The sequence below is a fragment of the Candidatus Planktophila sp. genome, from assembly GCF_036734405.1.
GTDB lineage: Bacteria > Actinomycetota > Actinomycetes > Nanopelagicales > Nanopelagicaceae > Planktophila.
In genome coordinates, this window is record NZ_DAIMYR010000001.1 from 137,568 (window position 1) to 195,238 (window position 57,671).

Here is a 57,671-nt window from a genome sequence, read left to right on the forward strand (position 1 = left end):
TGATAACGCGGTAATGGAACGTGATAACGCGGTAATGGAACGTGATAACGCGGTAATGGAACGTGATAACGCGGTATTGGAACGTGATAACGCGGTATTGGAACGTGATAACGCGGTAATGGAACGTGATAGTGTTGTGAATTCAAGAACTTGGAAATTATTTTCAATATACAGAAAGTTTAGAAGAGGATCTTGATGCTCAATTAAGTTTTCCCTGCTTGAGTCGCTCGGAGAGTGTTGGGGCAGTCTTATCTTTTTCTGAAATCCTCAAATCGCTTATTTTCATTCCCCAGGTAATTCCAATTTCTTCATCGAATGGATTGATTTCTAGTTCTTCTGAAGGTGAAAAAGGTGTCGACACTAAGTAAACAACCGCTGTGTTGTCCTCCAACGCCAAGAACCCATGCCCTAACCCCTCGCTGATAAAGACTGCATTTCCTGAATCGCCACTTAGTTCAACTTGAATCCATTTACCAAAACTTTTTGAATTTGGTCGAATATCAACGATTACATCTTTGATCGAACCTGCGACGCATGTAATCCATTTTGCCTGACCGCGAGGCGCAATACTGTAATGAATCCCTCGGAGGGTGCCTCTGGATGAAAGTGAAATGTTCGCTTGTTCAATTCCAAAATCTCTACCGGTTGAATTCTTGATGTCTTCGGATTTAAACCACTCGCGAAAGAATCCACGGTCATCGTTCCAAACAGGTGATTCTGCTAACCAAACTCCTTCAATGCCAAGTGGTGTTAATTCCATATATCTATTCTTCCGTCTGCACCGCAGAAATGATTGCAGGCATCACTTCATGAAGCGCGATTCGCCAATCTCTCATCGGCTGAACTGTAGTTTTTCCCCAAGCCTCATGGCTTAAAACAGAATATAAAGGCCGCTTTGCGGGTCGGGGGTACTCGCTTGAAGAAACCGGAATTACCCGGTTTGAATCTGCTCCCGCAAATTTGAATATCTCCTGAGCAAATTCGAACCAGGTTCCTTCTCCTGAATTGGTTCCGTGATAAATCCCTGCGGGTGAATTTGACAAACCCAACTCAACAAGTTGCTTCGCTAGATCCTTGGCAGAAGTTGGTTGTCCCAACTGATCATTTACCACCCGAACATCATTATCGCCATTGATTGCTAGTCGAGTCATTGTCTTTGCAAAATTCTTACCCCAAGGACTATATAGCCATGCAGTTCGAACTATCGATGAATTCTCTGGGTAAGCGAGGCGGACTCGGCCTTCTCCCTTTGCTTTTGTGCGACCGTATGCTGATTGCGGATTAATCACGTCCCCTGACTGCCACGGGGATTTACTCTTACCTGAAAACACATAATCTGTTGAAACTTGAATTAACTTGGCGCTACAGTCCTTTGCTGCCAGAGCAATATTTTCGGCTCCATCACAATTTACGACGAATGCCTCGCGCTCATTCGTTTCAGCTCCATCAACATCTGTCCATGCGGCACAATTAATAATTACTTCCGGTGACAAATGCAAAATTAAGTCACGAACTATTTCACCTTGGGTGATATCTAAATCTCTTGAATCCCAAGCAGAAAACATAATTCCAAGCTCACTAAGCTCTTGAGTGGCCGCAATACCCAATTGCCCCGATCCACCTGTAATCAACCAAGTCATTTACAGGCTAGCGATTCTTGAGTGGCTTCCACCACGCTTCATTGTCTCGATACCACTGAATGGTTTCATTAAGACCATCTTCAAACCTAACCTGGGGTTCATAACCCAATTCCCGATTGATCTTTGTCCAATCAACGCTATACCTGAGATCATGTCCTTTTCGTTCCTCCACATATTCAATCGAAGACTCATCTGCACCCATAGCTCGAAGAATCAGACTAGTGATTTCGTTATTGGTTAGCTCTCGACCGCCACCAATGTTATAGACCTCACCAGAGCGCCCATTCATTAAAACATCATAAACCCCGCGACAGTGATCATCGACATGAAGCCAGTCCCGAACATTCTTTCCAGTTCCATAGATTGGAACTTTCTTACCTTCAATTAAATTTGTAATAAATAGCGGGATCAATTTCTCTGGAAAGTGGTGCGTTCCATAGTTGTTACTGCAACGTGTAATTACTACATCCAAGCCGTGAGTTCTGTTATACGAACGAGCCAACAGTTCACCACTTGCCTTACTTGCAGAATAAGGAGAATTAGGTTGAAGTGGCCAATCTTCTGTCCAAGAGCCGAATTCGATAGAACCATAGACTTCATCTGTTGAGACCTGTACAAATCGAATCTTTCTGCTTGAGCCTTTGATGGCATCCAAAAGCACTTGGACTCCCACGATGTTGGTCTGAACAAAATCTGATGCCCCATTTATTGAACGGTCTACGTGTGACTCCGCTGCGAAATTGATTACCGCATCGATACCTTCAAGCATTGAAGCGACCAACTGCGGGTCACAAATGTCGCCTTCAACAAATGAGAAATTTGAAATATTCTCAGCCTGAGTTAAATTCTCCATAACCCCTGCGTAGGTGAGCTTGTCCAAAACGGCAACGCTGGAAATTCCCTCCATCTTGCCGTTGGCAATCATCCGCACGAAATTTGAGCCGATGAAACCTGCGGCACCCGTCACAAGTAACTTCATTTGACCACCCCCATCACAACCTATTTCTAACCTTACCCTCTAGAATTGAACAATGAAGGGAATAGTTCTAGCCGGTGGCACGGGTTCACGCCTATGGCCCATAACCCGTGCTATAAGTAAACAACTTCTGCCAATTTATGACAAGCCGATGATTTACTATCCAATATCAACTTTGATGCTTGCTGGAATTCGCGAGATCTTAATTATCACAACTCCTCATGACCAGTCGCAATTCAAAGAGTTGCTTGGCGATGGGTCGCGTCTTGGAGTCTCATTTCATTATCAAACCCAGATTGAACCTAGGGGCATAGCCCAAGCATTCACAATTGGTGAAAAATTTCTGTCGGGCGATTCTTGTCTGATGGTTCTAGGAGACAATATTTTTCATGGAGCTGGCCTTGGAAAAGGAATTTTAAATACTCTTCCACAACTAGGTGCTCACATTTTTGCTTATGAGGTAACAGACCCAAGTTCATATGGGGTTTTAGAAATTGATGCAAGCGGCGAACCAAAGAGTATCATAGAAAAACCACACTCTCCTAAATCTAATCTCGCAGTAACTGGTCTATATTTTTTCGACAACAGGGTAAGTGAAATATCAAAACACGTGGAACCAAGTAAGAGGGGTGAACTAGAAATAACTTCAGTCTTACAACACTACTTAGATAACGATTTATTAACATATACAAAGTTGTCAAGAGGTTCTGCTTGGCTCGATACTGGAAACCCCAAATCTTTAAACGATGCCGCAAATTTTGTAAGAGTTATTGAAGAGAGAACTGGCCTTAAAATTGCGTGTCTTGAAGAAATTGCTTGGAAAAATAACTGGATATCAAAATCTCAAATTGAAAAAATTGTTGTTGAACTTGCTGCAAGTGAGTACTCAAAGTATCTAGTTACTATTCTTAATTCTGATCACTAGTGGTGTAAAGAGACGGAAAAGAAAGTGATCGTATGCACTTTGTCTATACACCTTGAGTTTAAAAACTCTGAGATAGCGAAATGTGATCGAACTCGATCTATATGCTGCTAAAAATTTGTGTGCCTCATTAGAGACCTCATTTGGCAGATATTCCGGATACAATTCAACTAGCATTTGAACTTGTGTATAAAACTTCAAAAATCCTAATCTAACCTTTCGAACGTTCATTCGATTCTTGCCGATCCCTATTTGATTATTTTCATGCAATCTATATCTAACCAATGGCTCATCCAAAGTGATTACTGTACCAACAGACGATAGCAATAGATATATCCATGCATCAAAATAAACATCTGTTGGAATTGCTTTCAAAGTGATTAATTCCAAGCCTTTTGGATTTAAAACAATTGTATTTCCGTATGCGATATTCTCGATAAATGCATTCCTCCACGATGGGGGTCGACGTAGGGTTGGCGAAGTTCCAATTTCCCGTCCCTCTTCGTCGATGTAGAATCTTCTTGATGTTACAAGACTAGGTTTGTCTGAATTGAAACTTTCTATTTGTACCGCTAATTTGTCATCTTTCCACACATCATCTTGATCTGAAAATGCAACGAATGCACCGCGAGGGACCCTCTTAAGGATGCTTGCATAGGCTTTTGAGCTTCCAACGTGGTCCGCTGATTCTAAATATATCTCAAACCCAGCTTGTTGCCATTTCAAGATTATGTTCAACGAGTTGTCTGTGGAACCATCATCAACAATGAGCAATTTAACATCTATCTGTTTTTGATCAAAAATACTTTTAATCTGTTCATCCAAAAACTTTTCGCCGTTGAAGACAGCCATGACTACATAAACCATTTTCATGAATAAATTATTCACTCATCGCTTGAATGACTGAATTAACACAGCCTCTATTTCTTGGAGGAATTTTCTGCCATCTTTTGGAATAGATACAAAGTGAAAATTTTTCTGACCTTGAAAGCGATCAAATGGCGCCCCGATGTCGAATGCTATTACCGGAATATTCATTCCGCTTAACTCATCGCAAACATACGAATAAGTTTCTGGACATATCGAGGGGAAAAGAGCCCCCACAAAATTGAATTTTTCATAGCGCTCTTCTATCTCGTTGAGACTTGAGTAAGGCCCGTAATTGAAATAATTCTTTGATTGAATATCCATGTCAATGAGGCCAAAATGTCGCAAGTAAATATCTGATTCAAGATTCTCTAATTCTCGCGAAAGACTCTTTAATACTCCAGAACCTTTGGCATAATTAATGTTACCTAAGACGAGAAAGTCCAGAGGTTTCTTCAATGAAGGGTCCACCTTTGATACATAACTCCTCAGAATTTTAGTAGTCGGGCTAATGACAAAGCACTTCAAGTCAAATGCAGGAAAAACCCTCAAAAATTCTTCTTTTGCAAAGTTACTCGGAAAACGTATTTCTTTCAAATTCATAAACAATTCAGACCATTCATTACGCCATTCATGAATGCTGACTGACTTACTTTCTATTGCGAATACATTTTTTGGCAGACACTTTTGGCATGTTTCTTCTTGTGGTAAGTCACAATATCTTCCATGAGAGTTAATTAAGTTTATTGAAGGGCACAGTGAGTGAAAATCATGAAGGACTATGAAGCAATCAGTAATTTCAGAATTGACTAAATATGCTCTAATTTTTCTAATTACTTTGGAGGATGACGTGCCCGGCACAAAAGCAATACTGTTTACAAGAAGAGATTTGTCATTAAATTTCTGGCTAAAATTCACCAAATCATCCCAAGTTCCATAAAAATTGATTTGAATTTTCTCATGAACAATAGTCATACTCAAATCTTCTTCATTCAGCGGTTTAATCAAAAGATAGATAGAGGAATCTTTTAAGATACCTTCTTCCCTTGAATACTTGCGAGCACCTCCACTTACACTGCTATCAAAAATTATCTGCAAATTAGAATTAGAAAATTCAATGAGATATATCAAATATAACTCGAGTCTATACTTTTCTAAAGGATCGTTCAAATAGAAATTCCTAATCAAACCACTATATTCAGGATAGTCTTTGTTTAATTGTTGTGAATGCAATAACCGCAATAGTTCTTTCTCCGATCCAAAAGTGGCGCCATGTGAATGCCAAACATAAACACTTGGACAAATAAAATTCAGGAATCCACGATTTCGAGCGCGAAGTGACCAATCATTTTCTTCTCCATAACCCCTCGGGTATTTGTCTTCATCAAACATTCCAATTTCGTTTATGACTTTTCTAGAAATTAGCATGCAAAAGCCAACTCCAGTTGGTGTAACTGGCCACATATCAGAATTCCAAAAAGTTTTTTTACTCCTTGCCACTTGATCAAGCTGCAGGGCTATCTCCGCCGAAATTGAACTGCAGTCAACGCCAATTAAGGGTGCAGATGCAATTTCTGCTGCATTGGAAAGTGGAGTGATGCTCGCGGCCCTCGGGTCTTCTTGCAATTTCATATGCATTCGGCTTGCAAAAAGATTCGGAACTGATGTGTCGGAGTTTAATAGAAGTATGTCGTTATCTTGGGTTGCAAAAAGCAATGCGTAATTTACGCTCCCAGTAAAACCTAAATTTTCTGGTGTTTTGATCAGTTTAATCCGTGGCGTCTCAGTCGCTAGTTTTTGCAATTTTTTGAACATATCTTGCTCATCGCTACAATCATCAACCAAAACTATTTCTACCAATGGCTCGCTGTCGATTAGTTGAAAGACTAATTTACTTACCATGTCAAAATCATTAAAAATCGGTACTACAATTGATATGTTTGAGACTGGCGCAACCACTGGTGGGCTTTGGATGGTGTAATAGTTGAGTTCCAACTCTCTTAAATTGAGAGCATTCTTGTTTGGGTTCATAAGATAAACATTAAAATCTCTCAAAATTGTTTTGAACCTCTTTTTTGGCATATTCAAAACATAGCTTCGCAACTTGGATCGATTAGTTTTTAAAGTTAGATTCTTGATTTTAGCAAAAAAGATTCTAAATTCGCGAGGAATATTTTTGAAATTCATTGCTATAAACTCTACTTATATACGCAATATCGTAAAGATAGCGAGATCATAGATTGAGTATACGGGTCTGAAGTCAAAGAACTTGCAAATTCTTTTATTTCCGGTTTTGGGTGATTTGAATTGCAATACTTGTCAACTTCGATCAAAAGATTCTTATAGGGGCTTGACTGGTCACGATCAAGAGCTGAAACAAATGCCTGTGCTATCCAAAGTTTTCCAGGAGCCATGTCAGCTATTTTTGGTTTCCAAGAGTCCTGAGGATTTACCAGAACTGTACCAAGCGCAGCGATGAAGATTAGATGCGAGTTTAGAATTGAAGTTCTAAACTTTTTCTCCTCTTTTGAAAAAACATAAACAGTCCTGATCAATAAAATTGGAGCAATAAGTGAATAAGACACGTATGTAAATCTTGATTCAGGCCACTGATAGAAAAACGTTAAGAATAATATTGAATACCCTGGAATAAGATCTGAGCTGAGGAAAATAAATTTTGATATTGGTCTAATTCGATTCTTGCTCATTGAGCTTAGAAGCGCGAATACTAAAACCAATATGGGCCCAAATGTGACAAGCCAAGTATTAAAGTAGAACGAAGACATATCCAAAGACAGCTTTAAAAGTGGGAAATTAACTGGCGTGGCGAGATGTGGAATAGCATCTTGATAGAATTTAGTTACGAAGAGATAAATTCCTATTGGTCCCAAAATCCCCTGCAAAATACATCGGAAAAAACCACTTCTGGCTAAACTCATCGTGAATGGAATTAGAGATATTAGGCAATATGATTGAAACAAGGATGAAATGAGAATCAAAAAAAGGATTTTTAGGTAAGTTACTTTAGTAATATCATCATTTGTGAGAATCAAGGAAACCGCATAGCACATAATTCCAATTGCGATCGTATCTGCCAAGATAAATAGTGAAATAAAGTGGATATAGCTCAGAAAATAGACAGCCAAAATTAGGAATAGTTTTTGTGGGGTTATTAAATACCTAGAAGCATATTTCTGAATAGCTATACATTGCAGAGTTAAGCCTGCTGTGTTGGAGGCCCAAAAAATCGCGCCAAATCCCCCAAAAAATGCATCAAATTTACTAACCATAACAATTCCTGGATTTCGCAGAATTGGAAGAACCAAATCATCGGTGCCAATAAGTCTTCCCTCAAGTATCGTGTCAAAACCATCAGGTGAGATATACGGCCAGTTTAAAAGCAACGATTTAGAATTAATACCTGAAAGAACCACGCCGAATAGCAAAAAAAAGAAGAAATTTTGTTTTTTGTAAAGGTTGGGTAGTTTTGTCACTTAGAACTTATGGACCTTAGAATTCGATTTTTGGCAGCTGGTGTGTTGTATTTTACGATGCACCGAATCGCGCTAAATCCGTCTTTCCAGGTAATTTTTTTGCCGTCATCGTAAGTTCGGCCATTGTATGAAATGGGAACTTCGAAAATTCGTAATCTCATAGCAGCTAATTTAGCTGTCATCTCTGGTTCAATACCAAATCGAGGTTCTTGAATTTTTAGTAGTTTTGCATATTCTGACTTCATCATTTTATAACATGTCTCCATGTCGGTTAAGTCGATATTTGTAAACATATTTGATAGAAGGGTTAGAAAATTATTTCCCATACGATGCCAAAAATACAATGCTCGCCTTGAACCACTCGAAGTAAATCTTGAACCAAACACCGCATCCGCTTTTCCAGAAATTAGTGGTTCAAGAAGTGCGTTGTAATCATTTGGGTCATATTCCAGATCCGCATCTTGTATTACACAAAACTCCAAACTCACAGAGGCAAATCCTCTAGAAACCGCGGCTCCTTTCCCTTGATTGCGCTCTTGAGCGAGAACTATGAATCTTTTGTCACTAATTTTTCTAAGAAGTTCTAAACTTCTGTCTGTTGAGCAATCATCAATTACAATCACTTCCCCAACACTTTCTTGTTTAAGGACACTCTGAACCAGCTCTAAAATTGTATTTTCCTCGTTGTAACAAGGAATTATCACGGAAAGATTCTTCATTTTGTCCCCATTTTTAACTTCAAATTCGAGAAATAGGCAATTGTATTTCTTAAGCCGGTTTTTCGATCAATCACGGGTTGCCACCCCAGTTGCTTGCTAGCATTGGTGATGTCTGGGACGCGTTGCTTTGGGTCATCACTTGGAAGCTGCAAGTGCTTAATTTTAGACTTTGAGTTTGTGAGAGAAATAATCTCTTCAGCAAGATCGAGCATTGAAATTGGCCCTGGATTCCCCAAATTGATAGGTCCATTTGTATCTTCTGAATTAAACAAAGCCACCAATCCATCTATCAGATCGTCAACATAACAAAAACTACGCGTCTGCGTTCCATCCCCAAAAATCGTCAATGGCTCATTATTCAAAGCTTGCCAGATAAAATTACTTACTACGCGGCCATCATCGATTGCCATATTTGGTCCGAATGTATTGAAGATTCGAGCTACTCTAATTCTTGTGTTGTACTGTCTATTGTAGTCGAAAAAGATCGTTTCAGCGGCTCTCTTACCTTCGTCGTAGCAGGCCCTAATACCAATCGGATTTACATTTCCAAGATAACTTTCATTTTGTGGAGAGACTTGCGGGTCACCATAGATTTCAGAAGTCGATGCTTGCAAAATTGGAATATTCAACCTTTTAGCAATTCCCAACATATTTATTGAGCCAACAACACAAGTTTTCAAAGTCTGAACAGGATCCTTCTGATAGTGCTTCGGCGAAGCGGGACAAGCCAAATTGAAAATCCCGTCTACTTCGACAAATAGAGGAAAGGTTATGTCATGGCGTAAAAATTCGAAATTTGGGTTATCAATCAAATCCACAATATTAGACTTCGACCCCGTGTAGAGATTATCTACTGCCAAAACTTCATGCCCTTGACTTAATAGCTTTCTACACAAATGCGAGCCCAGAAATCCTGCACCACCTGAGACTAAAATCCTCATAGGGACTATCCTAACTCTAAACGGGTATTACTTGAGATCACAATCGACAAAAGAAAACAATTCTTGAGGGTTAAATGAATCCGTGTCCGCTGCAACTTGGAGAATCGCTTGAACTGACACTTAAGTCTAGCGAATGTCACAGTAAGTCGCCTTGCTTTTCTGGAAGAATTCTGAAGTCAAAATGTTTGGTTGCCCCCAAAGTCCAAAGGAAGTCCCTTGCGTTATTTCTTGATTGATTTTTAGGTACCTACAAAAGCCCAAAATTTGTATTTCTGAGGCAGGAAATCCGGAACTTTCTGCTAGCGCTAAGCCATAAGCGCTTATCCACAAATTGCTACCCTCGGTTGAAGATTGTAAAACAACATCTACAGTTCTTAACATTTCTGCTTTACTTAGACCATTAAGAATATATGCACCGCCCGGAAGATATGTAATTTTTTCGCTATCCAAGGAAGCCTTAAACATATTGTTCGCCCAAGGTTGTCCAATCAATAGATTTGAGCGCGAGTCAACTTTCGGTAGAAGAACTATCGTAGAGAAATAATCATTTTTACCAAAGACAGATTCATTTTCAAGATAAATCCTTTTTATAACGTACGGTAACCAAGTGGGTGTTACTTGCATATTTGTGCCAATTGATACTGGCCAGCCAGGTAGGTACTGATTGAAGTCTCCCGATTGAAAAACAATCACTTCATTTTCTTGGCTAATATCATTTGATAAAATGTAGTTGTTTACCTGATCAAATTGAATCTTGTCAATCCTGATTGCCTGATGATATGATGTAAAAACATATTGAACTATCAAAATTACGATTAATAAATTGGAAAAATACTTTGCGTAATTGAATTTAGATTGAGTAATAAAATGAACAAGCATGACTAAAATACCGATCCATCCAAAGATACCCAAAGAAAAATATCGGTCAAAAAATTGAAGTTTTGTCAGACAATATAGTGCAATAAAAATCGTGATTGAATTCAAAAAATTAACAAGTGTAAGACTAGAGAGTGAAGTAATCAGCGCTTGATGTGGCTTTGACGAATTTATGATCGTGTGAGTTTTTTTGTAAGGAAGAAGAGCCAAAGAGATTACTATCAATATACTCATAATTATTATGAAATTGAATCCGAGGACTACTTTTGTCAGGGTTAAAATAAACTCAGGTAATGTTTGTAATTTCATAAAAGCTTCTGAAAAGTTATTTATGTAGCTATCAGGTGCTCCAATGATTGTGCTCTCTGTATTCTTCGTCCATTGCACCGAGTAAATCGCACTAAGAATAGGTGCTATAAAAATATAAACTTCTTTAACTCCATTAAACTTTAATTTTTTCCGGTGAATGATAATGATAACAAAAGTGATTGAAAGAAAAACGGTAGATACCGGTCCTTCTAGAGCACGACTCCAAGGTAAGAAGGTTAGAAAAATAACCATCCACAGCCGATTCCTTCTTTCATTTCCGGTCGAAAAATAGAAAATGGAAACTATTAGGAACGTATAAAGGGCATAAGGCCGTGCAGTCTGTTGTTGAAATACCAGGGCGGGGGTCACTGCAGCGAGGATTCCAGCGAGTGTTCCAATCTTCAAGTTGCTTAACTTTGTGATCGTTAAGGCAAAGATGACACAAGACATTATTCCAAAGAAAGTTGGTGGGATCCTAATTGCAAAATTATCTGCCCCGAAAATTCTCATTGAAAGCCATGCAAATGTCATATCTAAAGGGGGCATCCCCAAATATCTGCTATTGCTCCAAGTGCCTCCGAGTGACTCCGAGACTAGTAACGCCTGAATTTGTTCATCTACATGTAAACTTTCTCTGCTAATTCCAAATATTCTCCAAAAAGCAGAGTTAACAAGCGTTATTAACAGAACTAAGAGGCCACCCCTCTTTGATAAGGAAAATTTCTTTGATTTAATATCTGAGGGTAACCTTTTATGTAGGCTTTCTCTTTTATGTTGATTTTTCAAGGGTGATCACCATGTAGGTAAACATATCTCGCCAGCTCATACGAAAACTTATAATTCTTAAGTCTGTTTCGACAAGATACTTTCTAAAATTAGTTACAGTTGAAACTTTATTAGGCTCATCAGGATGCAAAACAATAGCTTTGCGAAAAATTTTTTGCAATACAAAATGAACAACATATAAAAAAACCACCGATGTTCCGTAAACAGGTGGCCAAAACAAGACAATTCTTCCTTTAGAAGGCAATGAGGCTGAAAAGTTTTGAAAAGACAAGACAATCTCTTCAGGAGTTAAATGTTCCATTACTCCTAAGTTGTAAATACCCTGGACTTGCAAATCCTTGAAGTTCTTTTCTGTAATGTTCAACAGTATCACTTCTGAATCAGGGTGTTGCTTTACATACTTATCTAGTGCTAATTTAGACATGTCTCCCGCTACTATTTCAAAACTATCTCTGACAAGCAAATCAACTTCACCAGCCCCTGAACCAGCATGCAATAAGCGAGCACCTTGATTAAAATTACGAGAGAGCACTCTAGCTAATCTTGGTCCAATCAAGTGCTGGCGGTAAAAATGCGCAATTCTCGAATAAATTCGCGTAAATAAACTTGGCGATAATTCTTCCTCCCAGTAGGAATCCCATTCCTCAGGTGTGTTTTCTCTCATAGCAAAATCTCACTCAAAGTAGTCCTCGTTTCCTGGCTAGCCTGAAGTCTATCCTTAACTTAAAAATATTTGATAGTAATTTGATAACTTTTAACAATGTCATTTTTGAGTTTCCATAAGTTCTCTTTGGGAGGTAAACAGGAATTTCCTCAATATGAAGATTATTCTTTTTGAGGAAATATGCGCTTTTTGGAAAAAACTCATAAGCCGAATTTTCAAGCCAAGTTAACATGGAGGGCTTTATCGACTCAACTTTATAAGCCCGGAAGCCAGAGCTAACATCCCACTCCATTCGTAGAAGCTTTTGAGTGAGGGAGTGACCAAGACTAGTCATAAGTCTACGCAATAAAGTCCAACTAGACGTTCCGTCCTCGAGCAAGAATCGAGAAGCGATCACCACTGAAGTAAAGTCATTCTTATATAAAGTCGAAACTAATTCATCAATGTACTTCGGATCGTGAGTGAGATCCCCGTCCATGCTTATACAAATTTTATACTTTTCTCTAAGTGCATACCGAAGTCCCTCGACGTGGGCTGAACCTATTCCGCGTCGGAAGTGGTGCTCTATGACTTTAACTCTGCGAGTCGGTGAATTTAATGATTTCGCATATTCTGAACTTCCATCGGTACTTCCATCATCTATCACCAAAACAGTAGAGTTTGGTTGAAAAGTAAAGATACTCGGAAGTAAATAAATTAAATTCTCTTTCTCGTTAATTGTAGGAATGACAATTAGTAATTCTTTACTTTGCAATGTTTTCTCTCTTCGTCTGCCAATCCCCTACTAGCCGCCTGATTGTTTGTTCTGGGGTAAATACCTCTGGTTGTGGAATCAATCTCTTTAGGAGGGAATTATCTCCTTGCAACAGAATTTCTCTACTAAATCCTTGGCTCTCGGTTTCAAAGTAAATATGTTCCTTGTAATTTAGATTCAATTCTTGAAAAACAAGTTTGCAAAAATCCTTTATCCCTATCGAATATCCAGATGAAAATACACAATTGCCTGTGAAGTTTGTATTCATTAGAATAATCAAATTTCGCATAAAATCATTTGCATGTGAAACGTCGAATCTACTATTTTCCCCCCTAAGTTTCAATATCTTTTTTTCTTTTTTCCCATCATAAACATCGAGTGCATGATTTATAACCTTGTGACTCAAGTAAAACTCAGTCCTGAATACACTTTCATGGTTATAAAAGATTCCAACAATTGGTTTGATTTGCTCACTTTTCCTTGAATATTTAAATAGCGTCTCGCTCATACGTACTTTTGAAATTGCATAAGGTTCTAGCGGTGATGGGATGGTTTCTTCATTCTGGGGGGACTGGAAGCTACCTGAAAAAATTAAGCTTGAACTCGCAAGAAATAACTTAATTTGCGTACCGACTATAATCACTGCTTTACAAATATTCTCAAAAAGTTTTTCAATTTGAATAAAATTATCTGAGGCCGAGTCTTTATCCAAACCTCTGATGGATTTCGGCCTGCTATATGCTGCCAAAAAATAGATTTTGTCGATACTGAACTCTTTAATCAGTTCTGCGGCCATCGATGCGCTCATGTTACGAATCTTTTCAACCGAGCCATCAGGAAATAGAATTTCGGTTCTAAACTGCAGGATCAACTGCTCGCCGAGGACGGAAAGTTGATCTGCTAAGACTTTCCCATCTTGGCCGCCAGCACCCACAATCCAAGTTGTCATAATTCCTCCCAGACCGGCTTAAATTCTAAATTGGGCGTTTTGGTATTGGCCTCACGAGGCAAAAGTATAGACACTTAAGCCATGAAAACTGCTCTAATATTTGGTGTCACTGGCCAAGATGGAAGTTATTTGGCAGAAATTTTGTTGAGTAGGGGATATTCAGTGCATGGCGTCGTTCGAAGGTCATCATCATTTAATACTAAGCGAATTGAACATCTTATTGACCATGGTCACCCCAACAATAGATCAAAGAATCTGCTTCATTTACACTATGGCGATTTAGTTGATGCACTTGGAACCACCGAAATCATCCGTCGTTTAAAACCTCATTTGATTTTCAATTTAGCAGCACAGAGCCATGTGAAAATTTCTTTCGATATCCCGAACTACACACATGCAGTTAACTTTTTAGGTGTCCAAAACATACTTGAAGGAATTCGACTGACGAACATTGATACTCGATTTTATCAAGCAAGCACTTCCGAGCTATTTGGTAATCAGCCTGCACCGCAAGGTTTAGAAACTATGTTTGCACCTGAATCGCCATATGGAATTTCTAAGCAATCTGCCCACTCACTTGTCGATTTTTATCGCAAAACATATGGTTTATTTGCGGTAGCTGGGATTTTATTCAACCATGAAAGTTATCGCCGTGGTGAAAATTTTGTGACAAAAAAAATAGTAAAGGAAGCTGTGCGCATCAAGAATCAACTACGTAGTGGGGAAAGTCCCGAAAGTATCCGGCTAGGGAATATACAAAGTTGTCGAGATTGGGGTTACGCGCCAGAATATATGTATGCTGCATACGAGATGTTGCTAGCTAATAATCCAGCCTCAATCATTGTTGGAACAGGTGTTTCTGCAAGCGTTAGAGACTTTCTAAATAGAGTTTTTGCCAACTTTGAACTTGATCCAGAAGAGTGGCTTCAAATCGATCCTCACTATGAGCGAATATCCGACGTTATTGATTTGAAAGCAGACAACAGCAGCATGTTTGTTACTCTTGGGTGGACACCAAAGATTGATTGGAAACATCTTTGTGATTTAATGTGTGAACAAGAGCTCTCTCAAATTGAAGGTGCGCACGATTGGGATAGTTATGATCCCAAGAGAGATTCTACGAGGCTCATAAGATGAGTTTAGAAAGTAAAGTCGACTTACCATTTTCATTGATCTCACATTGTCGGGTTTGCGAGTCCCGTGAACTTTCAAAGTCAATATCTCTAGGAAACCTTGCTTCCTGTGGTTTTTTTCCAAAAACTAAAGATGAAAAGGTCGGATACGGCTATCTAAATTTATTAGTGTGTGGCCAATGTGGCCTGGTCCAATTGGATCGTGACTTTGAAACTTCCAGTTTATTTGGTGTGGACTATGGTTACGAATCGAAGTTAAATAGCTCAATGGTCTTTCATTTAAATCAACTTGCAAGAGAGGTGTATGACTTTGCTCAAAAAAGGACTTCGGTCAATAGAATCCTTGACATTGGCTCAAACGATGGGACTTTTTTGAACTGGTTTGTTGAACACGGGAAAGATAGTTTAATGCTCGTTGGGATTGATCCTGCAATTGATCAGCTTGCCGACAATTACTCCCAAGGCATCTTAAAGATTTCAGATTTTTTCTCAAGTAGTCGGGTTGCTGAGGCATTACATGCGAATGCAAAATTTGATTTGATAACTAGCATTGCGATGTTTTATGATCTACCCGATCCAAATGCCTTTGTTCAGGGAATTTCTGAAATATTAGATGTGAATGGCATTTGGGTTTTTGAATTAACCACTCTTGAAACCATTTTATCAAGTAATGCATTCGATTCTATCTGCCATGAACACTTGGAGTATTATAACATTGAAGCAATCGAATTCTTACTGCAGAAGCATGGCTTGGTAATTGATCACGTCAAGCACACAAATGCGAATGGTGGCAGCTTAAGAGTTTATGCAAAGCATTTGAGCAAAGTCCTTGCTAATTCAGTAATAATTGCAAAAATTGATGTAGGGGTAATCATTGATTCTCTGAATGGAATGAAAATTGAAATTGACAAAAATATCGACATGTTAAAGGAATACATTTCTGAGGAAAGTAGACTCGGGAAAGAAATTCATGGACTAGGAGCCTCAACCAAAGGAAACACATTTCTGCAATACGCAGAAATTAATTCTCGCGACCTGTCCTGTATAGCTGAGGTTAATCCCATCAAGTTCGGTTGTTTCGCTCCTGGCTCACTAATCCCTATCGTGAGTGAGCAAGATTCCCTTGCTCAAAATCCTTCAGGATATTTGGTATTGCCGTGGCATTTTCGGGATAATCTTTTAGATAGGAACCAGTCTTTTCTGCGGAAAGGTGGAAATTTGATTTTCTCATTGCCATCTTTTAGCGTTGTTTAGGTACTGGGTTTTGAAAAACTCCTGATTTCGCCTGTCTAAAAATTTTTCTGAGTTGAATTTTTATCTTACTTGCAAATAATTTGCCTAATTGAAGGGTTCTTCAAATTTAATAATTACACTGTGTCCCACCTAGTTTTCAATCCAACCGCACAACGCCACCAGGTGTCGTCAGATGAACAGCAACAATTCCATACTCACCATCATTTGTTGATGGGTCAATAAACTCAATATCTGCGCCATTCAATCCATCAAGGATCTCTGACTTAAACCAAGAATCACCTAAGTGATCTGTATCTGCGATCGTAATCTTTTCTATTGCAGCAACAGCTTTCCCATCTTGTGATGGGTGATCAGCTGTTAACCATTGGATGAAGAATGGGAGTTCGCGAGAATCGGTAATTTCATTTACTCCGATTTGCTTCCACTTAAGATCAGTGCCGTCCGGGCGTGTGCGGTGACCTTCGATTGCGCTGCGTCCGAACTTCTCTTCAACATTTGAAATATCTTCAGTTGCAAAAACCCAAGTGAGCCAACCTCCGCCTTCTTGTGCTTTCTTGCTAACAGCTTTGCCCCAAGGAGTTTGCTCTGTTGCAGGGTGATCTAGTGGGCAGACAACTTCGATGTATTGGCCGTTTTGAAGAGGCATTGTGAAGTTGCGAGTGCCAAAGCGTGGGTGGACTCCGCCATCAACAAAGGTGCTGCCTAGGCGAGCGCCAAGGCGTTGAACGGTGTCAGCGAGCTGATCATGGGAGGTTACATATGAGACATGGTCTAAGCGCATGGGGAAATCTTGCCCTATGAAAGGGGGTGGTGATTACCACTGGCGAGCGTGGGGTGGGGGGTTTTGAGCGTGGGGTGTGGGGTTGGTTTGGGGTTGGGGATAAGTGTTTGAAGCTGTCGGTGGGCGGTGAAAAGGTCCGGGAAAAGAACGAGACCGCCACCGACTTTCGTCAGTAGCCGGCGGTTGAGGCGTTGAGAGACGGTTCAGGTGCTTGAAGGAACTATCGGGCAAGGACACACATTTAGTACTCATTAGGAGGGAAAAGGGAGGCACAATTGCATAGGTCCAAATTTAGGGCTATATTTAGGTCAAAATTAGGGGGCAATCATGGAAACTATCTTGGCAACTAAAACTACGAGCATTTCGGAGTTCAAATCGAATCCTGCGGCAGCTGTAAAAAAGGCGGGTAAAGAGCCATTTGCGGTGTTGACTAATAACAAGCCCAGTTTTTATGTGGTTGAACCTGAACTATTTGAAGCGCTCTCTGAGCTTTACTTCGAAATGCAGGCGACCCCACTTATCAAGAAGCGTCTTGCTCGACTGGAAAAGGCTGTTCCTGTCAACATTGATGATCTGTAGAAATTTAAGTTTTGTACAAGCTTAAATTTGATCCAGATGCACTAAAGGAGTGGCACGCACTTGATGGCTCAGTCAGAGCAGAACTTAAGAAGGTGCTGACAAAAAGATTAGTTGAGCCAATTATTGAAAGTGCGCGACTTCATGGGCACTTAAATGATTGTTTCAAAATTAAGTCGAAAAGCAGCGGCTATCGGCTTATTTACACCGTCAATAAAAATGCTATTACTGTCATTGTTTTATCAGTGGGAAAACGAGACAAAATTGCAGCTTATAAAAAAGCAAGTAACCGAAAAAATCGTGAATGATTTAGCGGGCTAAAACACACATCAAAGCTTCAACAGTGAGCAATGGGGCAGGGTTGTGGATCACGTTAGATCTAAGCCATTAAGGAATCAGGACGCCGTAGCCGATTGATTCAATGAAGGTTCCATAGGTGGCGTTGGCCTTTGCAATTGCTGCGTTCTTGGCATCAAGTGCTGCTTCGTTGGCTTTGTCTTTAGAGCCTGTATAAATCGCGGTGAGTGAATCAAGCATTGCAGGAAACTTCCTAACTTCATCGGCCTCTTGTTCTCGCAAGACAGCCCTAGCCGCGAAGTAGTCCTTCATACTGATTGACCCTCTGAAGTATTCCCTATCAAGATCTAGGTTCCTGTACATGTACCTGAACCGAGTATTCCATGTACCTTCACTTCGAAGATAACTCACAAATTGCAAGTTCTCTACTAAGTCTTTTGCATTCTGAATCTTTGCCAGTTCATATGCACTCTCGGCAGCAGCAGTTGCTGTAGCAAGTGTCGCTTTGGCTGCGCTGACTACAGCTGCGGTGCCTTCGTTACTGTCTGAGCTTTTATCAATGTTGGTTAAGTGATTTACTGTCACCGTTACCGAGCAAGTTGCCATTGTTCCGCTTGGGGCAGTTGTTTCTTGGTCCCAACCTGCGCCGTTAAAACCCTTAACAGTTTTTGCAAGTGAAGTTTGTGGGACTCCATCAATGATTGGAGTAAATACGTAGATGCCTGGCTTATATTTTGCTGTTGCGTCTCCTTGGATAACGCCATCGATGATGTAGCCGGATCGGTATTCACCTGCCATACATAGCAAGTTGCCATTAGAGAAGATTAATTTAGGTGGAGTAAGAGTTGTTAAGAATTGGATCGCTTCTGGTTCATACTCAACGACGGGTGCCACGGGGGCTAGATCGCAGTCAGTGCGCGCAGTTGGGCTAAGTGAAATTGTGTTACTGCTCGAATAACGAGTTGTTCCATAAACTTCGTCTCCAATATAAGAGGATTCAATCCCGAACCCAATGTACGCACCACTACCATCAGTAGAGTCGTGATTAATTCCAAAACCATTTCGGTTCCAACCAAGATCTGAGTAGCTAGCTCTTTGAAATACTGTTGGTGCAGTTCCGTTCCAGACAAAGCTGTATGGCGGCTGTGAGCCAAAGGCGTATGTTCCGTTTGAAATCGAACCAGCTTCAACTGTTGGATAGATACTTGAATTCACTTTGAAATCGCTTAACGTGTAGGTGCCTGCGGCTGCTGTGACTCCGTCATGGCTACCGTCAGTTAGAAAGTTACCTGTGGCTTTATTGTCCATGTTCCATGCCCAGCAAACTCCTGTGACTGCTGCACTTGCAGGTGCTGCAACGCCAATGCTTAAAAGCGAGGCTGTTAGAAGTAGAACCCACGCTAAGAGCGCAGATTGAATGCGTGAAAAGGAAATACTCATGAATTGACCGTGCTCTCCGTTAATTTGCCGGAGGTCGACGAATACTGCAACTGTAGGGGTGAGACAGGGTCAGCGTGTTATAAAAAAGTTAATTTTAGGATTTATCTTGCTAGGACGCACATCAAAGCTTCAACAGTCAGCAAAGGGGCTGCGCTGTGGCTCAAGTTGGTACTAAGCCACTAGGGGATTAGAACCCCATAGCCGATTGATTCGATGAAGGTTCCGTATGCGGCGTTGGCCTTTGCAATCGCTGCGCTCTTGGCATCAAGTGCTGCTTTGTTGGCAGCAACTTGTGCGGCAGCTGCTGCAGGTTGGCTGGCTCTGTAGTCGGCGGCAGATTTCTTTTGCGCGGCGGTCATGACTTTTAGCGCCGTTGATTTGTCCGCAATCATTTTTTTGTTGGTTGCCGCTGATTTAGGTTGGGCATTTATGCGAGCCACGGTGTCGAAGTAATTAGTGCGAATCGCGGCGATCTCTGTGCGCCAGTTAGCGCGGTTATCTACAAGAGCCTTCTGGTAAGCCTTTGAGTTAGCGCTTAAGGCTGCTGCGTATGTGGCATTGGCTGTTGCTATGGCTGTTGTTTGGGTGGAAAGTGCTGAGCTGCTTGAAGTTGCATTGTCACTGCTCTTGTCGGTGTTGGTAACTCCGTTTGCACTGACAGTGACAGAACACGAAATCATTGCACCACTTGGTGTTGTAGGAAGATTCCATGATGCCGTTGATACTGCAGTTGTTACTGTAAGTGAGCTTTGTGTGATGCCGTTGATAAGCAGGTCATAGGTGAAGGTAGATGGCGTAAAGAGAGCTGTGGTGCTTCCTTGAACAACACCATCGAGTGTGTAGCCGGCGTTGTATGTGCCAGGTGTGCAGATCAACTTGCCATCTTTGAGGTTTAACTTTGGTGTTGTTAAAGTTTTTAAGTATGGCACTGGTTTTGGTGCAACGTAAACAACAACTGGAGCCGGTGGTGCTGACGTTGTTGGTGCCGGAGAGAATACAAACTCAACGGTCGCGGTTGCGGTCTCATTAGAACTATCTGTAACTGTAAATCTGGTGGTAGTGGTTCCGGCGACAGTCGGTGTTCCACTAATGAGGCCTACTGTTGAAAGAGATAGGCCAGCGGGTAGTGCGTAATTTGAGGTGACGGTGATGGTTTCCGTACCAGTTCCTCCCGTAACTGTGAAGCTCGCTGGATCAATTGGTGTGCCAACGACTCCTACGACCTGTCCTGGTCCCGTGATCCCCAGAGGCTGGCTTGGAGGTGCAATCAGTAACTCGGGTAGTGCGTAACGAGTAATTTTTGCCTCAGTCCAGTCGGGATCAACTTCTCCCAAAAAGCCTATGAGAAGAAGAAGTCCAAGAGCGCCTCGTGTAGGTCGTGTTCCACTCAAAACAACTATCTTCCCAGTACTTGTTCCCTGCAATTGGTTAACAGCACCTAGATCCCCGTTAACAGCATCTGGCTCCCAGTTATACGGAAGGAAAACCTCGCCACGAAATGATCCTGAAGGTGAAAGTGCTTTCACGCTTGGCCCTTGATGCACTTCTTGCTGGCAGTAATTACCCGCAATTATTCCGATACTGGATTGATGTGTAATGCTATTTCCAAGTAATGCAGTGTTAAAGCACTGATCAGAGACTACAGGACTTAAGTTACTTGATTCTAAATCACCAATAGTTCCTAAAAAATCAGTATCGAAACTTCCATCCAAATTGATCCGAACCACGAAACCAAAGAAACCATTAGGACCAAAACCTGCAAGAAATGTGCCCGACATTATGAATCCTGAGGAACCATCTGGCGCCAAATCTGTGACAAAAAAGTTAGGCAAAATAAACTCATCATCAAATAAATTATTTTCAGTTGGTGGTACAAAATACAGATCGATATCACCGTCTGCTTCGAGTCGTATCAATTGACTAAAGAACCCGTCAAGCATGTCAAATGTCGGCCCGGTGAATGCGATTACGTAACCAGTGTCGCCATCTGCGATTATCTGAAGGCTTCTAACGTCAGTCCATAGAGACTGTGGATCACTTTCACTTGTAGGGCTAAAGATTAGTGGAGGACTTAACTGAATAAATGCTGTACCAGATTCGCCGAGTTCGCCGAAAGTTTCGTCTGCCACTCCAGAAGAAGTAAATCTTTGTACTAAAATTTCAAATTGACTGTCATTCGAAAGGCTAGCAATCACAATTTTGCCTTCCGCATCTACGGCGAAGTCAGTAAAAAGTGCCTCTGGGAAGGACTCGGACTGAGGCTCTAAGCTCCCGATTACCCCGTCACCAGCAAATGTTGAATCGATGGTTCCATTGCTATGGTAACGAGCTACAAAATTGTGGTAAGCCCCAAAACACTGGCCTTGAACATCGGTACCAGATAGCAAAACTAGTATCTTGTCGCCAGAAACAATCTCTAAATCAACTCTTTCAGAGAAGCCATAACAACTGCCGGTGGTTGTTACCAGAACGTGTGATTTTGGCGTGTCATCTACATCTTTTCGTAGTGAGGGACCACCGACTCCAAAGCTGTTGTCATAGTCACCATCCTCCTCTAAGCGAAACAAGATGTGATTATCGACATGATCTGCGTCATAAAAAGACGCGAGAACAACAATTCGATCTTGAGAATCAACAGCTATGCGATCTATCTTTATGGGCCCCACTGCTGTATTACTATCATTCAGAGGCTCTGCACCAAAGATATCCTTTATATTGAATGATCCATTTGTGCCAAAGTTTTCATCTAAGTAGTTTGCAGCGTCACCTACTATAGGATAAAAATATGCAGTGACTTCTCTAGTACCAGTGACTTCTCCAGAACCATAGTCGTCCACTCTGGAAGCGCCTGCAACAGTAAAAGAAAAATACTCATCGACGCCATCAAATGTATATCCCGATTTCGGTGTGATGATAATTTTAGCTACGTAACTAGTTAAGCTTTCAAAGTTGCCAATAAGCGGGCCATCAATGTTTGACCAAAAAATTTCTCCTGTGTATTGATCATTAACGGTAATAAACCGCACTGGCGTCTCTCCCGCCACCGGAGGAGTTACACCCGGGATTGCAGATAATGAAATAGGTAGTGGATCACCATTCGCGCTTGAAGGTGCAGGTGGCGCAAATAGTGTCACAATCAAAGTTGCTACTAGGCAGGTGATTATTCGCGTCTTTATTGCAACAAAAGAGAACGACCATCGTGTGCTGGCGTGCTTTTGAACCACTGATGCATCTCCTATGTAGGTAGATACAAGGGTGAGGGGAGTCGGTTGTGATTTCCTATTGTGGGTTGGGATAGACAACTCTCATGGGTTGGGATTTACAACCAAATCAACCGTTGATTTCGGTTAAGGCTTAACGAGATAGCCATTAACTGTCATCATTGGCATATGAGAAATGCGCGATTGATATTGGTTGAAGATGACCCTTTTACGCGCGCAACCCTGGGTGATGCTTTGGCGTTGCATGGCTTTGATATTCGCGCACGGGTAGCAACGGCATTTGATGCGATTGAGGCACAAAGAATTCATAGCCCTCAGGTTGCCTTGCTAGATCTAGACCTTGGTGTGGGGGCATCTGGAATTGATGTGGCAATTGCACTTCGAGAACAAAACCCCACAATCGGTATTGTTTTTCTGACAACTTATAAAGATCCGCGGCTGATTAATTCAAATATGCCTAATTTGCCAGAAGGTGCAATCTTCTTGAATAAACTCGAAATGAATTCAACTTCAAAGATTGCGATTCAAATTTCTTTGGCAATAGTCAAGCCGCTGGCCCGGCGGGCATTGCCGTGGGTTCGTAGCGGACCGCTCAGTTCTATGTCTGCGGTTCAAATTGAAATCTTAAAAGATATTGCTTCGGGTTTGAGTACAACAGAGATAGCCCGTACGCGCGGTGTATCTGAACAAGCGATTGATAAATCAATTAATCGAATTTCCAAGAATTTAGGGATCCCAAAGTCTGCAGATTCAAATATGCGAGTCCAAATTGTGCGGGCGTACTTTGAAAACAAGGGCCAAGGTATTTAAGTGAAGAGAACGCCTTGGATTTCATGGAGGCTGTATTTCTTAACAATTCCTGTTGATGTATTCGTTCTTCTATTATCCAGTGACCACACCATTACAGACTTGAATGGTGCTTCACGATGGATGCTTGTTTCCCTTATTGCGCATGCCTCTATTGCACCTATCGTTGCCATTGCGCTCATCTTTACATCAAAAGTTAGTAGCTGGAAAACAGAACTGCTCGCTTTGGTCGTTCTCGGAGCGGCCCGTGGAGTCGCAATAAATGTGGCAATTAGAATTCTAGATTTGGAGCAGCGGGTTCCTTCGTTGTATAAAGTCTTTAACTCCGCGATTTCTCTTCCTGCGTGGTTTATCGGCCTTGCTGTCTTTGTGGAATCACGTCGCCAGTTTCAAAGAGAGTTTGAGGCACTTTTCTTGCGAGCTGTGCGTAAAGAGCAAGCAACTGGTGGGCAACAGAGCCTTCTTGTCGGTGAGTTACGGACAGGAGAACAGATTGCGCACCTTCAATCTTTGGCCGCGAGTTTGGCAAGTGATATAAAAAGAGCATTAGATCTGCCAACAGCACAGCTTGATTTTGCACAGCAAGCAGGCAAGATTCAGGATCTAATAAATAAAGAGTTGCGCCCAACTAGCGCGCAATTATGGAATAACTCAACTTTATCAACACCCAAACTTTCTTTTTCTGCGTTGCTTCGAATTTCACTTCTTGAGCAAAGATTAAAGGTCGTCTTGGTGGCCTTGCTCACTAGCCCTTACATCTTCATTGGTCTCAATGGCTCGCAGGGTTGGAAGTTCGCAGCGGTCGGAACTCTTTTTGCGACTACCGCAAATATCGCAATCTACTTTTCCTGTGAAGCACTTTTCAAGATTGGTTTGATTGATCGCAAATCAACAAATATCGCAACAATTGGTTTGAGCTTTTTACTTCAGTTACTTGCCATTCTGTTTGTTATTCCGGGTACTCTGTTTTGGACAGATAGCGTTATAACCACATTTTTATATCAATTTCTCCTGACCTTTAACCATGTTGTGATACTTCTAGGATTCAATATGTATAAGGTACTGGGGCAGCAAAGATCAGCTGTGCTGAAGCATTTTGAGCACATACTTAACAGGAAAGAAATGCTTCCTATTTTAAGTTCGGACTTAAGTGCCATTAGAAATATTGATCTTGCTCGGTATCTCCATGGTGAATTTCAGGCTGGATTAATTGCAACAAGCTTGTTGCTTGAGCGTGCATCAGAAACGGGAGATACTGACTTGGCGCGTCATGCGTTAAGGAGCGCGGTAGATATTCTTACGCAAGATCATGTGCAGTTATCACAAACAAAGACCTCTTCTCCTGTGGCAAGACTTGAAAAGATTGCCGCTGGTTGGCGAGGAATTGCCACTGTGACTTTTTTAGTTGATTGGATTGAAGGGTTAGAAGCGTCCGAAGTAAATGATGCCATTGCATTAATTGATGAAGCTGTAGCAAATGCTGTGCGTCACGCCAAAGCAAGTGCGATTTCAGTCAGTGGTTCTCTAGAAGGCACTGAGTTAAATATCCAGATCCTTACCGATGGCCGGATGATGACTCATAACGCTGCAGGGCTAGGTACCAAATTGTTTAATGAGCTAGCAAGTAACTGGGAGTATTCGAAACAAGGTGAACTCAATCTGCTGAAGTTCAGAATCCGACGCGCTGTTTAAGTTTTGAGTTATCTTGCTAAAACGCACATTAAAGCTTCAACGGTCAGCAGTGGGGCAGCGTTGTGGCTCAAGTTGGTTCGCGCATCCATGATCGCGTTGATCTTCTTGATGGTGGATTGTGGCTTGGACTTTTCAGCCAAGGTTCTGATCTCGGTTTCTAACTCTTTGTTAATTAGTGCGTCATTGGTGCCTGCTTGCACCATCATGACATCGCGGTAGAAAGTAGCAATATCTAGCAGTGCTGCATCTAGACCATCGCGGATCATGCGGGTTTGGCGGGTCTTTTGTTCTTTCTCTAAATCTTTAATTGCCTTGCTGCCACCGGTTGCCATGCCGCGGCCAGTTGCGCCTTTGCCATAAGCAAGTGAAAGATCATCTACTTCTTTTTCATTTCGCAGTTCTGCTGCATTTGTTGCTTGCTCTGTTGCAAGATCAACCAAAGTTTGTGCTGCGGCAAATGCTGAAGAGATTCCTTGCAGCGTTAGTGGCAACTTCATAATTGTGTTTCTTGTGTTGCGCACTGATTCATTGTTTGCAAGATAGCGCGCGCGACCAATGTGGCCTTGTGAAACGCGTGCGGCAAAGTCTGCCATGTTGGGTGAAATGCCATCGCGGGTTTGTAGAACTTGCGCCACAGCTTGTGTTGATGGTGTGACTAGTTGCAGGTGGCGACAACGTGAGCGGATTGTTGGAAGAACATCATGTAGTGTTGGTGCACACAAAAGCCATACGGTTCTGCTGCCAGGTTCTTCAATTGCTTTTAGTAACGCGTTCGCTGCAGATTCGGTAAGTCTGTCGGCATCTTCCATGACAACTACGCGCCAGCCACCCATTGATGGTGCCCAGGCAACGCGAGCTAACAGTTCTCTTACTTCATCAATTTTTATGGAAAGACCTTCGGTGCGAATTATTTCAACATCGGGGTGTGCGCCATTTGCTGCGGATTTACATTCGTTACATGTTGCGCAACCGTTGTTGGTGCAAATCAATGCTTGAGCAAAAGCAACTGCAGCAGATGATCGACCGGATCCTGGTGGGCCAGTAAAGACCCACGAATGTGTCATTTCTTGTGTTTCTTCGCCTGTGCGCGTAGCAAGGACAGCCTTTTGCAGGATTTCAACAACATGTTCTTGGCCCACTAGATCGGCGTAGACGCCCTGCAAAGTCGGCATTTCTTACTTCTTTACGGCTTTTTTGGCAGTGGTGCCGGTTTTCTTAACTACTTTACCAGCTGCGCGAATTGGGCGAAGTAAAAGATTGCCTTTATCTTCGTGTGCATTGCGCTTAAGTGTTTGGATTTGGCTAACGCGAGAAATGATTGCGGTATGTGTATCTTCGATGGTTTGGTTGCCATCGATGATGACGTAGCGTTCGGGGTCAAGGGCAGCTAACTGTAAGAACTCTTGGCGAACGCGTTCGTGGAAATCAATTGGTTGAGATTCAAGACGATCTTTGCTCTTTAGGCGCGCAAGACCAATCTGTGGTGGCAGATCAATAATGATTGTAAGCGTTGGGAAAAGAGATTCAGTTGCCCATCTAGAAATACGTGCAACTTCGCCGGGTTCTAGAACACGGCCTGCACCTTGGTATGCAATCGATGAATCAAAGTAGCGATCACTGATTACAACTTCACCGCGGGCTAATGCTGGGCGGATAACGCTGTACACATGGTGGGCGCGATCTGCGGCGTAAAGAAGAGCTTCGGCACGGGGGCTGATTTCTCCTGTTGAATGTGAAAGAAGAATCTTGCGGATTTCAATTCCTAGATCGCTGCCGCCTGGTTCGCGGGAAAGAACAACGGTTTCACCTTCTTGTTCTAGCCACGCTTTAAGAAGTTTGCTTTGTGTTGATTTACCGATTCCTTCGCCGCCTTCGAATGCGATGAAGATTCCCGCAGTTGGTGCACCGGTAATTGAACCAAGTTCGCCCTTTAGTGCATTTGAAATATCAGACCACAGTGAAACATTCGGGCGGTCCTTCATTTGTTTGTAGGAAACGAGACCAATAAGGGATGCGATGATTCCGGCAAACAAAATTGTTACTGCCGCGCCGTTATAACTGATTTGTGTGTTTTGAAACTTGAAGGTGTGTTGGCCAACGGCTGCGGCGATTAGTGGGGCGACTGCAAGAACGCCGACTAAAACCACGCGGATCAGGCTTTGCACGAAGGCAAAGGTGCGGCCGCGGACATCGTCTGCGACCTCCATGCCAAGCATGGTGAAGCCGGTAACCCAACAGATTCCGCTAAATGCGCCCAAGATGATGACGATAAAGACTGCAAGGACCAGGTTAGGAATTGCAGCAAGCGCGACCAGAAAAAGGCCGGCGGCGGTGAGTGATGCACCGAAAAGTCTGCGACGAGAAAATTGAGCAAAGATTCTTGGGCCAAATGCGATTCCGGCTGCAAGGCCAGTAAAGACTGCGCCGAACAAAACACCGTAAGCAGCTTCGCCGCCGCCTAAGTCGCCAACGAATGTGCGAGCCAAGCCAATGACTGCGCCAGCTGCAACGAATGCGCCGACCATTCCGACGATTAGGCCGCGAATAATTTTGCTGCCTGATACAGCTTTCCAACCGTCGTGCAGAGATTTAAGGATTCCGGTGTCTGCCGATTTCTTTTCTGCGGCGCCTCGTGGGATTTCGCGTAATCCCCAGATAGTAAATGCGGCGAAAGCAAATGACAGTGCGTTTGCATACAGTGCAATATCAACAGCGGTTGTGCTTATCTCGAAAGCGGCGTTGATTGCGCTGGTGAAGAGAGAAAGGAAGGTAAAGATCAATGCAGCGATTGGTGCGGTTCCGTATGCGGCCAGTAATGAAACTTGGTTTGCGTTTTCTAATTTTTCGCGGGGGACGAGATTAGGAACTGATGCATCTTTAGCGGGGGACCAAAACAAAGTTATGCATTCGACCAAGATCATTGCGGTGTAGAGCCAGAAGTAATTATTTGCAATCGGGATCGAGATATAGAGCGCTGCGCGCAGAATGTCGCAATTGACCATTAACTTGCGGCGATCTAATTTGTCGGCGATTACGCCGGCGATTGGGCCAAGGAAAACTGCGGGTAGCAATCGAGCGATGAAGACACCTGCGATTGCAAAGTTTGCAGTTGCGTAATCACCGCCAGAAAGTTGTTGCGCCATCGCAGTAGTTGCAAGAAGGCCGAGCCAATCTCCAAGGGATGAGAAGACCATGGAGTTCCACAGCTTGCGGAAGGGCTTAATCGCAAGGACGCTGCGAGTTACATCCTGCGCCGGAGCGGCAGGGGTAGGGAGCGTCCTTGGCATGGCGGTAAGTCTATCTCCAGGCTCAGAAAGGGGCAGAACCCCCTGATTTCAGAGACTTTTCCCTCTAGTAGACGCCAACCTCTGCACGTCGGTTAGAAGCTAGTGCGGCTGCACTCTTGCCCCTCACAGCTGGCTTAGTTGATGCGAATGCACCGATCGTGACCTTGAGTCCAGGCACAAGTTGCTTCAAATAGTTAAAGGTTGAGTTTGAACGATTTCTTGAAAGAACTTTGTTATCAACGCCTCCACGCAAATCTGTGTGGCCGTTAACAACAATATTCTTAAAGCCCTGCTCAATAATTACCTTAGCGATAGCTTGAATATCTGCCTTGTCCTTAGCATCCAAATTGAACTTGTTGGTATCGAAGTAAACGACAAGTGCAGTGATCGGTTTCCTTGGCGCTGTGTACCTGGCTGATATGACAGGAGCAACAGTCTCATCATTACCTTTTGCAAGGACCTTGACATCAGATTTTGGTCCGATTAGTGCTGGTGTTGCACAAGAAGTTGCTGATGTAGAGCAAATACTTCTTCCGCCCAAAGTGACTTCATAAGAAATTGCGTTTGGTGATGCTTTCCAAGAGATGGTGCTTTGACCTCGATTGTTTGGAGTAGTTGTTAGTGCCACAGCCGGCAATGGAAGAACGGTAACTGGAACGACAATCTGCTTTTCTTCTCCTTGATCAAGTACCTTAACTAATACTTGTGTCTTTCCAGAGAAACCAAGTTTTGGCTCAACGGATACAGATGAACCATTAGTTGTTGCAGTAGTTAATCCACTACCTACTGCAAGCACACTAAGAATTACTGAAGAAGTCGTGTTCGTAATTGGCTGTGATGCCTTGGTGTCAGATGGTGTGACAATCGGCGTCGCTTGCGGATCAATAATTATTGATTCAACAGTGATCTCAACCTCGGCTTCGATCGGTTCAAACGAAGGATCAGTTGGTGTGAAGAGAACCTTTAGCTTGTGCTTACCTGGAGCAAGGATTGTTCCTGCAGGTGTTAAGTACTTATAGGCTCCCGGCACGCTTCCAACTGCATTGAGTTGTGTGTTTCCTAATGGCGTCCCCTTCTTAATCGGTGCAGGATTTGCCCAAGTAAGGGTTGGAACATCGCGAACTAGAATTTCGACAGTTGCGCTCACAGCCTCGTAAGTACCACTTTCGAGTGGTGTGAAAGTTACATTCAACTTTTGAACTCCAACTGAAAGCATCTGGCCACTCATTGGAAGGTAGGAATATGTACCAATCAATCGTGGCGCGGTTGCTGATAGTTGGTCAGCAGACTTTGGATCCAAAATCGCTGCGGTAACTGATGTTGGCAAAGTTGCGATCGCATTGAGTTGAGTTGCAGACAACAATGTCTTGTAGCGAATTGGAAGTGGGTTCTTCCAAACAATCGCTGGTGTGATCTTTTGCAACACCACAGGTGAAGGCGTTTGCGTAGGAGTTGGTGCAGGTGTAGAAGATGGTGCAGCAGAAATCACAAATGTCTGTTGTACCTGAGCAGCTGGGTTAAAGTTGCTATTTCCAGATTGGTTTGAGTTAACAACACAAGTTCCGGCTGTTAAAGCACGAATTCGCCCTGAAACGATTTCGCAAATTCCAACCGATGAAGCATCTATTGAAAGAGTGACGGTTAGTCCTGTCCCGTCTGTTGACGAAACTAGATCTTGGTTTGCATCTCCAATAGTCATTGGATTTAAGGCCGTGAAGGCAATTGTCTGATTCTTTTTACCAATATCGAAAGAAACAACAGTTGATTCAGCGTTAATATATTTATCTCCGGTAATTGATACTTTGACTTTACAAGTTCCAGCACCGACGAATCGGGTGGTGCCATTAGCATCGACTTCACAACCCACGGAGGATGGATCTAGTGAATAGGTCTTGGCGTCGTTATCGCCTTCAGATGCCAAACTCTTAAGAGTTGGTGGAGTGAGGCCCCAGTTTGCGTAACCGTCCGTTACGTAGGATTGTGAAAAACCAGCATCCGTACTGCTCTTCATCTCGATTGTGCGGGTTTCCTTAGAAATAGTGAAAGATTGAGTGACCGGATCGGCAGGGTTGTAACTTCCATTGCCCGCTTGCGAAGCTGTTAATGTACAAACGCCTGCGGTCAGCATGGTAATTGAAAGTGTGTTTGCTGCCACAGTACAAATACTTGGTGTATTTGAAGTTAGCGTAACTGTAAGGTCACTGGTTGCTGTAGCCGTTTCAGTAAACGAAGTAGGTGAGTAGTTTCTATTGCTAGGAGCCGCGAATGAAATAGTCTGTGCCAACATGCTATTGATTGTCATTGTCGCGGTTGCAGTTTCTAACAAATAATTTCTATCTGCCGCTTTTACAGCCTCAATAACGCAGGTGCCATCAGAACCTGGAGTTGTTATTTGTGCAGATGAAATTGAACATACGACTGTTCCACTGCTGTATGTGTAGGAAACAGCTCCTGTACCTGAACCGCCAGTTGTTGAGAGGGTATAGGGCGTGCTTCGACTTAAATTTCTATTGGCAAAAGTTAGTGCGGCTTGTGCAATCTTATCTATCGTATAGGTGCCTGCTACATAGGTGATTGCGTAATCAGCAACATCGCCTATTGAGAATACGGCTGCCGCTGGCGTAATTGAGTAAGTACCTACTTGTGTCGGAATTGTTGTTGAGGGACCGTATGAAGGTGTGCTACCTGTACTTTGGAATGTGTATGTAACACCTGAAATTTGATGTCCGATTAAAGTTCCAGAGGTCTGCTGGAAGGTAAAGCTTGGATCTGTGGCCAAATAATTCTTTGACTTGTTGTCTGCCGTTAGGGTTATAGCAACTGGAGATGCAGTAACAAAACTTACGATACTTCCGTTGACAGTACTGTTGCTATTAGTTGCTGAAATTCTGTAGTAATAAGTTGTTCCAGCCGTTAATCCCGTTAGTGGAAAATTGACAGAATTATTGTCAGAAGCCAACGGCGATTGAATAGCAGTAACCGTTGTATTGCCTGATGACAGGTTTGAGTTAGTTGAATAAGTGAAGGTAGCAGCTGTATCTGTACTTCCTCCAGTGGTTACTGCTCCGTTCAACGTTGCCGCAGTTTTGGTAATGTTAGATGCTGAATTTGTTTGAACTGTCGGTGCAGCTGGATTTATTTCAAATTGCTGCGAAACAGATGCAGCTGGAGCAAAAGTTGTGTTACCGGCCTGCGAAGCTGTGATCACACATGTTCCCGCCGTCACAAATGTGACTACCCCTGTACTCGCATTTACTGTACACACACTAGTTGTTTCAGAAGTATAAGTAACCGCCAAATTAGAGCTAGCTGTCGCTGCTACTGTATAGGTGCCATTTGCTATGTAATTTTGATTTGTGAGTGCGTTAAATGTAATTGTCTGAGCGGTTGTGCCTGTTCTAAACGAAAGGATACTTCCTGTCACATTTTGAACGCTTCCACTTGTGTATGTAGCTTCAATTCTGAAGAAATAGGTGGTGTTGTTAGTCAATCCGGTCTGTGTCCAAGCCACATCAATAGGATTTGCTCCCGATAGGGCTACTTTGACATTCGTTTCTTTGCCATCTTCATCGAGCTCGTAGAGAATCCTTGATGTACCGCCCGAAAGATTGCTGTTGGTTCCATACAGGAATCGAACCTCTGTGATTGATTGAAGGTTTGGATCGATGGTTCCGTTAAGGGTCGCAGATGTTGTTTGAATAGCACTTGCATTGACCGTTGTGGCATTAGCTGGGCTCGCAGGTTCAATCAGAGTAAAGCTAACAATCTCACCCGGGTAACGAACTCCACTCTTAACAGCAACAATTCGATACCAATAGGTAGTTCCAGATGTTCCGGTGAAATTGCTTGTAAATGCTGTTGGATCGCTTCCCGAAACCGTGTTCGATGAAGGTGTAATAGTTGTATATCCGGCTAAAGATGAATTAGTAGCCCACTCAAATTGATAGGTCGGCGTTTGACCATTTCCGTCCACAGTTCCGTTTAGGACAGCGGTCGTTGTTCCAATGGCTGTTGCACTAAAAGTAACCGCTACAGGGTTCAGGGTTGTTGTAGTTGTTACTGTTGTTGTTGGCACACCTGAGCCATTATTAGTTACGGTTGCGCCTGAAATAGCTGATGAGGAAGCACCAATAATTTGCGAACCGGTGTAAGCAACTGCTGTATTTGTGAATGTTGTGGAGTTTGTCTGTGGTACCAACATCGTATATGTCAAAGACAAGGGTGAGCCATTAGCTACAGTGAACGGTCCAATAAAGTGAAGCGGCTGGGGATTCATTGAACTTTCAGTTGAAAGCTTTACCGGATCAGGAATCACCGTGGAGCCGATCTTTGCTGAACCTGTTTTGAATAAAACCCCAGATCCCGGTGTATCAACAATTTGATCCACTCGACCGGTACCAGATGAGTTTGTGACGGTTACGGTGTAATTAATTCTTGAATAAACAATATCGCTAATAGTTTCGGTCACAACAGGATTTGGGATTGTCGCCGACTTAGAAACGCTCAAGGTGATTGGCGCCGCTGTTGTGTTGATGGTTCCAGAGCTGCTGCCATTAACATCTGTATGTTTAATCTGCGTACCGCTTGAAATCTGGGCGATTGGATTGATTGTTGTAGATGTGGCAGCACGTGAAATTACACGGAATTTATAGACATTTTCATAAAATCTCTTTGAGTCGAGAGCGTCCGCCGTTGTTTCTTCACCAGTAAATGATGTGTCGCTGCTTGGTGTGATTGATGGAGTTACTAGCAAACGTTCATCATAAATCCAAACTTTGTTATTTCCGTTTGCTGCTATTTGATTGTTGTTTGCAATCTTTAGTTTTACAGATTCCAAACGCAAAGAAGTAGTTGGAAATGTTGAAAATGCCGCAGGTGAAAACCAAAGAATTTTTCCCACGTCGGCACTGCCTGCACCAATCACACCGGCTGCACCTGTAACCGTTACAGTCACAAGAGAACCGATACTTGGAGTGGAGGCATCAACAGTTACTGCGGTAACTTTGTTTGCTGCCGCTTTAATGGTTTCTGCAACTTTAGTAAATGCAAAGTCACATTGAGATAAAGCTGCTGCACTGACCGCATCTGGACGACCGGCATAAATTGATACCGTGTGTGTCTGTAATGACTTTGTTGATGTATTTGCCTTAACTAAAAAGTAAACGGTTCTTGTAGCTCCATTTGCTACATCTGGAAGAGGTGATGAGTTGTCGATCAATTGTTGGTTGGCGTCTGCACTGTTGGCTAGGGAAACTACGTTGCCTCTAAAATTGGTAAGCGAAACCCAATATCCACTTAGGGCGCTACCTGTGTTATTAGTGATTCTGTAGCCAACGTATGCGGCATCAATTCGTGGCGAAACACCTGTATCGATGTACATAACTTTTCCATGGCTGGGGGTGATCGTTATGTTGGTGCTTGCTTTTGTGTATCCGGAGTCCACACAAGCTGGAAGGGCAACTGCATTTGCTGCCGTTGGAAGCGAGAAGGTCAGTGGAATGGCAGCAAGTAGACCCAACGATAGGGCCGAAGCTGAGACCAGACTCGTAATTTTCTTCAGTAAAGATGCCAATTTATGAACCGCCCTAAAACTCCATCAGCTTTGGACAGACGCCCAAAATCACCCTTTTGCTCAGGAGCACGCTCCTTTCGCCTGCGTAAAGTCTCAATTAAGGGCGAGGTGATGGGGTGATAAAATCGGTCAGAATGCGGGCATAATTAGGTCATATTTGAACTATCGGTCCAGTCATGGCCTATTCGCAGGCCCACCGCTTATTAGTTGGTAAAAAAGTAGAAAGGAGGGTGAAATGCCTAATACAGCAGATGCTACATCCCTTATGGACTCAGTCTCTGATCTGAGTTTGTATCTAGCTCGCCAAGAGGTTACGCCCTCGCTACTTTCCCAATACCTTGTTTTGAAGACTCTTACACCACTTGGCGCAAATCAAATTTTTCTTTCGCAATTACATCCTGATGGAATGGTTCGACCTATTGACTCCTTTGGATATTCAGAGGAGCAAATGGATGGCTGGAAAGAGTTTCCACTCAGTGAAAAACTCCCTATTTGTGATGCGATTCGAAATGATCAACTTGTTTGGATTGCAGATCATGAAGATTGGGAACGAGATTACCCAGAGCTTGCCCAGTATCCAGGTAACCATGATTCAAAAACCTTTATTGCAATTTCAGTAGATATATTTGGAGCGCCCGCGGGTGCACTAGGAATCATGTCTCGCCTACAAGTTCGTCCAACACCTGAACTAGTCTCATTTGTTGCAGCCATCGGCGGAATGGTGGGCTTGTATCTTTCGCGTGTTAGCCATGGTCGTTTTGCGCAAGTTGTTCGAGGTAATGAAGGTGCAAACGGTGAGTTCTTATCTCCTCGTCAAATGCGAATTTTGGATTTAATGGCGCAGAGTTACACAAATCCACAGATTGCAAAAGATCTTGGTTTTAGCGAATCAACTGTGCGTCAAGAAACAATGCGCATCTACCAAATTTTGCAGGTTACTGGTCGTAGGGGTGCGATCAAAGAAGCACAGCGGCGCAATATCGTTAGCTAATTGAATCTTTATTAGCGAGCTGCGAGAAGTGCAATTCCGATGGCAGAAACAGCCATCAAGAAAAATGAAAATAGAAACATGTATAAACGAGTCTTTTTCATTGCATCAACCTATTCCTTCGCAGCGGCTTTCTTAGCTTTGCCAGTTGCTGCTTTCTTTGCAGCTTTCTTGGTTGCAGCTTTCTTAACAACATTTTTTGTAAGGGTTGGAGCGGTGTCGCCCTTCTTAGGTTTTGCTGCCGCCTTTTTGCGTGACTTCTTTGGTGATGGGCCGTTTTCTGCTTCCCATGCACGGCGTCCTGCCAATAATTCAAGTCCGCGTTCTAGTGTCATACCTTCTGCGGTATCACCACGGCGAAGCGTTGCATTTGTTTCGCCATCAGTGACATACATACCAAAGCGACCATCTTTAATGATCAAAGGCTTTTGTGTTTCAGGATCCATGCCAAGTTCTTTGACCGGTGGCTTTGCGACACCGCGGCGGCGTTCCTTTGGCTTTGAATAAATTTCAAGTGCTTCATCTAAAGTCATTGTGAACAATTGTTCTTCAGATGTCAGTGTGCGTGAATCTGTGCCGGCTTTTAGGTATGGACCGTAGCGACCATTTTGCACAGTGATGTCATCACCGGCGCTGTTTGTACCTAATGTGCGGGGCAGTGAAAGCAGTTGCAACGCATCTTCATAAGTAACGGTATCTAAAGTCATTGTTGAAAGAAGCGACGCTGTCTTAGCTTTAGGTGCATCGGCTTTCTTCCTTTTCTTCTTTCCAGACGCAGTTAATTCGACTGGTACTTCTGGCAAAACTTCGGTGATGTAAGGACCAAAGCGTCCTGACTTTGCAATGATCGGCAAATTAGTAACTGGATCAATACCAAGTTCGCGCTCACCAGAAGGGGCTGCTAATAATTCAATTGCTTTAGCAAGAGTTAATTCATCCGGTGCTAAGTTTTCTGGAATGTTTGCAAGTTTGCGCTCTTCGCCCTCTTTGTTTTCTTGCAGATAAGCACCGTAGCGACCAACGCGAATTTCGATTTCGGGGGACAGGTTCATGGTGTTAGTCGCGCGAGCGTCAATAACGCCTAAATCTGCTGATAATTCATTAAGGCCAGGCTGGCCATCTACACCGTAGAAGAAGTCGGTAAGCCAATCAACGCGGCCAGCTTCACCGGCTGCGATCTTGTCTAGATCTTCTTCCATGCTGGCGGTGAATTCGTAATCAACCAACTTTGTAAAGTGAGTTTCAAGTAATCCAGTAACAGAGAAGGCAAGGAAAGTTGGAACCAATGCACGGCCACGCTTGTATACATATCCGCGATCCTGAATTGTTTGAATGATGGATGCAAAAGTTGAAGGCCGACCAATACCTAGTTCTTCTAGTTTTTTAACCAGGGTTGGTTCGGTGTAACGGGCAGGTGGCTTGGTTTCGTGACCTTCGCAGGTGTATTCGTTGACTTTTACTGATTGACCAACGGTCATCGCAGGTAAGCGCTTGTCTTCTGATTCTTCATCTTTATTTTCATCGCTTACAACGTCATCGTAGGCAGCAAGGAAACCCGGGAAAGTAATAACTGAACCGTTTGCGCGGAAGATTGTTTTCTTGCCATCATTTGTTGTTGCGTCAAAATCAACACGCATCTGCATCTTTTTAGCATCTGCCATTTGGGAAGCAACAGTGCGCTTCCAGATTAAGTCATACAGAGCAAATTCATCACGTGAAAGTTCGGGTGCTAATTCACCTGGAGTCTTAAAGATGTCTCCAGCTGGGCGAATCGCTTCGTGGGCTTCTTGTGCGTTCTTAGATTTTCCTTGATACACACGTGGTGCATCTGCAACATGATCTGCTCCGTATAGAGCTTTAGCAGCGTTGCGTGCTGCGGTGATTGCTTGTTGTGACAAGTTAATGCTGTCGGTACGCATGTAGGTGATGTAACCGTTTTCGTACAAACGTTGTGCAACGCGCATTGTGATTTGTGCGCCCCAACCAAGTCGGCTACCTGCATCTTGTTGCATTGTCGATGTTGTAAAAGGTGGCTTTGGTCGTTCAGTGCGTGGGCTTTCTTCCATTGATTTAACGGTTAAATCGCTGGCTTTCAGGCTACCAACTAAGCCTCTTGCCCCTGCTTCATCTAGTAAAAGAATATTGGCAAGTGATTTTTCTTTGACTGCGCCATCTGCGCCAAAATCTGAAGTTGCTGCAACTTTCTTGCCATCTACTTCTAGCAAACGTGCGTTGAAACCAAGGGCTGTAACTGCGGCCAAGTCCCACCAAGCACTAGAAATAAAGGCCATGCGTTCGCGTTCTTTTTCAACAATTAATCGTGTAGCAACTGATTGCACGCGGCCAGCAGAAATACGTGGCATGACTTTCTTCCACAACACTGGTGAAAGTCGGTAGCCGTAAAGGCGATCCAGAACGCGACGAGTTTCTTGCGCATCGATCAAGTGATAATCAAGATCGCGAGTGTCTTCTACTGCTGCTTGAATTGCTTCTTTAGTGATTTCATTAAAGACCATGCGCTTGATTGGAATCTTTGGTTGCAGAACTTCAACTAGGTGCCAAGCAATTGCTTCACCTTCGCGGTCTTCGTCCGTTGCCAGAATTAATTCTTCGGCATTTTTCATTAACTCTTTGAGCTCTGCAACCTTTGCTTTTTTGTCAGGATTTATGACATATAAGGGTGCGAACTCATTTTCAATATCTACGCCTTCTTTAGCCCAGGCGATCTTTTTAAATTCCTTTGGAATATCTGCTGCGCGTTGTGGCAAATCGCGGATATGACCGACAGATGCCTCGACGACATAACCGTCGCCGAGGTACCCACCAATTTTTCGAGCCTTAGCTGGTGATTCAACAATCACAAGCTTAATTAGGTTGGTCTTAGCCTTTGCCATAGAGAAGGGGAAGTTCTTCTACTTAGACGCTAATAGATGTTGCTTGACGACGGTTACGAATAAGCGCACCAATGATTACTGCGACTGCTCCCAGTGAAATCAGTGTGCTTGTTGTTCCTCCATCGCCAAGTGCCAAAGCAACGATTGCAGGTGTAATTAACAGCGCTACAAGGTTCATAACCTTGATAAGTGGGTTAATTGCAGGACCTGCTGTGTCCTTGAATGGATCTCCAACTGTGTCGCCAACGATTGTTGCTGCGTGTGCATCAGAGTTCTTTCCACCATGGTGACCATCTTCAACCATCTTCTTAGCGTTATCCCAAGCTCCACCTGAGTTAGAAAGGAATACCGCCATCAAAGTTCCGGTACCAATTGCACCGGCAAGGTAGGCACCAAGTGCGCCAACTCCAAGACCGAAACCAACGGCGATTGGTGCCATAACAGCGAGCAATCCTGGTGTAACAAGTTCACGTAGTGAATCACGAGTACAGATATCAACTACGCGTGCGTAATCTGGCTTCTCTGTTCCCTTCATGATTCCTGGGTGTAAGCGGAATTGTTCGCGAACTTCGACAACAACTGCGCCAGCTGCGCGTGATACCGCGTTCACTGCAAGACCTGAGAACAAGAACACAACTGCTGCTCCGATAATCAAACCAACCAAGTTACGAGGATCTGCAACATCTAGAACTCCTTGGAACTGCAAGCCAACTTCTGCTGCAGTCTTACCTGCATCGATAACTGCGGTCTTGATTGCATCGGTGAATGCACCGAACAACGCGGTTGCTGCAAGTACTGCGGTTGCGATTGCAATTCCCTTAGTGATCGCCTTAGTTGTGTTACCAACTGCGTCAAGGCTTGTAAGGATCTCTGCGCCTTCGCCATCAACATCGCCTGACATTTCAGCAACGCCTTGTGCGTTATCTGAAATCGGACCGAATGTATCCATCGCAACGATTACACCAACAGTTGTTAGCAAACCTGTTCCAGCTAGTGCAATTGCAAGGAGAGAAAGAACAATGCTTCCACCACCGAGCAAGAAGGCACCGAATACTGCACCTGCGATTAGCAGTGCTGAATAAACCGCTGATTCAAAACCAACTGAGATACCAGCCAAAATTACCGTTGCTGCACCTGTTTCAGATGAGGCTGCGACATCATTTACTGGACGCTTTCCGGTCTCAGTAAAGTAGCCGGTAAGTATCTGAATTGCTGCAGCTAATGCGATACCGATCAATACTGCGCCAAGTGCAAGAACGCGTGGGTTGGTATCTCCCGCTGCTGCAACTGCTTCGGCTGAAAGACCTGTCATCAACTTGAAGTCAGATGGTAGGTAAGTAAATGTTGCAAGCGCAGTTAGACCTGCAGAAATAATCGCTGACAAGAAGAATGAGCGGTTAATCGCTGTCATTGCTGACTTATCAGTGCTGCGCAATTTGGTTAGGAAGATTCCGATAACAGCTGTAACTGTTCCGATTGCTGGAACGATCAATGGGTAAACAAGACCTGCATCACCAAATGCAGCCTTACCAAGGATCAATGCTGCAACAAGTGTTACTGCATAAGATTCGAACAAGTCTGCAGCCATACCAGCACAGTCACCAACGTTGTCTCCTACGTTGTCTGCAATTGTTGCTGCGTTGCGTGGGTCATCTTCTGGAATGTGCTTTTCAACTTTACCAACAAGGTCAGCTCCGACATCTGCTGCCTTAGTAAAGATTCCGCCACCGACGCGCATGAACATTGCGAGCATCGCTGCGCCGAAACCAAAGCCTTCAAGAACTGCTGGTGCGTTTTCGCGATAGATGATTACAACAAGGGATGCGCCGATTAGGCCCAAACCAACAGTTGTCATACCAACGACACCACCTGTACGAAATGCGATCTGTACTGCCTTTTCGCCATCCTTGTTACGAGCTGCATCTGCAACGCGAACATTTGCGCGAACTGCAAGCCACATGCCGTTGTATCCAACCAATGCAGAAAATGCTGCACCGAGTAAGAAGAAGATTGAGCGGCCGATGCGAATTTCAGCATCACCAGGAAGTGCGAACAAAAGGAAAAATACGATTACAACAAAGAATGACAAGGTGCGGAACTGGCGAGCTAAGAACGCAGCTGCACCTTCCTGAATCGCTTCGGCAATTTCGCGCATCTTTGGCGTGCCATCACTAGCTGCCAAAACTTGGGCGCGTAGGCCGTAGGCGATTGCGAGCGCGGCTAGGGAAATTCCTAGAACGACATAGACCAGGGTTAAGTTGGATCCAGTAACAGTGACCGGTGATACGGTGCTCAAAGCACGCATAGGTTCTCCTCCGTTGGAGTTAGAAGCGCCCAGTGGAGGCGCAAGACTGACGAAGTGTAAGTCAGGAAGCCCCGTTTAGGGCAAATTACACTTATCTATTACGCGTTAAAACGGGGCGAGAACCCAGGGCCATAATCAGGGCCAGGACCGCTGGAACCAGCATCGCCCAGCGAAGGCCGATGGCATCACCCAGGAAGCCCAGGGTTGGCGGGCCGACCAGGAAGCCGAAGTATGCGATGCCTGAAACCATGGCGACGCCTTCAGATGGGGCGAACTGGCCTTCAAATCTGGTCTTGGCAATTTCGCCAGCTTGACTAAACAACATTGGAATCACGATTGATAATCCGATTCCAGCTGCAAGCCAACCGAAGATAACTCCGCCGATTCCACCAACTAATAATCCGCCACCTAAACCAATACCTGCGATTAATCCGCCACCAACAATTAAGTTCATTGGGCCGTACTTGCTCGCAGCGCGATCGCCAAATAAACGACCGATCACCATTGCTGCGGAGAAACAAATGTATGGCAAGGTAGAAATAAATGGAGTTGCATCAAAGGTATCGCGAGCAAGGATTGCGCCCCAGTCACCAGCAGAGCCTTCGCCAATTGCTGCACATGTTCCGAGCAAACCAACAATTAAGAAGATCTTTGGTTTCTTAATTTCCTTCTTACCTTCAACAGCATGCTTATCTAAATCTGCCGGCAGGAACATTGAGCGAACAGAAAAGTTTGCAAGAAGAATTAGAATTGAGAGAGTTACACATTGGGCCATAATTGAAATCTTTTGCTGTGCGAAGATGCCGCCAATTACACCACCAGCTAGTGCGCCCATGGAAAAAGTGGCATGGAAGGTACTCATGTATCGCTTATCTGCTTCATGCTCTAAAACAATGGCGTGCGAATTCATGGCAACATCTTGTGTAGATAAACATGCGCCAAAGACAATAAAGGTTAAACAAAGAGCGGCATAGTTTAAAACTGGTCCAACTAACAACAGCGAAAGCCCTAATGCATATGTTGCATAATAAGTAACTGGTGCGCTGCCGCGCTTAGCTGATTGCCTGCCAGAAAAACCCAACCCAATTAATACGCCAACTGCGATACATAACAACGCCACACCTAATGCGCTGTTTGAGATATCTAATTGTTTTTTGAAGTCAGGAACACGTGCGTAAAAAGCACCAACTGTTGCTCCATTGATAACGAAGGCGGTGGTAATTGCTATGCGGGCACGCGAATACCGGCGTAATTGGCTCATTTCGGGAGTTTACTGACATATTCCCACGTTGCCCATAGGCTTATCGCATGGCTAATTTTCCAAAGGATTTCATCTGGGGTGCTGCAACATCTTCATATCAAATTGAAGGTGCAGCCAATGTTGATGGACGTGGTCCATCGATTTGGGACACATTTTGTAAAACTCCGGGCAAGGTAGCAAAGGGTGACACCGGTGATGTGGCTAATGATCACTATCACCGTTACCCAGAAGATATTGCAATCATGAAAGAGCTTGGCCTGCAGGGATACCGTTTTTCTTTTGCTTGGTCACGTATGTTTCCAAAGGGTGATGGCGTCCGCGAAGAACGTGGTTTTGATTTTTACGATTGCTTAATTGATGGCTTGCTTGAAGCCGGTATCGAACCGCTAGCAACTTTGTATCACTGGGATTTGCCACAAGCTTTGCAAGATAAAGGTGGTTGGGTAAACCGCGATATCGTCAATTACTTTGCGGATTATTCAACGGCGGTTGTAGAACGTTTTGGCGATCGTGTTAAGAAGTTTTCACCGATCAATGAACCATGGGTGGTTGCGTGGTTAGGTCATGGAATCGGAATCCATGCACCAGGAATCTTGGATCGTCGCGCATCCTTTGCTGCGGCTCACCACACAGTGCTGACACATGCTGCATCGACTAACGCAATGCGCGCGGTACGCAGCGACATTTTGACTGGACCTGTTTTGAATCAAGCTAACCATGTTCCAGATGACATCAACGATCCTGCCCAAGCTCATGCGGCAGCAATTGGAGATGCGCATCAAAACCGTTTCTGGATGGATGCGATTATGTATGGCACCTATCCACAAATTTTGATTGATTCGTACGGTGATGAGCTGACATCAGTCATCAAAGATGGCGATATGCAGGCAGCACAAGTTAAAAATGATTTCATCGGAATTAACTACTATTTTGATAATCGCATCGGTAAATCCTTGGGTGGCAAGCCTGAATGGCACTCTATTTCAGGGCTTTTTGATTTAGATATCGATGAGACACCACGTGGTCCGTTAACCGATATGGGTTGGCCGCTAACACCTGGTGGACTTGAAAATCTGCTGGTGCGTTGGCACAAAGAGCATCGCGACAAATTGCCACCGTTGTTTATTACTGAAAATGGTGTTGCCTACGATGAAGGTCCAGATGCTTCTGGTCGTGTTGCAGATCAACGTCGTATCGATTACTTACAAACACATTTGAAAGCTGTTTCTAATGCGATTGCACAAGGCTCACCGGTTAAGGGTTATTACCAATGGTCGTTAATGGATAACTTCGAATGGGCACTTGGTTATGACAAGCGTTTTGGAATTGTCCATGTTGATTTTGAAACGCAAAAGCGAATCATCAAAGATTCTGGTTATTGGTACCGCGAACAGATTAAAAACAACGGGCAGGCTATTTAACGCTGCCCGCAAGAAGTCCGCGGACGAAGTAACGCTGCAATGAGAAGAAGACGATTAGCGGAATCGCAATAGTGATAAAGGCACCCGCAGATAGTTGCGTGTAACCAGACCCGTATTGACCAACTAGTGATGCCAACTTGCTGTTAATTGGTGCAACTTCTTCGGTACCTGATGCAAAAGTAAGTGCAACAAGTAAGTCGTTCCATACCCACAAGAACTGGAAGATTGCAATTGATGCGATTCCAGGAATTGATAGCGGCAAAACGATGCGGCGGAAAATAGTGAAATGGTTTGCGCCATCAACGTGGGCAGCTTCCATTAAATCTCGTGGCAAGTTAGAAATAAAGTTGTGCAATAAGTAGATAGCAAGTGGCAGAGCAAACATTGTGTGAGGCAACCAAATACCTGCGAAATCTCCGGCGATACCTAGCGCTGGGAAGATCTGTACTGAACCAATGTGCGCACCGCCCGTGAATAGCAAAAGCAATGGAACTAATGACATCTGTAAAGGCACGATTTGCAGAGCAAAAATAGAGAAAAACAGGAAGTTGCTGCCGCGGAAGCGAATCCACGCCAAGGCGTAGGCAGCCATCGTTGCGATAACAATCGGGAAGATTGTTGCAGGCAAAGTGATAACAATTGAGTTGATGAAGTAAGGAAGTACACCTGTACTTAGCGAGGCAGTTCCATCACCCAAGAAGACACCTTTGTAGTTTTCAAGAGTGAAGTCCGGGTTGAGCAGTGATGTCCACCAAGCTTCATTCAGAATCTTTTCATTGGTCTTGAAGGAGGTAACCAGCAAACCAAGGGTCGGAACAGTCCAAATAATGGTTATAACCCAAACAACTGTCGTTGCGATCTTGCTTGAGAAAATCTTGCGACCAGGATTGTGCTCTGCGAGTTTTTTACTCAATTGTGTGCACGCTCCTTTCGCAATGATTGAATGTTGTAGATCAGAATTGGTGTCACCAAGACGAAAAGAACTACAGCTAGCGCTGAACCTTTACCTTGATCAAATTGAACAAATGTTTGTGAATACATTTCGTTTGCAAGCACGTTGGTACTGAAATTTCCACCGGTCATCGTGCGAACAATGTCGAAAACCTTAAGCGCGCCAACAACACCGGTTGCAAGAACCACGATGAAAGTTCCTTTAACCATTGGAAAAGTGATGTTGCGGAATAAACGCCACCCATGTGCGCCATCGAGTGCAGATGCTTCGACGATATCTGCCGGTACACCTTTAATTGCTGCTGACAAGATCACCATTCCGAATCCCATTTGAGTCCAGACATAAATGATCATTAACAAGAAAGTATTAAGTGGCTTTGAAAGCATCCAATCACTTGGCGTCATTCCGAAGAATTGAACTATCGCGCTTAGTAAACCGATTTGCACATCACCTGGCTCATTAAATTCGTAAACGAACTTGAAGATGATTGATGCGCCCACAAATGAGATCGCCATCGGCATAAAAAGCAATGATTTCGGTATGGATTCATGCTTAATTCGATCAAGCATGATTGCAAGTAGTAGACCAAGAGCTGCGGTAAACAAAGGAACAACCAAGATCCATAAAACGGTGTTGACCATAATGACTTTAATGTTTGGATCTTCGAGCATCCATTGGTAATTACCTAACCCAATAAATTCATTTGAATCTGGGTTCATAAAACTAAAAAGAATTGTTCGGATACCTGGAATTACAAGTCCAGCAAGAAGTAAAACAAGTGCGGGTCCCAATAAAACAACTAAGGCGATAGGACGAGCTTTTTTACCATTTGCACGACCGGCAATTGCGAAGAGCACTGCAAGCACCACAAAGAAGGCACCGATTGCAGTAAAGACAGAGGTGAACTTAGGAACATTGTCTGTCAGGAACTGTGACATCTTCTTCGTTCACCTTTCTACTTATTTGAATTGTTTGGAAGTGTAAGTGCGGAGGAGGCCACCCGTAAAGGTGACCTCCTCCGTTATTACCTAGTTGCGCTTATTAGCTCTTAGGCCATGAAGCGTCGATTGCCTTTACAACATCAGCAATTGACTTGCCTTCACCGAACCATGCAGTGAATTCACGCCACATTGAACCTGCACCGACAGCAGCTGGCATTAAGTCAGATGCGTCGAATCCAAATGTTGACTTTGGATTTGCTAGGTATGTTGCTGACAACTTGTCTACCTGGTTCTTGTAAGCAGCTAGAGGTACACCGCTGTTTGCAGAGATCCAGTTATCAAGCTGTACGCGTGATGTAGCAAATGTTGCTGATGAAAGGTAAGCCTGTACTGCCTGTACTTCTGGACGTGATGAGAAAGCTGCTGTGAACTCTCCACCACCAACAACAGGAACAGTTACCTTTGAATTTGTAGCTGGTAGGTAGAACGCAAATGCATCACCTGTTGGTGAGATTGTTGCGCCTGATTCAGCAATGATGTTTCCGTAGAAAGAAGCCTGCTGAAGCATCATGCAACCCTTACCGCCAGGAATATCCTTACCTGCATCCTGGAATGTTGTTGTTGCAATTCCCTTAACGTTACCGACCCACTTTGGATTCTGCATCCATGATGCAACCTTCTCCATTGATGAAACGATGCGTGGATCTGAGAACTTAATCTTGTGGCTTACCCAGTTGTTGTAAACAGTTGAACCATGATCGCGTAGAACAATCTGCTCTACCCAGTCAGTTGCAGGCCATCCTGTTGCTCCACCAGAACCTAGACCACCGCAGAATGCTGTCTTGCCATCTGCTGCCATCTTGTCTGCAAGTGCAATCATTTGATCCCATGTTGTAGGAACTGTGTAACCAGCTGCCTTAAATTGCTTTGGTGAGTACCAAACAAGTGACTTCATGTTTGATCCGAATGGTGCAGCATAGAACTTACCCTTTACGGTTCCGTATGCCTTCCATGACTTAGACCAGAACTTGTCAACGTTTGCTACAACAGCGCGTGGAGCTGTCTTTACTTTGCCTGTTTCAACAAGCTTTGCAAGAAGTCCTGGCTGTGGGATGAAAGCTAGATCTGGTGCGTTGTTACCCTTTACGCGAACTGGTAGCAATGCTTCGAACTGGTTTGATCCTTCGATCTTGATCTTTACACCTGTGCATGTTGTGAAATCTTTCCATGCTGACTGAAGTGTTGTTAATTCTGGTTCAAGAATTGAAGTAAAGATTGTTACTGTCTTGCCCTTTAGTCCCTTGTAGCCTGTGAATGGATCACAGTTAACTGCAGCTGTTGCTGAAGTTGTTGTTACAAGTGAAGCTACAAGAGAAAGAGCAGCTGCAGCAGTTACTGCAAGAAGACCTTTTCTTTTCATTTTTATCCTTAAGGGGTCAGCGGTCCGGGTTCCATCTGAAACCCGCGTCCCGTGGTGGGGCAATTCTCGTATTAGCCCTTGTCAGGGGCAAGGTAGAGGGCATGTAAAAGGTATGTATAACTACAACGATTTGGTAACTCGGGCACAGCCTGAGCGTGGGATAGCCTGACCGTATGAACCTCTTGGATGCCAACTCCGTTGTCTCAACGCTGGGCTTAATTGGCGTCCTTGGAATCATTTTTATGGAGACCGGCCTGCTTATTGGTTTGGTTTTCCCGGGCGGCGAAGTTGTTTTCTTAGCCGGTATCGCAGCATCTGGATCAGGGGCTGCAGCGTTGGGGGATGCAAAGCTTTCAACACCGCTTTTGTTTACCTTGGCACCAATTGCAGCCATCGTTGGCGGCGAAGTTGGTTATTGGTTTGGAAAAAAGTTTGGACGGCCATTTTTTGATCGACCAGAAAGTCGCTTCTTTAATCAGAAGATGGTTCATAAGGTTGAAAAGTATTTGGCCACATACGGACCACGTAAGGCTCTGGTTTTTGGTCGCTTTATTCCATTTGCTCGTACTTTGATTAACCCAGTGTGCGGTGTTGCTAATTTAGAGCGTAGATTATTTTCAACTTGGAACGCAATTGGTGCGATTATTTGGACCCAGGTTGCAATGGGAATTGGTTACTTCTTAGGTGATGTCTTTGAAGAACAAGGGCATTATTTATTGATGTTAATTGTTGGATTAATTGTTGCCGGAAGTTTGATTCCGTTGGCTCTTGAAATATTTAAAGAGCGCCAATCAAAGCATTACAAGCCTAAATCAGATAACTGATAAGCGGCGCGGTATTCATACCCTGCCTCTTTGATTTTTGGTTCTGCGCCGCGTTCCACAATTACTGCAACACCAACAACAATTGCCCCGGCTTCAACAAGTGCTTCAACCGCGGTAAGAACTGAATCGCCTGTTGTTGAAGTATCTTCAACTGCTAACACGCGCTTGCCCTTTACATCTGGGCCTTCGATGCGACGTTGTAAACCGTGTGCTTTTTCTGCTTTGCGAACAACAAATGAATCAATCTTCTTTCCTTGACTTGCGGCAACGTGCATCATCGCGGTTGCAACTGGGTCGGCACCTAGTGTTAATCCGCCAACTGCTTCGTAATCAAGATCTTTAGTTAACTCCAACATCACTTGGCCAACCAGTGGAGCAGCAACTGAATCAAGCGTCACGCGGCGCAGATCTACGTAGTAATCAGCTTCTTTACCGCTAGAAAGAATGACCTTGCCGTGTACGACTGCTTTAGTAAGGATCTGTTCTCTGAGTGTTTCGCGTGAATTCATAGGGAAACTGTACCGCGGGTGAAATACGGGTTTACCCTCATCGCATGAACTCTCAGAACCTAGAAATCTCGCGGTTATTCCACCGCTTTGGTTTTGGGCCGCGCCCTGGTGAATATGCGCAAGCTTTAACAGATGGTGTTGAGGCAACCCGAACAAAGTTGTTAACGGTTCCAGCTGTTGATGCAGGATTAGCAAAAGTTGTGGAACCAGAGATAACTGATTTAGGTCCACGACCTAAGCCAAATACAAAAGAGGTTGTTCCTTTCGCAATCGCAATGCGTTATCAAACACAGCAAATGCTTGTGTGGTGGCTAGATCGCATGGCATTGGCCGATAACGGTTTAACCGAGAAAATGACCTGGTTCTGGCATGGTCACTGGGCAACATCAGTTGATAAATTGAATTATCCGCTACCAATGTTTAAGCAGAATAAAACTTTACGCACTTACTGCCTTGGAAATTTCAAAGATATGACTCGGGCTATGGTTAATGATGGTGCGTTGCAGTTTTGGTTGGATGGACAGGACAATACGGTTAAAGCACCTAATGAAAACTTGGGTCGCGAATTAATGGAGTTATTTACTTTAGGTGTCGGTCGTTATACCGAAGATGATGTTAAAAGTATTTCTCGGGTCTTAACTGGTTATCAAGTTGTTCGCAGCAATGGAAATGTCACAATAAATCAAAACCGTCGTGACAAGAATCCAGTTACTTTGCTTGGAACTACAGAAGTCTTTACTGGAGACTCTTTGGCAGATTTCTTAGTTGCACGCGATGACAGCGCTCAATTTATTGCTGAACGTTTATGGTACCGATTTATGTCAAGCACAGAAGATATGCCGACGAACTTTGTTGCAAAGAGCGCATTTAATAATCGTGATATTTCTGCAGCGGTTACTGCAATGGCTCGCGATGCTGCAATGCGTGATGAAAAGTATGCGATGGTTAAATCACCTGTTGAATGGTTTATTTCTGCTTGCCGCGCTTTGGAACTAACACCATCTGCATTAAAGACACCTGCACAGATGATTAACTTCTTAGAAAAGCTTGGCCAGGTACCGTTTTCACCGCCAAATGTGGGCGGTTGGCCCGCTGGTGAAGCCTGGTTATCGTCAGCAACTGCGCAGTATCGACTCTCTTTTGCAACATGGTTAGTTAAGCAAAGTGATCTACGAGTTTTGAAATCGCTAACACCTGCTCAACGCATGATCCAGAGCGCGGATTGGCTAGGTGTTCCTGAATGGAGTCCACGAACAAAAGCTGCTTTGCGTGGCGCCCAAGCAGATCCAGCACAATTTGCCTTGTTGGCTTTGTGTAGTCCTGAATACATAGTGAGTGCATAGGAGACAACCATGGATACCGTCACTCGTAGAAAGTTTTTAAAGCTGACTTCTGGCGCTGTTGCAGTTGGTGCTGCAGCTCCGCTACTTAGCATTGATCAAATTGCGCAAGCTGCTATCGATCGTCCACTACCTGCAAATACTCCAATTCTTGTGGTTGTAACTTTGTATGGTGGTAATGATGGTTTAAATACTGTTGTTCCATATACAGATCCGATTTATTACTCTTTACGCCCCGAGATTTCATACTCTGCAGACAAGGTATTGCCACTTGATGCAGAACTTGCATTAAATCCTGCGATGAAGGGTTTAAAGAGTTTGTGGGATCAAAAGAAGGTTGCAATTGTTCGCGGTGTTGGTTATCCAAATCCTGATCGTTCGCACTTTTCATCAATGGCAAAGTGGCAAACCGCATCACCTGCAAAACACATCAACACTGGCTGGCTAGGTCGCTGGGTTGATACACAAAGTTCTGATCCCATGCTTGCAATCTCTTTAGGTTCTGTTTTGCCTCCGATGCTGGCTGGTGCCAAGCGCAGCGGTTCGGCATTGCCACTCGGCGGATTAGTTATTCCCAAGGGAGCTTTTGCTAATCAATGCATGCAGCTATCAAAGACTTCAAATAAGGATTCAAAGTTGATGGCAGCTGCTGCAACTTCAATGCGCAATTTGTTTAGCGTTTCAACCAATGTGCAGCCGGTACTAAGAGCCCCCGCACCTGTTGATCCAGATCTGCCAACAACTAATGGTGGAAACGCTGGCGGAGATAGTAATTTGGCCCAACAGCTAGATGTGGTTGCAAAGTTAATTGCTGCAGGATCGCCAACAAAGGTGTGGTCGGTTTCTTTAGGTGGCTTTGATACCCACGCTAATGAAGCAAATGCACAAGCGGAACTGCTTGGCGTTGTTTCTGATTCTTTGACACGTTTTATGGGTCAGTTAAAGACAACCACCCGTAGCAATGATGTAACGATCATGATTTATAGCGAATTTGGTCGTCGCGTTGTAGGTAATGGATCGCAAGGAACAGATCACGGCACATCAGGACCAATGTTTTTGATTGGAAATTCAGTCAAGGGCGGTTTCTACGGAGAACAGCCATCACTAAAGAATTTGTATAAGGATGATTTAGCGGTGACTACAGATTTCCGTGATGTCTATGCAACGGTTATTGAAAAGATTTTGAAATCTCCGGTAGAACCAACCCTGGGTAAATGGTCGGGCCGAATTAACTTCTTGTAATTACTTATCTTCTTTGTAAATAATTACTTCGCTCTTGCTTCGGGTAGCCAAACCTTTTGGTGGGTTTTGTTCTAACAACGCATTTACTTCGATTCGAAGTTGAGCAACTTCTACTGCCATGTTGGCCATCGCAGATTCCAGTTCGATAATTCGCTTGATACCGGCGTGATTGATTCCTTCACCAACTAGCTTTTGAACTGCCCGCAGCAATGCTATGTCGCGCAGTGAATAACGACGGTTGCGTCCTTCAGTGCGAGATGGTGAGACTAAACCTAACTTGTCGTATTGACGCAGCGTTTGCGGATGCATTCCTGAAATTTCAGCGGCAACTGAAATGACATAAACACCAGCATCATCATCTGGTTGGTTCTTGTCTACATCGCTCATATTTTTGCCTTATTAACAAAATCGACGCGAACATCTTCGGTGGCAGTTTCTTCAGCAAATTTCTTTAACGCCTCAAGTGCTTTTCCATCAACACGTTGTGGCACTTGGACTTCTACTGTTACCAATAAGTCGCCTGTAGTACTGCCTTTAGTGACCCCGCGGCCCTTTACGCGCAAAGTGCGTCCAGTTGGTGTGCCTGGTGCAATACGAACAGTTACATCATCACCAGACAATGTCGGAACTTTTATGTCGGCGCCAAGAGCAGCTTCAGTAAATGTAACGGGCAAAGTCAGCGTTAAGTTTTCACCTTTTCGTCCAAAGATTGGGTGCGGCTTAACATGTAATTGAATAAACAAATCTCCTGGTCCTGCTTCACCGGGTGATCCTTTACCTTTCATGCGAATCTTTGCGCCATCGTTAACACCTGCTGGCACACGCGCAGAAATGTTTTGTGACTGTCCACGATCCATTCCTAAACGCAGTTCAAGGGTTGTTCCAAATACTGATTCGCGGAAAGAAATTGTTGCCTCGGTTTGTAAATCTTGTCCCTTGCGCGGTCCGCGACGTCCACCAGCACCACCAAACAGGTTTGCAAAAATGTCTTGTGGGTTTCCAGAACCAAAGATGTCACCGAAATCTCCACCTTGGAAACCACCACCTGTTGGTGCACGAAAACCGCCTTTTGCAAACAAGGAACGCGCTTCATCGTATTCAGCACGCTTTTTAGGATCAGACAAAATTTCATAGGCTTCAGAAACCGCCTTGAACTGTTCTTCCTTTGCGACATCACCTTTTGTTTTATCTGGGTGCAGATCCCGCGCCATAGCGCGATACTTCTTTTTGATTTCATCGGCGGGCGCCTTCTTATCTACTCCAAGGACTTTATAAAAGTCCTTTTCATATAGATCTTTGGCCGCCATTTAATTTACGCTCCTGTTGCTGGATCTGTTACAGCTACACGCGCAGGGCGCAAAATGCGCTCTTTGTACTTGTAACCAGGTTGCAAAATCTTTGATGCAGTTGCAACAGCAACTTCTGCTGATTCATCATGCATAAGTGCCTCGTGGATCTGGGGATCAAAGGCTTCGCCTTCGGTGCCGTACTTTTCTAGGCCAATGCGTGAAGTTATTGAATTTAGCTGATCTGCTACCGCTTTAAAGCCGCCAGTTAGCTCGCCATGTTGTTCTGCGCGATCAACATCATCGAGCAGGGCGAGTAGTTCGGTAAGGACTGCGCCCACTGCGCTTTCATGTGCAACTGCGCGATCGCGTTCTACGCGCTTTCGGTAATTTGCATACTCGGCCTGCAAGCGTTGTAAGTCCGCAGTAAGTGTTGCAACCGGGTCAGTTTCCTGACCCGGTTCAACCACTACATCTTCTACAACTTCTTCAGTTGTATTTTCGGTCACTTACTGTCTTCCTCGATGACTTCTGCATCTTCAACGCCATCTTCGGCAGGTGCTGCTTCACCTTCAGCTGCACCGGCTGCATACAACGCTGCACCTAATGCTTGGCTAACAGTTGCAACCTTTTCAGTTGCAGATTTGATCATCTCGTAGTTTGAACCACCAAGTGCGGTCTTAAGTTCAGCAAGCGCGGCTTCTGTTTCTGTCTTCTTTTCAGCTGCTTCACCTTGTGACAGTTTTTCTTCATTGTCCTTGATGAACTTTTCAGTTGAATACAGAAGTGAATCTCCGGCGTTGCGGATCTCTGCTTCTTCCTTGCGCTGACGATCTTCTTCAGCGTGTGATTCAGCATCGGCCATCATGCGCTCGATTTCTTCCTTAGATAATGCAGATCCACCAGTGATGGTCATGCTCTGCTCTTTACCTGTTCCAAGATCCTTTGCAGATACATGAACGATTCCGTTTGCATCAATATCAAAGGTAACTTCAATTTGTGGAACTCCACGTGGTGCAGGTGGAAGACCTGTTAGTTCAAACATTCCAAGCTTCTTGTTGTAAGCGGCCATTTCGCGCTCACCTTGGTATGCCTGAATCTGCACAGCTGGCTGATTGTCATCAGCAGTTGTAAACACTTCGCTGCGCTTTGTAGGAATAGTTGTGTTTCGCTCGATCAAACGTGTCATCACGCCACCCTTGGTTTCGATACCAAGAGATAGCGGAGTAACGTCTAGGAGCAATACATCCTTAACTTCACCCTTTAAAACACCAGCTTGAAGCGATGCTCCGACTGCAACAACTTCGTCAGGGTTAACACCCTTGTTTGGCTCCTTGCCGCCAGTAAGTTCTTTTACTAATTCAACTACTGCTGGCATACGCGTTGATCCACCAACTAGTACGACTGAATGAATGTTTGCAATTGGAATTCCAGCATCCTTTAGAACTGCTTGGAAAGGCTTCTTGCAACGCTCTAGCAGAGAAGAAGTTAACTGCTGGAACTGCGCGCGCGTAATTGTTTCATCCAAGAACAGTGGATTCTTTTCAGCATCTACTGTGATGTATGGCAAATTAACTGATGCAGATTGTGATGACGATAATTCGATCTTTGCTTTTTCAGCAGCCTCACGAACACGTTGCATCGCCATCTTGTCTTTAGTTAAATCAATTCCGTTTGCAGCACCAAAAGTTTGTACTAAGTGATCAACAAGTGCTTGATCCCAGTCATCTCCACCAAGGTTGTTATCGCCATTAGTTGCCTTAACTTCAACAACACCATCGCCGATTTCTAGAAGTGAAACGTCAAATGTTCCACCACCAAGGTCGAATACAAGAATTGTTTGTTCTTTGTCGGCCTTATCAAGACCGTATGCGAGCGCTGCAGCAGTTGGCTCGTTGATGATACGAAGAACATTTAGACCTGCGATTTCGCCAGCTTCTTTAGTTGCTTGGCGTTGCGCGTCATTGAAGTAAGCAGGTACGGTAATTACTGCGTCCGTAACTGTTTCACCCAAATATGCTTCTGCATCGCGCTTTAGCTTTTGCAGAACGCGTGCTGAAATTTCTTGTGATGTGTACTTTTTGCCATCGATATCGATAGTCCAGTTAGTACCCATGTGACGCTTTACGGAACGGATTGTGCGTTCAACGTTTGTCACTGATTGACGCTTGGCAACCTCACCAACAAGGACTTCGCCGTTTTTAGCAAAAGCCACGATCGATGGGGTTGTACGTGCGCCTTCCGCGTTGGCGATAACTGTTGGCTCGCCACCTTCAAGAACGGATACGCAGCTGTTAGTTGTACCGAGGTCGATTCCGACTGCTCTAGCCATTGTGTGTGCTCCTTTTGTCCCGCTCGAGCCTGATTTAGGGTCGAGGATTGCTGAACCTGAGTCGATCATACCCAAAAGGTTGAGTCGTCGCGACTCAGGTTTCTATCTGGTTGAACACACAACCCCTGCTCTTTATTCCTTAACTCGCTGGCTAGCCTTACCCCATGAACTTCACGCTCGCCGCGATCTCGTATGGCATCACCGTTGTTGCCCTAGTCCTCTTAGCTGTTCGCACCAAGAAGCTGATTGGGATCTATAAGAAGGGCCAACCAGATTCAACGCGTGGCAATGACAAGGCGCAGCGTTTCAAGATGGCGTTCGGAGAAATCTTTGGTCACACAAAGATGTTTAACTTTTCAGTAGTTGGATTAGCGCACTGGTTTGTGATGATCGGTTTCTTTGTTTTATTTGGAACTTTGGTTACGGCGTACGGCCAATTGATTGATCCACGTTTTGCGCTGCCAGTCATCGGACATTTCTGGGTTTATGAATACATCACTGAATTAATTGCGTGGGCAACAGGTATTGGAATCGTTGCGCTGATTGGAATTCGCCAAGTAACGCTGCGCAAAAATAAGCGTTCACGTTTTGCCGGTTCTGGCAACGGTAAGGCGTATTACGTCGAAGCCACAATTTTGCTTATTGTTTTTTGTGTAATCGCATTGCGCGGACTTGAAGGTGCGTTATCTGATTACACATCCTGGAACCGTCATTTCATTACAACCTGGTTTATCGCTGCGATGTTTAAGTCAATGACTCTTGGTCAACTTGAATCATGGATTCAGATCATTGCCACAATCAAGATCGTTGGTTCGATGGCTTGGTTTATCGTCATTGCATCAAATCTGACCATGGGAATTGCTTGGCACCGTTTCTTGGCACCGTTCAATATCTTTTTCCGTCGCAACGCAGATGGAAAATCATCACTTGGCGCCCTGCCAGTAATGATGTCGCACGGTAAAGAAATTGATTTTGAAGATCCAAAAGAAGATGATGTCTTTGGTCTTGGAACACGCGCAGACATTTCTTGGAAGGGTCTGTTGGATATGTCCACATGTACCGAATGTGGTCGTTGCCAATCCCAGTGCCCTGCTTGGCATACCGAAAAACGATTGTCACCAAAGCTTTTAATCATGGCTATGCGTGATCACGCTTTTGCAAAGACCGTAGAAAATGAAGCTTTGGTTGGTGAAAATTCACCAATTAGTTTGGATGTTTTGTGGTCTTGTACAACATGTGGTGCATGTGTGAACGAATGCCCAGTTGATATCGAACATGTTGATCACATTGTTAACATGCGTCGCTTTCAGGTTCTTGTTGAATCAGAATTTCCGTCAGAACTTGGTGGCACTTTTAGAAATCTAGAAAAGGCCGGTAACCCATGGGGTGCAAACCGCGCTGACCGCGAAGCATGGATTGCTGAATGTGATTTCCCAGTAAATGTTATTGAAGGCGAACTTCCTGAAGATGTCGAATACTTGTTCTGGGTTGGTTGCGCTGGTGCTTATGAAGAACGTGCGAAGAAGACAACTAAAGCCGTGGCAGAACTTTTGTACATGGCCGGAGTTAATTTTGCAGTTCTTGGTAAGAAAGAAACCTGTACTGGCGATCCTGCACGTCGTGCTGGTAATGAGTTCCTGTATCAAATTCTTTCGCGGGAAAACATTGAAACCTTTAAAGAAACTTTCGGTGATCGACCAAAGGGTAAGAAGAAAGTTGTTGTTACCTGCCCACATTGCTTTACAACAATTGGTCGCGATTACGGTCAGCAAGGCTACGAACTTGAAATGGTTCACCACACTCAGCTGCTCAACCAGTTGCTTCGCGAAAAGCGTTTGTTGCCGATCAAGATGTCTCATACTGCAATGACTTTCCATGATCCTTGTTATCTGGGTCGTCACAATGAGATTTATCAACCACCACGTGAAATTCTTGAAGCAACCGGTGTTGAACTAACTGAAATGCCACGTAACAAGGAAAGATCATTTTGTTGTGGCGCAGGTGGCGGACGTATGTGGATGGAAGAAAAAATTGGCACACGCATCAACATCAATCGTGTTGAAGAAGCGATCGCAACGGGTGCAACTGAACTGGCTGTGGCCTGTCCTTTCTGCCGTGTGATGACTAGCGATGGAATGAATGCCAAGGAGTCTTCCGTTGAAGTCTTAGATGTTGCGCAGGTTTTACTGCGCTCAGTCAAGGAAAACTAAGCGTAAATACGACCCATTCTCAGGTAAGACTCAGGCTGTGAGAGCATTCTCTGGTCATGACTACAACACTAGACAAGAACAGCCAGCGCATTCTCGTTGTTGATGACGAAGCAAGCATCAGCGAACTGATTTCTACAAGCCTGCGTTTTGTGGGCTTTGATGTCCGCACTGCGGCCAATGGTGCAGAAGCACTACGTGTAGCTGAAGATTTTAAGCCACATGCAATGGTTCTTGATGTGATGTTGCCTGATCTTGATGGTTTTGAAGTGTGCAAGAAGATTCGTAATGAAGGTGTTGATACAGGAGTTCTGTTTTTAACCGCCAAAGATGGCATGGATGACAAAGTTAAGGGTTTAACTCTTGGCGGCGATGATTACATGACTAAGCCATTTTCATTAGAAGAACTTGTTGCACGTTTGCGCGCACTTCTCCGTCGCACAGGTGTGGATTCAATTGATATCGATGATGAAAAGATGCGCTTTGCAGATCTAGAACTTGATGAGGCAACTCACGAAGTTCGTCGTGCAGGCGAGCTATTAGATCTTTCGCCTACTGAATTTGCGTTGCTACGTTATTTAATTATTAACGCTGATCGCGTTGTATCAAAGGCACAGATCCTTGATCACGTATGGCAGTACGACTTCCGTGGCGACATGGGAATTGTTGAAACTTATATTTCATATCTGCGCAAGAAGGTTGATGCCTTTGAACCGCCACTAATTCACACAGTTCGTGGAGTTGGTTACCGATTGCGGATGCCGCCTAAGTAGTCAATGAGATCCAGAACCTTACGAACAGATTGGGCGAATTCAAGTCTTCGGAATCGTTTAACGATCGGAGTGCTCGTTCTTTCTGCGATTGGGTTCGTAGGTGCAGGTGTTGGAGCTCAAGCGTTACTTCGTGATTATTTAATTAATCAAGTAGATGACCAGCTGCTTAGCGTTGTTGGTGGTGTTGCGGAGCGTCTAGACCGTGCCGGAATTGCAGATGACGGCGATCAAGATAGTCAGCGCTCGGCGCAAGCAATTACTCCGCTTAATCGCGTTCCAACATCAACATCGGTAACGGTGCTAGATCCATTTGGAAACCTAATTGGCGGTATTGGTGGTGACTTTAACTCCAATGAAATCACTGATTATGTGAAGGGTTTGCTGCCTGGGCAGGTCGAAGCCTACGGAAGTAAACCATTTACTATCCAAGCACCTGGTCCAGATTTTCGTGTTGCAACCACAGTTTTACCATCTTCTTTAGGGTCGGTAATTGTTGCTCAATCATTAGCTGATTTTGATAAGACAACTAGGCAAATTGGTTCTGTATTTTTGATTATCGGAAGCTTGGTGCTAATTTTTATTGCTTTCGCATCTCGTCAAGTAATTAAAGTTGGTATGCGCCCGCTGCAAAGAATTGAGGAAACCGCTGAAAAGATTGCTGCGGGGGATTTATCCGCGCGTCTTGACAACTTTGAACCCGACACCGAAGTTGGCCGCTTGAGTACTTCTCTTAATACAATGCTTTCGCGCATTGAAGAGGCTTTCGATGCACGCATGCAAAGTGAAGACAAACTACGTCGCTTTGTTGCAGATGCCAGCCACGAGCTGCGCACGCCATTAACTGCGATCCGCGGTTTTGCTGAACTACATCGACAAGGCGCAGTTCCTGACGGTGAAAAAACAAATGAATTGATTTCCCGCATTGAAAAAGAATCGATGCGCATGGGTTACCTTGTAGAAGATTTGTTGATGTTGGCACGCATGGATCAATCCCGTGAACTTGTTATTGCAGATGTAAA

Annotated in this window: 44 protein-coding genes and 1 pseudogene (1 of these 45 only partly in view); 16 read left to right on the forward strand and 29 right to left on the reverse strand. The window is 43.9% G+C overall.

The genetic code is table 11. The features are described from left to right. A pseudogene (locus AC9UC2_RS00685) lies at positions 1-196 on the forward strand (hypothetical protein); the annotation flags it as partial. A gap of 3 nt (positions 197-199) precedes the next feature. Here the strand turns inward: AC9UC2_RS00685 and AC9UC2_RS00690 are convergent. The 3 genes from AC9UC2_RS00690 to rfbB are packed head-to-tail and all read right to left on the reverse strand — an operon-like array spanning position 200 to position 2,619. Then, on the reverse strand, positions 200-760 hold the full coding sequence (locus AC9UC2_RS00690) for a dTDP-4-dehydrorhamnose 3,5-epimerase family protein (protein WP_509524049.1): 561 nt from the start codon (positions 758-760) through the stop codon (positions 200-202). Positions 761-764: 4 nt separating this feature from the next. Then, positions 765-1,640, reverse strand: a complete 876-nt coding sequence (gene rfbD / locus AC9UC2_RS00695; RefSeq protein WP_509524052.1) for a dTDP-4-dehydrorhamnose reductase — start codon at positions 1,638-1,640, stop codon at positions 765-767. A gap of 7 nt (positions 1,641-1,647) precedes the next feature. Then, positions 1,648-2,619 carry a dTDP-glucose 4,6-dehydratase gene (gene rfbB, locus AC9UC2_RS00700; RefSeq protein ID WP_509524054.1) on the reverse strand — a complete coding sequence of 324 codons (972 nt, stop codon included), beginning with the start codon at positions 2,617-2,619 and terminating at the stop codon, positions 1,648-1,650. Between the two features lie 52 nt (positions 2,620-2,671). Here rfbB and rfbA point away from each other — a divergent pair, with 52 nt between their 5' ends. Next, entirely contained in the window at positions 2,672-3,541 is an 870-nt protein-coding gene (rfbA, locus tag AC9UC2_RS00705; RefSeq protein WP_509524056.1) for a glucose-1-phosphate thymidylyltransferase RfbA, read from the forward strand. Here the strand turns inward: rfbA and AC9UC2_RS00710 are convergent. The 9 genes from AC9UC2_RS00710 to AC9UC2_RS00750 form a co-directional block, all read right to left on the reverse strand. Next, on the reverse strand, positions 3,512-4,411 hold the full coding sequence (locus AC9UC2_RS00710) for a glycosyltransferase (RefSeq protein WP_509524058.1): 900 nt from the start codon (positions 4,409-4,411) through the stop codon (positions 3,512-3,514). The two genes, rfbA and AC9UC2_RS00710, sit on opposite strands and share 30 nt — an antisense overlap. 15 nt (positions 4,412-4,426) lie before the next feature. Then, positions 4,427-6,592: a glycosyltransferase gene (locus AC9UC2_RS00715; protein ID WP_509524060.1), complete on the reverse strand. Its 2,166-nt coding sequence runs from the start codon at positions 6,590-6,592 to the stop codon at positions 4,427-4,429. Between the two features lie 11 nt (positions 6,593-6,603). Next, positions 6,604-7,899, reverse strand: coding sequence for a hypothetical protein (locus tag AC9UC2_RS00720; protein ID WP_509524063.1), 1,296 nt, complete (start codon positions 7,897-7,899; stop codon positions 6,604-6,606). Further along, positions 7,896-8,618, reverse strand: a complete 723-nt coding sequence (locus AC9UC2_RS00725) for a glycosyltransferase family 2 protein (protein ID WP_509524065.1) — start codon at positions 8,616-8,618, stop codon at positions 7,896-7,898. Before AC9UC2_RS00725 ends, AC9UC2_RS00720 begins: the two co-directional genes overlap by 4 nt. After that, entirely contained in the window at positions 8,615-9,559 is a 945-nt protein-coding gene (locus AC9UC2_RS00730) for a UDP-glucuronic acid decarboxylase family protein (protein WP_509524067.1), read from the reverse strand. The genes AC9UC2_RS00725 and AC9UC2_RS00730 overlap by 4 nt, the downstream gene beginning before the upstream one ends. A 126-nt stretch (positions 9,560-9,685) precedes the next feature. Then, on the reverse strand, positions 9,686-11,530 hold the full coding sequence (locus AC9UC2_RS00735) for an ArnT family glycosyltransferase (protein ID WP_509524070.1): 1,845 nt from the start codon (positions 11,528-11,530) through the stop codon (positions 9,686-9,688). Beyond that, positions 11,514-12,194: a class I SAM-dependent methyltransferase gene (locus tag AC9UC2_RS00740; RefSeq protein WP_509524072.1), complete on the reverse strand. Its 681-nt coding sequence runs from the start codon at positions 12,192-12,194 to the stop codon at positions 11,514-11,516. The genes AC9UC2_RS00735 and AC9UC2_RS00740 overlap by 17 nt, the downstream gene beginning before the upstream one ends. Positions 12,195-12,207: 13 nt before the next feature. Next, positions 12,208-12,948 (reverse strand): glycosyltransferase, encoded by a 741-nt coding sequence (locus AC9UC2_RS00745; RefSeq protein ID WP_509524075.1) that lies wholly within the window; start codon positions 12,946-12,948, stop codon positions 12,208-12,210. Beyond that, entirely contained in the window at positions 12,938-13,897 is a 960-nt protein-coding gene (locus tag AC9UC2_RS00750) for a GDP-mannose 4,6-dehydratase (RefSeq protein WP_509524078.1), read from the reverse strand. Before AC9UC2_RS00750 ends, AC9UC2_RS00745 begins: the two co-directional genes overlap by 11 nt. An 81-nt stretch (positions 13,898-13,978) precedes the next feature. Between AC9UC2_RS00750 and AC9UC2_RS00755 the strand changes: the two genes are divergently transcribed. Together AC9UC2_RS00755 and AC9UC2_RS00760 are read left to right on the forward strand one after the other, a co-directional pair. Continuing rightward, positions 13,979-15,034: a GDP-mannose 4,6-dehydratase gene (locus AC9UC2_RS00755; protein WP_509524080.1), complete on the forward strand. Its 1,056-nt coding sequence runs from the start codon at positions 13,979-13,981 to the stop codon at positions 15,032-15,034. Beyond that, on the forward strand, positions 15,031-16,284 hold the full coding sequence (locus tag AC9UC2_RS00760) for a class I SAM-dependent methyltransferase (RefSeq protein WP_509524083.1): 1,254 nt from the start codon (positions 15,031-15,033) through the stop codon (positions 16,282-16,284). Before AC9UC2_RS00755 ends, AC9UC2_RS00760 begins: the two co-directional genes overlap by 4 nt. 136 nt (positions 16,285-16,420) lie before the next feature. On the opposite strand, the gene AC9UC2_RS00765 is transcribed toward AC9UC2_RS00760, so the two are convergent. Beyond that, on the reverse strand, positions 16,421-17,065 hold the full coding sequence (locus AC9UC2_RS00765; protein ID WP_509524085.1) for a VOC family protein: 645 nt from the start codon (positions 17,063-17,065) through the stop codon (positions 16,421-16,423). 327 nt (positions 17,066-17,392) lie between these two features. On the opposite strand from AC9UC2_RS00765, the gene AC9UC2_RS00770 reads away from it, so the two are divergent. Continuing rightward, positions 17,393-17,644, forward strand: coding sequence for a type II toxin-antitoxin system Phd/YefM family antitoxin (locus tag AC9UC2_RS00770; RefSeq protein ID WP_509524087.1), 252 nt, complete (start codon positions 17,393-17,395; stop codon positions 17,642-17,644). Positions 17,645-17,655: 11 nt separating this feature from the next. After that, entirely contained in the window at positions 17,656-17,949 is a 294-nt protein-coding gene (locus AC9UC2_RS00775) for a type II toxin-antitoxin system RelE family toxin (RefSeq protein ID WP_509524089.1), read from the forward strand. Between the two features lie 79 nt (positions 17,950-18,028). Here the strand turns inward: AC9UC2_RS00775 and AC9UC2_RS00780 are convergent, their stop codons facing one another. Together AC9UC2_RS00780 and AC9UC2_RS00785 are read right to left on the reverse strand one after the other, a co-directional pair. After that, positions 18,029-19,378 (reverse strand): hypothetical protein, encoded by a 1,350-nt coding sequence (locus tag AC9UC2_RS00780; protein ID WP_509524091.1) that lies wholly within the window; start codon positions 19,376-19,378, stop codon positions 18,029-18,031. A 179-nt stretch (positions 19,379-19,557) separates the two neighbouring features. Continuing rightward, positions 19,558-22,602, reverse strand: a complete 3,045-nt coding sequence (locus AC9UC2_RS00785; protein ID WP_509524093.1) for an NHL repeat-containing protein — start codon at positions 22,600-22,602, stop codon at positions 19,558-19,560. Between the two features lie 165 nt (positions 22,603-22,767). Between AC9UC2_RS00785 and AC9UC2_RS00790 the strand changes: the two genes are divergently transcribed. Together AC9UC2_RS00790 and AC9UC2_RS00795 are read left to right on the forward strand one after the other, a co-directional pair. Then, the gene (locus AC9UC2_RS00790) at positions 22,768-23,409 is read left to right on the forward strand and encodes a response regulator (RefSeq protein ID WP_509524095.1); all 642 of its coding nucleotides are present in this window, start codon (positions 22,768-22,770) and stop codon (positions 23,407-23,409) included. Beyond that, positions 23,410-25,098 carry a sensor histidine kinase gene (locus tag AC9UC2_RS00795; RefSeq protein ID WP_509524097.1) on the forward strand — a complete coding sequence of 563 codons (1,689 nt, stop codon included), beginning with the start codon at positions 23,410-23,412 and terminating at the stop codon, positions 25,096-25,098. 8 nt (positions 25,099-25,106) lie between these two features. Here the strand turns inward: AC9UC2_RS00795 and AC9UC2_RS00800 are convergent, their stop codons facing one another. The 3 genes from AC9UC2_RS00800 to AC9UC2_RS00810 all read right to left on the reverse strand — a co-directional run bounded on the left by AC9UC2_RS00800 (position 25,107) and on the right by AC9UC2_RS00810 (position 33,903). After that, positions 25,107-26,270: a DNA polymerase III subunit delta' gene (locus tag AC9UC2_RS00800; RefSeq protein WP_509524099.1), complete on the reverse strand. Its 1,164-nt coding sequence runs from the start codon at positions 26,268-26,270 to the stop codon at positions 25,107-25,109. Positions 26,271-26,273: 3 nt separating this feature from the next. Continuing rightward, positions 26,274-28,385 (reverse strand): dTMP kinase, encoded by a 2,112-nt coding sequence (gene tmk / locus AC9UC2_RS00805; protein ID WP_509524102.1) that lies wholly within the window; start codon positions 28,383-28,385, stop codon positions 26,274-26,276. A 64-nt stretch (positions 28,386-28,449) separates the two neighbouring features. Continuing rightward, positions 28,450-33,903 carry an OmpA family protein gene (locus AC9UC2_RS00810; protein WP_509524104.1) on the reverse strand — a complete coding sequence of 1,818 codons (5,454 nt, stop codon included), beginning with the start codon at positions 33,901-33,903 and terminating at the stop codon, positions 28,450-28,452. Between the two features lie 289 nt (positions 33,904-34,192). Between AC9UC2_RS00810 and AC9UC2_RS00815 the strand changes: the two genes are divergently transcribed. Then, complete coding sequence (locus tag AC9UC2_RS00815; RefSeq protein ID WP_509524107.1) at positions 34,193-34,948, forward strand: helix-turn-helix transcriptional regulator; 756 nt, start codon at positions 34,193-34,195, stop codon at positions 34,946-34,948. Between the two features lie 110 nt (positions 34,949-35,058). On the opposite strand, the gene topA is transcribed toward AC9UC2_RS00815, so the two are convergent. The 3 genes from topA to AC9UC2_RS00830 form a co-directional block, all read right to left on the reverse strand. Then, the gene (gene topA / locus AC9UC2_RS00820; protein ID WP_509524109.1) at positions 35,059-37,839 is read right to left on the reverse strand and encodes a type I DNA topoisomerase; all 2,781 of its coding nucleotides are present in this window, start codon (positions 37,837-37,839) and stop codon (positions 35,059-35,061) included. Between the two features lie 22 nt (positions 37,840-37,861). Continuing rightward, on the reverse strand, positions 37,862-40,144 hold the full coding sequence (locus AC9UC2_RS00825; RefSeq protein WP_509524113.1) for a sodium-translocating pyrophosphatase: 2,283 nt from the start codon (positions 40,142-40,144) through the stop codon (positions 37,862-37,864). 91 nt (positions 40,145-40,235) lie between these two features. After that, entirely contained in the window at positions 40,236-41,405 is a 1,170-nt protein-coding gene (locus AC9UC2_RS00830) for an MFS transporter (RefSeq protein ID WP_509524116.1), read from the reverse strand. Positions 41,406-41,452: 47 nt separating this feature from the next. On the opposite strand from AC9UC2_RS00830, the gene AC9UC2_RS00835 reads away from it, so the two are divergent. Continuing rightward, positions 41,453-42,826, forward strand: a complete 1,374-nt coding sequence (locus AC9UC2_RS00835; RefSeq protein WP_509524118.1) for a GH1 family beta-glucosidase — start codon at positions 41,453-41,455, stop codon at positions 42,824-42,826. On the opposite strand, the gene AC9UC2_RS00840 is transcribed toward AC9UC2_RS00835, so the two are convergent. The 3 genes from AC9UC2_RS00840 to AC9UC2_RS00850 all read right to left on the reverse strand — a co-directional run bounded on the left by AC9UC2_RS00840 (position 42,819) and on the right by AC9UC2_RS00850 (position 46,139). Beyond that, positions 42,819-43,739 (reverse strand): carbohydrate ABC transporter permease, encoded by a 921-nt coding sequence (locus tag AC9UC2_RS00840; RefSeq protein ID WP_509524121.1) that lies wholly within the window; start codon positions 43,737-43,739, stop codon positions 42,819-42,821. The two genes, AC9UC2_RS00835 and AC9UC2_RS00840, sit on opposite strands and share 8 nt — an antisense overlap. Beyond that, on the reverse strand, positions 43,736-44,716 hold the full coding sequence (locus AC9UC2_RS00845; RefSeq protein WP_509524123.1) for a carbohydrate ABC transporter permease: 981 nt from the start codon (positions 44,714-44,716) through the stop codon (positions 43,736-43,738). Before AC9UC2_RS00845 ends, AC9UC2_RS00840 begins: the two co-directional genes overlap by 4 nt. 103 nt (positions 44,717-44,819) lie before the next feature. Further along, entirely contained in the window at positions 44,820-46,139 is a 1,320-nt protein-coding gene (locus AC9UC2_RS00850; RefSeq protein WP_509524126.1) for an ABC transporter substrate-binding protein, read from the reverse strand. A gap of 173 nt (positions 46,140-46,312) precedes the next feature. Between AC9UC2_RS00850 and AC9UC2_RS00855 the strand changes: the two genes are divergently transcribed. Next, positions 46,313-46,963: a DedA family protein gene (locus tag AC9UC2_RS00855; protein ID WP_509524128.1), complete on the forward strand. Its 651-nt coding sequence runs from the start codon at positions 46,313-46,315 to the stop codon at positions 46,961-46,963. On the opposite strand, the gene pyrE is transcribed toward AC9UC2_RS00855, so the two are convergent. Beyond that, a complete protein-coding gene (gene pyrE / locus AC9UC2_RS00860; RefSeq protein WP_509524131.1) occupies positions 46,939-47,472 on the reverse strand; it encodes an orotate phosphoribosyltransferase in 534 nt (177 codons plus the stop codon). The two genes, AC9UC2_RS00855 and pyrE, sit on opposite strands and share 25 nt — an antisense overlap. Positions 47,473-47,516: 44 nt before the next feature. On the opposite strand from pyrE, the gene AC9UC2_RS00865 reads away from it, so the two are divergent. Together AC9UC2_RS00865 and AC9UC2_RS00870 are read left to right on the forward strand one after the other, a co-directional pair. Next, positions 47,517-48,815: a DUF1800 domain-containing protein gene (locus AC9UC2_RS00865; protein WP_509524134.1), complete on the forward strand. Its 1,299-nt coding sequence runs from the start codon at positions 47,517-47,519 to the stop codon at positions 48,813-48,815. Positions 48,816-48,824: 9 nt separating this feature from the next. Next, positions 48,825-50,054, forward strand: a complete 1,230-nt coding sequence (locus tag AC9UC2_RS00870; RefSeq protein ID WP_509524136.1) for a DUF1501 domain-containing protein — start codon at positions 48,825-48,827, stop codon at positions 50,052-50,054. On the opposite strand, the gene AC9UC2_RS00875 is transcribed toward AC9UC2_RS00870, so the two are convergent. Genes AC9UC2_RS00875 through dnaK form a run of 4 tightly spaced genes read right to left on the reverse strand, consistent with a single transcriptional unit; the run spans position 50,055 to position 53,672 of the window. Beyond that, a complete protein-coding gene (locus tag AC9UC2_RS00875) occupies positions 50,055-50,441 on the reverse strand; it encodes a heat shock protein transcriptional repressor HspR (RefSeq protein ID WP_509524139.1) in 387 nt (128 codons plus the stop codon). Then, positions 50,438-51,361 carry a DnaJ C-terminal domain-containing protein gene (locus tag AC9UC2_RS00880; RefSeq protein ID WP_509524141.1) on the reverse strand — a complete coding sequence of 308 codons (924 nt, stop codon included), beginning with the start codon at positions 51,359-51,361 and terminating at the stop codon, positions 50,438-50,440. The genes AC9UC2_RS00875 and AC9UC2_RS00880 overlap by 4 nt, the downstream gene beginning before the upstream one ends. Positions 51,362-51,366: 5 nt before the next feature. After that, positions 51,367-51,849, reverse strand: coding sequence for a nucleotide exchange factor GrpE (gene grpE, locus AC9UC2_RS00885; RefSeq protein WP_509524144.1), 483 nt, complete (start codon positions 51,847-51,849; stop codon positions 51,367-51,369). After that, positions 51,846-53,672 carry a molecular chaperone DnaK gene (dnaK, locus tag AC9UC2_RS00890; RefSeq protein WP_509524146.1) on the reverse strand — a complete coding sequence of 609 codons (1,827 nt, stop codon included), beginning with the start codon at positions 53,670-53,672 and terminating at the stop codon, positions 51,846-51,848. The genes grpE and dnaK overlap by 4 nt, the downstream gene beginning before the upstream one ends. 164 nt (positions 53,673-53,836) lie before the next feature. Between dnaK and AC9UC2_RS00895 the strand changes: the two genes are divergently transcribed. The 3 genes in view from AC9UC2_RS00895 to AC9UC2_RS00905 are tightly spaced (at most 56 nt apart) and all read left to right on the forward strand, a layout consistent with a single transcriptional unit that may run on beyond the window. Beyond that, on the forward strand, positions 53,837-55,882 hold the full coding sequence (locus tag AC9UC2_RS00895; RefSeq protein WP_509524149.1) for a (Fe-S)-binding protein: 2,046 nt from the start codon (positions 53,837-53,839) through the stop codon (positions 55,880-55,882). 56 nt (positions 55,883-55,938) lie between these two features. Next, on the forward strand, positions 55,939-56,652 hold the full coding sequence (locus tag AC9UC2_RS00900; protein ID WP_509524152.1) for a response regulator transcription factor: 714 nt from the start codon (positions 55,939-55,941) through the stop codon (positions 56,650-56,652). A 3-nt stretch (positions 56,653-56,655) separates the two neighbouring features. Continuing rightward, positions 56,656-57,671, forward strand: partial view of a sensor histidine kinase gene (locus AC9UC2_RS00905; RefSeq protein ID WP_509524155.1) — the 5' portion only. Its footprint extends 436 nt past the window's final position; 1,016 of the gene's 1,452 nt are visible here — the first part of the coding sequence; its start codon is at positions 56,656-56,658; its stop codon lies off the right edge, out of view.

Excerpts from the sequence above, each read along its gene's own strand:
- AC9UC2_RS00895 (WP_509524149.1), top strand. The coding sequence starts at position 53,837 with ATGAACTTCACGCTCGCCGCGATCTCGTATGGCATCACCGTTGTTGCC.
- AC9UC2_RS00770 (WP_509524087.1), top strand. The coding sequence starts at position 17,393 with ATGGAAACTATCTTGGCAACTAAAACTACGAGCATTTCGGAGTTCAAA.
- AC9UC2_RS00880 (WP_509524141.1), bottom strand. The coding sequence starts at position 51,361 with ATGGCGGCCAAAGATCTATATGAAAAGGACTTTTATAAAGTCCTTGGA.
- AC9UC2_RS00765 (WP_509524085.1), bottom strand. The coding sequence starts at position 17,065 with ATGCGCTTAGACCATGTCTCATATGTAACCTCCCATGATCAGCTCGCT.
- dnaK (WP_509524146.1), bottom strand. The coding sequence starts at position 53,672 with ATGGCTAGAGCAGTCGGAATCGACCTCGGTACAACTAACAGCTGCGTA.
- AC9UC2_RS00780 (WP_509524091.1), bottom strand. The coding sequence starts at position 19,378 with ATGAGTATTTCCTTTTCACGCATTCAATCTGCGCTCTTAGCGTGGGTT.
- AC9UC2_RS00855 (WP_509524128.1), top strand. The coding sequence starts at position 46,313 with ATGAACCTCTTGGATGCCAACTCCGTTGTCTCAACGCTGGGCTTAATT.
- AC9UC2_RS00710 (WP_509524058.1), bottom strand. The coding sequence starts at position 4,411 with ATGAAAATGGTTTATGTAGTCATGGCTGTCTTCAACGGCGAAAAGTTT.
- AC9UC2_RS00730 (WP_509524067.1), bottom strand. The coding sequence starts at position 9,559 with ATGAGGATTTTAGTCTCAGGTGGTGCAGGATTTCTGGGCTCGCATTTG.
- AC9UC2_RS00835 (WP_509524118.1), top strand. The coding sequence starts at position 41,453 with ATGGCTAATTTTCCAAAGGATTTCATCTGGGGTGCTGCAACATCTTCA.
- AC9UC2_RS00825 (WP_509524113.1), bottom strand. The coding sequence starts at position 40,144 with ATGCGTGCTTTGAGCACCGTATCACCGGTCACTGTTACTGGATCCAAC.
- AC9UC2_RS00740 (WP_509524072.1), bottom strand. The coding sequence starts at position 12,194 with ATGAGAGAAAACACACCTGAGGAATGGGATTCCTACTGGGAGGAAGAA.
- AC9UC2_RS00900 (WP_509524152.1), top strand. The coding sequence starts at position 55,939 with ATGACTACAACACTAGACAAGAACAGCCAGCGCATTCTCGTTGTTGAT.
- rfbB (WP_509524054.1), bottom strand. The coding sequence starts at position 2,619 with ATGAAGTTACTTGTGACGGGTGCCGCAGGTTTCATCGGCTCAAATTTC.
- AC9UC2_RS00755 (WP_509524080.1), top strand. The coding sequence starts at position 13,979 with ATGAAAACTGCTCTAATATTTGGTGTCACTGGCCAAGATGGAAGTTAT.
- tmk (WP_509524102.1), bottom strand. The coding sequence starts at position 28,385 with ATGCCAAGGACGCTCCCTACCCCTGCCGCTCCGGCGCAGGATGTAACT.
- AC9UC2_RS00800 (WP_509524099.1), bottom strand. The coding sequence starts at position 26,270 with ATGCCGACTTTGCAGGGCGTCTACGCCGATCTAGTGGGCCAAGAACAT.
- AC9UC2_RS00845 (WP_509524123.1), bottom strand. The coding sequence starts at position 44,716 with ATGTCACAGTTCCTGACAGACAATGTTCCTAAGTTCACCTCTGTCTTT.
- topA (WP_509524109.1), bottom strand. The coding sequence starts at position 37,839 with ATGGCAAAGGCTAAGACCAACCTAATTAAGCTTGTGATTGTTGAATCA.
- AC9UC2_RS00715 (WP_509524060.1), bottom strand. The coding sequence starts at position 6,592 with ATGAATTTCAAAAATATTCCTCGCGAATTTAGAATCTTTTTTGCTAAA.
- AC9UC2_RS00725 (WP_509524065.1), bottom strand. The coding sequence starts at position 8,618 with ATGAAGAATCTTTCCGTGATAATTCCTTGTTACAACGAGGAAAATACA.
- AC9UC2_RS00815 (WP_509524107.1), top strand. The coding sequence starts at position 34,193 with ATGCCTAATACAGCAGATGCTACATCCCTTATGGACTCAGTCTCTGAT.
- AC9UC2_RS00830 (WP_509524116.1), bottom strand. The coding sequence starts at position 41,405 with ATGAGCCAATTACGCCGGTATTCGCGTGCCCGCATAGCAATTACCACC.
- AC9UC2_RS00760 (WP_509524083.1), top strand. The coding sequence starts at position 15,031 with ATGAGTTTAGAAAGTAAAGTCGACTTACCATTTTCATTGATCTCACAT.
- AC9UC2_RS00850 (WP_509524126.1), bottom strand. The coding sequence starts at position 46,139 with ATGAAAAGAAAAGGTCTTCTTGCAGTAACTGCTGCAGCTGCTCTTTCT.
- rfbD (WP_509524052.1), bottom strand. The coding sequence starts at position 1,640 with ATGACTTGGTTGATTACAGGTGGATCGGGGCAATTGGGTATTGCGGCC.
- AC9UC2_RS00790 (WP_509524095.1), top strand. The coding sequence starts at position 22,768 with ATGAGAAATGCGCGATTGATATTGGTTGAAGATGACCCTTTTACGCGC.
- AC9UC2_RS00750 (WP_509524078.1), bottom strand. The coding sequence starts at position 13,897 with ATGACAACTTGGATTGTGGGTGCTGGCGGCCAAGATGGGAAAGTCTTA.
- AC9UC2_RS00690 (WP_509524049.1), bottom strand. The coding sequence starts at position 760 with ATGGAATTAACACCACTTGGCATTGAAGGAGTTTGGTTAGCAGAATCA.
- AC9UC2_RS00875 (WP_509524139.1), bottom strand. The coding sequence starts at position 50,441 with ATGAGCGATGTAGACAAGAACCAACCAGATGATGATGCTGGTGTTTAT.
- AC9UC2_RS00865 (WP_509524134.1), top strand. The coding sequence starts at position 47,517 with ATGAACTCTCAGAACCTAGAAATCTCGCGGTTATTCCACCGCTTTGGT.
- rfbA (WP_509524056.1), top strand. The coding sequence starts at position 2,672 with ATGAAGGGAATAGTTCTAGCCGGTGGCACGGGTTCACGCCTATGGCCC.
- AC9UC2_RS00870 (WP_509524136.1), top strand. The coding sequence starts at position 48,825 with ATGGATACCGTCACTCGTAGAAAGTTTTTAAAGCTGACTTCTGGCGCT.
- pyrE (WP_509524131.1), bottom strand. The coding sequence starts at position 47,472 with ATGAATTCACGCGAAACACTCAGAGAACAGATCCTTACTAAAGCAGTC.